The organism is Phenylobacterium sp. (assembly GCF_036502675.1).
Taxonomy (GTDB): domain Bacteria; phylum Pseudomonadota; class Alphaproteobacteria; order Caulobacterales; family Caulobacteraceae; genus Phenylobacterium.
Genome location: NZ_DASXYF010000144.1, coordinates 1 through 53,486 on the forward strand (window position 1 = coordinate 1; position 53,486 = coordinate 53,486).

Consider the following 53,486-nt stretch of genomic DNA (forward strand, 5'->3'; position numbering starts at 1 on the left):
GAGCGTGGAGACCGTGGCCGTGCGCCATCTGATCGACGAGGTGTCCGAAGGCGCCCGTCGCGCCGGGGCCCAGGTGCAGGTCGAGATCGACCCCGAGCTATCGATGCACGTGCGCCCCAACGCCTTCAAGCGCGCCATCGCCAACCTGGTGATGAACGCGGCGGTGCACGGCGAGCGGGTCGAGGTCACCGCGCGGTCGTCGTGGGACGGCGGGGTCGAGATCCTGGTCGACGACAACGGCCCCGGCATACCGCCCGACCGCTACGAGGAGGCGTTCAAGCCGTTCAGCCGCCTGGACGAGGCGCGCAACCAGAACGAGAAGGGCGTCGGCCTGGGCCTGGCCATCGCCCGCGACGTCGCCCGCGGCCACGGCGGCGACATCGCCCTGGGGCGTTCGGCGCTGGGGGGGTTGAGGGCGGTGATCCGGCTGCCGGGATGAGGGCCCGCGCATTCCCGGTGTGGCTCGTCGCGGCCCTGGCGGCCGGCGCGCTCGGCGAGGCGCAGGCCGCCGCGCGGATCGAAGGCGACTGGCTGGCCGCCGGCGGCGACGCCAAGGTGCGGATCGGACCTTGCCCGGCGGCGCCCGATCGGCTCTGCGGCGCCGTCGTCTGGCTCAGGGAGCCGCTGGACGACGACGGAACGCCGCGGCGCGACGAAAAGAATCCCGCCCCCGCCCTGCGCAGCCGCCCCGTCATCGGCCTCAACCTGATCCGCGATTTCCGGCCGTCCGGTCCCGGGCGCTGGACCGGCGGCAGGATCTACGATCCGCGGGACGGCAGGACCTACGACGCCAGGCTGGCGCTGAAGCCCGACGGAACGCTGAAGGTCGATGGTTGCGTGCTGATGTTCTGCCGGGCGCAGACCTGGCGGCGCGCGCCCTAACCGCCAAGCTCCTTCGACCGCCGCACCGCCGCCGCCACCGCGCCGCGCAGCAAGGCCGGCAGGCCCGCCTCCGCGGTCAGCACCTTCAGCGCCGCCTCGGTCGTCCCGCCGGGCGAGGTCACCTGCCGCCGCAGCTCCGCCGGATCCTCGCCGCTCCGGGTGAGCAGCGCCGCCGCCCCGCCGATGGTCCCCCGCGCCAGGGCGCGCGACGCCTCCGCGGTCAGCCCCGCCTCCAGGCCCGCCGCCTCCAGCGCCTCGATGAAGGCGTAGAGGTAGGCCGGCGCCGAGCCGGAGACGGCGGTGGCCGCATGCATCAGATCCTCGTCCAGGAAATCGACCAGCTGGGCCACCGGCTTGAACAGCGCGTGCGCCCGTTCCCGCGCCTCCGGCTCCTCGGCGTAGATGCTCGCCGCGCCCTGGCGGATGGCGACGGCGGTGGTGGGCATCACCCGGGCCACGCAGCGGCCGCCGAATTCATGCGCCAGGTCCGCCGCCTTCACGCCGGCGGCGATCGAGACCACCACCGCGCCCGAGGCCAGCCACGGCGCGACCTCCGCCGCCGCCGCCCGCCAGATCTGCGGCTTGACGCACACCAGCACGGTGCGGGCGCTGGCCAGCGCCGCGTCGGGCGGGTTGAGCAGGGCGCCGGCCGCAGCCGCAGCCTCCGCCGCGGCGCCGGGAAAAGGGTCGCGGATGATCAGCTCGGCGGCCGGGAACACCCCCGCCTCGCGCCAGCCTTCGATCAGCGCGCCGCCCATGCGGCCCGCGCCCAGCATCAGGATGGGCGTCATCTTCGTCCTGCTCCGCTCGCCTGCGCGCCAGCCTGGCGGCCCCACACCCCGCTCATCCCGGCGAAGGCCGGGACCCGGGTGAAACCCACCATGCGCTCCGGATGAATCTGGGTCCCGGCCTTCGCCGGGATGAGCGGTATAGGGGTAGCTTACCCCGTCCGTCTCAGCTCCAGAAGATTTCGGAGAGGCTCAGGCCTCGCCCATCGTCTCGAACATGCAGGCCGCCACCGCCTCCTGCGGCGATTTGGAGCCGCGGACCAGGAAGTCGAACGCCGGGTAGAAGCGGTCGGCCGCCTCCATCGCCACGTCGATCATCGCCGCGGTCTGGGCCAGCGAAGGCTGGTCGCCGGCCGACAGCGCCATGCCGTGGCGGAAGATGATCTCGCCGGCGTTCCACAGCTCGAAGTGGCCCAGCCACACCCGCGGATTGACCGAGGCGATCAGTTCGAAGGCCGCGGCCCGCTGGTCGGTCGCCACGTCCAGCTCCAGGGACAGGCAGAGCTGCAGGCAGTCGCCCTCGGGACGCCAGGCGAACCACAGCTCGTAGTCCTTCCAGTCGCCCGCCAGGTTGAAGGCCAGGTCGCCGTCGTCGGTGCGGTCGAACTCCAGGTTCTCCGCCGCCAGGACGTGCTCGACCACGTCGAGCGGGTCGTTGGCCAGGAGGACGTTGTCGTCAGACAAAGGGCTGTCCATGAGTCCGGCGGTCCTTTCGCTTGCGGCGGCGGGCCTGGGAGGCGCCCGGCGATTCGCCCGCGTCCCTGACCCTAGTCCGGTTTCGTGCACGTCCGTCACCGGCTTCTTGCGCCGGGCGAACCATATTCACGTGTTGGGCGCTTTCGGGTCAGACCCGGGCGCGGCAGGCGCTTGCAGGGCCGCCACCTCGGCGCGCAGCGCCGCCATCTCGGCCTTCAACGCCTCGAACTCGTCGCGGCGGATCAGATCGAACTCCGCCGCCAGCCGGTCGGCCTGGGCGCGGAAAGCGGTCTTGGCCTCGTCGCCGGCGGCCTGGGCCAGGCCCATCGCCGCGGTGGTCAGCTTGGCCATTTCGTCGAGGAACGGATTTTGCGTCTGCATCAACAGCTCTGAAGCCAGGGTTATGTCCCGCCTGTGGCAATATGGGCTCGCGGGGGATGAAAGCGAAGGCCTTCTCGTCTAAACGGGCGACGAACCCCTGGAGCGTCGCCCGCGTGCCCTTCCCCGACTTCGACCCGGTTCTGCTGCGGCTGGGGCCCTTCGCCATCCGCTGGTACGCCATCGCCTACGTCGCCGGCATCCTGCTGGGGTGGCGATATGCCACAGCGATCGTGCGTAATCCGAAGCTGTGGACCCGCCGTCCGCCGCCGGCCACGGTGGCGCAGGTCGACGACCTGATCCTCTGGATCACCCTGGGCGTCATCCTGGGCGGCCGGCTGGGGCACGTCCTCTTCTACACCCCCTCGCTGATCTGGGAGAACCCGCTCGAGATCCTGATGATCTGGCATGGCGGCATGAGCTTCCACGGCGGGGCCCTGGGGGTGCTGGTCGCCATCCTGCTGTTCGCCAGGCGCAACGGCCTGGACGGGTTGCGGCTGCTCGACCTCATCGCCGCCGTGCAGCCCATCGGCCAGGGCTTCGGCCGCGTCGCCAACTTCATCAACGGCGAGCTGTGGGGCCGCCCCACCACCCTGCCCTGGGGCGTGGTGTTCCCAGGCGCCGGTCCCCTGCCCCGCCACCCCAGCCAGCTATACGAGGCGCTCCTGGAGGGTCTCGTGCTCTTCCTGGTCCTGCGCTGGGCCACCCACGGGGCGAAGCTGCTCAACCGCCGCGGCGTGGTGGTGGGGATGTTCATGGTCGGCTACGGCCTGATCCGTACGGCGCTGGAGACCGTCCGCTCTCCGGACGACTACCTGCCGCCCTTCCCGTTCGGCCTGACCATGGGGATGATGCTGAGCCTGCCCATGGCGGCGCTGGGCGCCTGGCTGATCTGGCGCGGGATGCGCGAGCCGCCGCCGCCCGTCGCGCAACCCGCTCCTGACGTCCCCGCCGCCAGGCCCGCCGATGAGCCTGCGTGACCGCCTGGCCGGCCAGGTCCGCGCCGGCGGGCCGCTCACCGTCGCCCAGTACATGACGGCCTGCCTGCACGACCCCGACTTCGGCTACTATGCCACGCGGCCCGGGCTGGGCGCCGATGGCGACTTCATCACCGCGCCCCTGGTCAGCCAGATGTTCGGCGAGTTGATCGGTGTCTGGGCCGCGGAATGCTGGGACCGGCTGGGCCGCCCGGCGCGCGTGCTCCTCGTGGAAGCGGGGCCCGGCGACGGGACGCTGATGGGCGACGTCCTGCGCGCCGCCGGCCTGGTCCCGCAGTTCCTGGCCGCCGCCGAGGTCTGGCTGGTGGAGGTCTCGGAACCGCTCCGCGCCGTCCAGCGCGCGCGCCTGGGCGAGGACGTGCGCTGGGCGAAGTCGCTGGGCGACCTGCCTGCCGGCGCCCCGGTGATCCTGCTCGCCAACGAGTTGCTCGATTGCCTGCCCGCCCGCCAGTGGGTGCGCACGGCCAAGGGCTGGTCCGAGCGCATGGTGGGCCTGGACGCGCAAGGCGCGCTCGCCTTCGGCCTCGGCGGCGCCGCGCCCCCTGTCCCCAGCGGCTGGGCGCAGGAGCGGCCCGGCGACGTGCTGGAGGTCTCCGCGGCGCAGGAAGCCTTCGGCGACGCGGCCGGGGCCCTGGCGGCGCGCGAGGGCGGCTGCGCCCTCCTCATCGACTATGGCCGGGCCGCGCCGGGACCCGGCGACACCCTGCAGGCGCTTCGCCGCCACCAGAAGGTGGACCCGCTGGCCACGCCCGGCGAGGCGGACCTGACGGTGCACGCCGACTTCCCCGCCGTCCTCGCCGCCGCCGCGCGGCAGGGGGCCAGCCTCGCGCCCCTCTTGACCCAGGGCGAATTCCTGCGCCGCCTGGGGATCGAGGCTCGCGCCGCCGCGCTGAGCCGCGCGCGGCCGGACCGCGCCGGCCAGGTCGCCCGTCAGCTCGAGCGGCTGACCGGTCCCGACCAGATGGGCGAGCTCTTCAAGGCCGCCTGCGTGCATTCCCCCGGCTGGACCCCGCCGGGCTTCGAGGAGCAAGAGGAGGCCTGATGTCCGCCCTGCCCGCGATCACCTCGCCGCTCCTCGACCAGCCCGGCGTCCGCCACGCCTTCTTCACTCGTGAGGGCGGCGTCTCGGAGGGGATCTACGCCAGCCTCAACCTGGGCCTGGGTTCCCGGGACGACCCCGGCCGGGTGCTGCAGAACCGCCGGCGCGCCGCGGCCCATTTCGGCCTGGCGCCTACCCAGCTGCTCACCGCCTACCAGGTCCACTCCCCCGACGCCGTCATCGCCGACGGTCCGTGGACGGAGCAGCCGCACGCCGACGGCGTCGTCACCGCCACGCCCGGCCTGGTCTGCGGCGCGCTGGCCGCCGACTGCGCGCCGGTGCTGCTGGTCGACGCCGACGCCCGGGTGGCCGCCGCCGTCCACGCCGGCTGGCGCGGCGCGCTTTCCGGCGTCGTCGAATCCGCCCTGGCCCGCATGGTCGAGCTGGGCGCCGAGCCCGGCCGCATCGCCGCCGCCGTCGGCCCCTGCATCGGGCCGCAGTCCTATGAGGTGGGCCTGGAGTTCCTCGCCGCCTTCACCGGCCAGGAGGCCGCAAACGCCCGCTTCTTCCGGCCCGGCGCGGCGGCCGACAAGCGGCTGTTCGACCTGCCCGCCTTCGTGCTGTCCCGCCTGCGCGCCGCCGGCGTCGGCGCCTGCGAGTGGGTGGGCCGCGACACCTGCGCCGAGCCCGAGCTGTTCTATTCCAACCGCCGCGCCCTCAAGCGGGGCGAGCCGGACTACGGCCGCCTGCTCTCAGCCATCGCGCTGACGTGACCTCGAAACCCGCGCCTTCGTCCGAACCCGTCCTGTCGGGCTTGCCGCGGCCCGCGCCGCTGGTTAAAGCCCGCGGACACCTGAACTCCGCCACGGGGGGCCTGATGAAGCTGCTGGCCGGCAACGCCAACCGTACGCTCGCCCAGGCGGTGGCGTCGCATCTCGACCTGCCCCTCACCCGCGCGCAGGTGAAGCGGTTCCCGGACAACGAGGTCTGGGTGACCATCGACGAGAACGTGCGCGGCGAGGACGTCTTCGTCCTGCAGTCCACCAGCTTCCCGGCCAACGACAACCTGATGGAGCTGCTGATCTGCATCGACGCGCTGAAGCGCGCCTCGGCGCGGCGGATCACCGCGGTGACGCCCTACTTCGGCTACGCCCGACAGGACCGCAAGACCGGCGGCCGCACGCCCATCTCCGCCAAACTGGTCGCCAACCTGATCACCCGCGCCGGCGCCGACCGGGTGTTGACGATGGATCTGCACTCCGGCCAGATCCAGGGCTTCTTCGACATCCCCACCGACAACCTGCTGGCCGCCCCGCTGATGGGCGCGGACGTCAAGAAACACTACGAGAAGACCTCCGAGCTGATGATCGTCTCGCCGGACGTGGGCGGCGTGGTCCGGGCGCTGGCGCTGGCCAGCCGGCTGAACGCCGACCTGGCCATCGTCGACAAGCGCCGCTCGGGCCCCGGCAAGAGCGAGGTGGCCAACATCATCGGCGATGTCGCCGGCCGCCGCCTGATCCTGTTCGACGACATCGTCGATTCCGCCGGCACCCTCTGCAACGCCGCCCAGTCGCTGATGGACGCCGGCGCCGCGGAGGTCTCGGCCTACGTCACCCACGGCGTCCTGTCCGGCGGCGCCGCCGAGCGGGTGATGAACTCGGTCCTGAAGGAATTGGTGATCACCGATTCCATCGAGGCCACCGAAAAGGTCGCCGCCTGCCCCAAGATCCGCTACGTCAGCTGCGCGCCGCTGCTCGGCGAGGCGATCCGCCGCATCGCCAACGAGGAGTCCGTCTCGAAGCTGTTCGACTGAGCCGTCCGCCAAGGCCGAGCTTGGTCAGCAAGGGTTAAGCATACCGGTCACAATCTCGCCCGCCGCCGGCGCTAGGCGACGGCGTTTTCCGGGAAAGGCCTTTGATGACGTTCGAAATCCGGGTCCGATCCGCCGCATCCCTGGCCGCCGTCGTCCTGGCCGCGGCCCTCGCAGGCTGCGCCGGGCCAGCCCCGCTGCCGCAGGCGCCCCCCGCCCCGCCCCCCGTCGCTCTCTCCTCGCGGCTGATCGAGCAGGCCGTCGGCTACCGCGCCTACATGGCGCGCACCAAGGTCATCTCCCCCGCCTTCGCCGACGGCGGCGCCATCGCCCAGTCGCTCACCACCGGCGCCGCCTACGACCCGCCCATGCTGGTGCGCGGCGCCATCGCCTACGGCGCGGTCGTGGCCCTGCAGGACCCCAGCTTCGTGGCCGGCGTGCGCGCCTTCGCGGTCGATCCCGCCCAGCGCCAGAACGTCACCTACGCCATCCTGCGCGACCCGGCCTACGCCGTGGGCTTCCCGGGCGCCGGCAGCGCCGCGGGCGCGGTGATCGCCGCCCTCGGCGAGGACGGCCGCCAGCTCTACGACCAGGGAAAGCTGGTCAAGCAGGCCGCCTACGACGTCCAGGCCCAGGCCTGGTCGAAGACCGAGGTGCCCAACCGCGTGGGCCGCCTGCAGCAGGCCAAGACCCTTTCCGCCGCTCCGATGACCGGCGACGTGACCGAAACCGCCCGCCTGCAGCAGGCCATCCTCGGCGGCGCGCCGGCCATGAGCACCGCCGCCCCGCCGGCGCCGGCCCCCCCGCCCTACACCCCGCTGGTGATCCGCTCCCTGGCCGTGGCCGCCCTGGCCGCCCTGGGACAGGCGGGCGACCCCTACGTCGACAACGTCTCCGGCATCCTCGTCGAGCCCAACGCCGGGACCTGCCTGAACTTGGCCAAGCTCAACCTCTACCAGTGCCTGGCCGTCTCCAAGCCGCACTACGAGGACATCTTCTGCCTGGGCCAGCACATCATGATGGACACCGGCCGCTGCATCATGAAGACCTCGGGCGCCGTCATGCCGCTGGAGATCAAGCCGCCGCCGCTGGACGTCACCTACACCGCCAAGCCCTACAAGTCCGGGCCGCCGAAGACGCCGAAGAAAAAGGGCTGAGATTTCCGCAACCCCCGCCGTTGCAACGGCGGGCGCTTGCGTGTAATTACCCGCACCCTTTCGATCCTTGACGGATCTGATCGTCGCCGCGCAGCCTCGCGCGGCGGCTTCGTTTTGAGGCAAGGCCATGGCCGAGATCGTTCTGAACGTTGAAGTGCGCGAAGCCGTCGGCACCGGCGCCGCCCGCGCCGCCCGCCGTGCGGGCCATGTCCCCGGCGTGTTGTACGGCGGCGCCCAGGCCCCGGTGGCCATCTCCGTGCGCGCCAACGAGTTCCGCAAGGCGCTCTACACCGGCAAGCTCCTGGGCCACCTGGTGACCCTGAAGTACGGGAAGGAGACCCAGCCGGTCATCGCCAAGGACGTGCAGATGCACCCGGTGACCGACGAGCCCTGGCACTTCGACCTCTACCGCGTCGATGCGCACCAGCTCATCAAGATCGCGGTCCCCGTCCACTTCCGCAACCAGGAAGAGTCCCCCGGCATCAAGCGCGGCGGCACGCTGAACATCGTGCTGCACGAGGTCGAGCTGATGGCCCCGGCCGACCAGATCCCGGAAGAGCTGGTCTTCGACCTGACCGGCCTGGAGATCGGCGACACCATCCGCGTCGGCGACCTGACCCTGCCCGCCGGCATCTCGGCTGCGACGGGCGGCGAAGCCGTGGTGGCCACCGTCGCCGGCACCTCGGCCCAGGCCTCGGAAGATGCGGCGGAAGACGACGCGGCGGCGGAAGGCGGCGAGGCCTAGGGCCTCGCCTTTGGGGGGTTCCCCCGGGGGGCTCGCATGTTGGTCCTCGCTGGCCTGGGCAATCCCGGTCCGCGCTATGCGAACAACCGCCACAACGTGGGCGCGATGGCCGTGGACGCCATCGCCCGGCGCTGGCGCTTCGGCCCGGAGCGCCAGCGCTTCCAGAGCCTGGCCCGCGCCGGCGAGATCGAGACGCCGGCGGGGCCGGTGAAGACGCTGATCCTCAAGCCGCAGACCTTCTACAACGAGAGCGGCCGCGCCGTGGGCGAGGCCCTGAAGTTCTTCAAGCTGACGCCGGCCGACCTGGTGGTGTTCTACGACGAGATCGACCTGGCCCCGGGACGCTTCCGGATGAAGGCCGGCGGTGGGGCGGCGGGCAACAACGGCGTGCGCTCCGTCACCGCCCAGGTAGGCCCCGATTTCCGCCGCGCCCGCCTGGGCACCGGCCACCCGGGGCACAAGGACCGGGTGCAGGGCCACGTCCTCTCCGACTTTCACAAGGTCGAGATCCCATGGGTGCAGGCGCTGGTGGAGGCCTGCGCCGAGGCCGCCCCGCTGCTGGCCGCCGGCGAGGACGAGAAGTACCAGACCGAGGTCATGCGCCTGGCGCCGGCCGAGAAGTCCGATCCCCGCGCCGCGGCCCGTGACGACTGACAAGCCGCACGGGCTTCGCTAAACCCGCCCCAATCCACGCCCACCGAGGACCTCATGGCCCTGAAAGTCGCCATCGTCGGCCTGCCCAACGTCGGCAAGTCGACCCTGTTCAACGCGCTCACCCAGACGGCGGCGGCCCAGGCCGCCAACTATCCGTTCTGCACCATCGAGCCCAACGTGGGCGACGTGGCCGTGCCTGAGCCCAGGCTGGAGGCCCTGGCCGCCATCATCCCGTCCAAGGAGATCATCCCGGCGCGGATCAACTTCGTCGACGTGGCCGGCCTGGTGCGCGGCGCCTCCAAGGGCGAGGGCCTTGGCAACCAGTTCCTGGCCAACATCCGCGACTGCGACGCCGTGGCCTTCGTCACCCGCTGCTTCCTCGACGACGACGTCACGCATGTTGAAGGGAAGGTGGATCCCCTCGCCGATCTGGAGACCATCGAGACCGAGCTGATGCTGGCCGACCTGGAGAGCCTCGAGAAGCGGGTGGTCAACCTGGAGAAGCGCGCCAAGACCGGCGACAAGGACAGCGTCCAGACCCTGCGCCTCGTGCACCTGGCGCTGACCGGGCTGAACGCCGGCCGGCCGGCCCGCAAGGCTGCGGTGTCGCCGGACGATGAAAAGGCCTGGCGGATGCTGCAGCTCCTGACCTCCAAGCCCGCCCTCTATGTCGCCAACGTCGACGAGGCCTCGGCGGCGGACGGCAACGAGATGTCCAGGCTGGTCGCCGAGCGCGCCACGCGCGACGGCGCCGACAGCGTGGTGATCTCCGCCCAGATCGAGAGCGAGATCGCCATGCTCGACGCCGAGGAGCGCGGCGAGTTCCTGGAGACCCTCGGCCTCGCCGAGCCCGGCCTCAACAAGCTGATCCGCGAGGCCTACCACCTGCTGGGCCTGCAGACCTACTTCACCGTCGGCCCCAAGGAGGCGCGCGCCTGGACCATCCACAAGGGCGACACCGCCCCGCAGGCGGCAGGCGTGATCCACACCGACTTCGAGAAGGGCTTCATCCGCGCCGAGACCATCGCCTACGACGACTACGTCCGCCTGAAGGGCGAGGCCGGCGCCCGCGAAGCCGGCAAGTTCCGCCAGGAGGGCAAGGAGTATGTCGTCCAGGACGGCGACGTGCTGAACTTCCGCTTCAACGTCTGAGACTGGACGGGCTGCGGCGCGACCTTTCCAATGACCCGCTCATCCCGGCCCCCGGGTCCGGCCGGTGGCCAGGGTGAGCGGGTGTGGGTCGGACTCGAACAAGAGCGCCGGAGGTTGAAATGGGCGAGACGATCCAGCTTGCGAACGCCCGGGACGGCTTCGCCTTCGCCGCCTATCACGCCCCCGTCCCCGACGCCCGCCGCGGCGGCCTGGTGGTGCTGCACGCCATCTGGGGCGTGACGCCGCATATCCGCGAGCTCTGCGAGGCCTTCGCCGAGGACGGCTACGAGACTCTCGCCCCCAGCCTGTTCGACCGCTTTGAGCGCGGGTTTCCAGCGCGCGACACCGATCCGGCGACCCAGGCCGTCCGCAACGACTACGCCGAGCGCACCGGCTGGGGCGCGGCCTGCCTGGACGACGTGCAGGCGGCCATCGACGCCCTGAAGCCGCCGGTGTTCCTGCTGGGCTTCTGCTTCGGCGGCACCGCCGCCTGGTTGGCTGCGGCCCGCTGCCGGGGACTGTCCGCCGTCGCCTGTTTCTACGGCGGCCACATCGTGCGCTACGCCGACGAGGCGCCGCAGGTTCCGACGATCCTGCACTTCGGCCGCGCCGACGAACTGATCCCGCCGCAGGACGTGGAGGCTATCGCCGCGGCCCACCCCGACCTGCCGATCCACCTCTACGACGCGGGCCACGCCTTCGTGGCCCCCAGCGGCCATCACGCCGACGCCGCCCGCCTCGCCCGCCTGCGCACCCTGCAGCTCTTCACCCGCTCCAGCGGCCCGCGCGCGGAGATGTGACGGCGATCGCCCCTCACCGTTCCTCGATCTCCGCCCGCACCTCGGGCCGCCGCTCCAGCGCCCGCACCAGCACCGCCTGGGCGATGAGGATGCCGATCCCGGCGGCGTAGGCGGAGAAGATGTTGGCCGGGTAGCGTCCGGTCCGGGCGACCGTCCCCATCTCGCGGTAGATCAGCAGCGCCGCCCCCAGCAACAGGGCCAGCCCCGCCAGCACCGAGCCCGGCGACTGGCCGAAGCCCGCCCGGAAGCTCATCCAGACGTAGCGGGCCAATCCCCGTCGCACCGGCGCGATCAGCAGGGGCGCCACGGCCGACGCGAGCAGGTAGAGGCTGGGCCACCCCAAGGTCCAGCGGGCCACCTCGGCAGCGCTTCCTGGCAGCAGCTGGAAGGCCCTCAGCGCCGCGGCGGTGTAGATCAGCCCCGCCGCGACGACGGTGATGTCCTCCATCCGCTTGAAGTTCAGCCAGGCGCGCGAGAAGGCCATGTCCCGACCTAGCCCGCGGAATGGGGCGTCCCGAAGGCGCGGTCGCAGGGATGGCGCAGGAGAGCTATGCTGTGGCGGTGAACGCCGCCGCTCTCGCCCTCGTCGCCGCCATCGCCGTGGCGCCCGCCACCGGGCGCGCCGCCGAGATCGCCTGCGTGTTCGAGCAGGGCGTGGTGATCGTGCCCGCCGAAGTGATGGGCGTGGCCGGCGACTACATCTTCGACACCGGCACGGCCCGGACCCAGCTCGCCGAGACCCAGGCGGAGGCCGCGGGCTTCTCGGAGACGGCGCTCACCGGCGAGGTGCGGGTGGCCGGCATGCTGCGGCCGGCCCAGCCGGTGGCGGTGGTGGACCTCGACGCCCGCACGGTGTTCCTCGCCACGCCGATCGCCGGCGTGATCGGGGTTGACGTGCTGCGCGACCAGGTGGTGGACGTGAGCTTCAGCCCCTGCCGGGTGTGGATCGGTCCCGCGGCGACGGCGCGCCGCTTCGCGCCGGCCGCCGAGGCCCAGATGGGTTGGGCGGGCGGCCTGCCGGTGGTGCACGCCGCCGTCACCGACGGGGTGGCGACCTGGCCCGGCGACTTCACCCCGGCCACCGGCCTCGGCCTGTCCCTGCGGCTGGACGACCGCTTCGCCGCCGCGCCGGGGGCCGCCAAGCCGCAGGAGCTCTACCCCGGCGGGGTGTGGCGCGCGCGGCTGCAGGCGTTGAGCTTCGCCGGCGACGTCTACCCGGAGGTGGATACGGGACTCGTGAAGGGCGAGGCGGACGGCCCCGCCGGCCTGATCGGCGGGCCGGTGCTCGCCCACTACCGCCTCCGTTTCGACTTCCCCGCCGGCCGCCTGCTGATCGCCCGGCGGCGGTGAGGCGTCCACCCCTCTCCACTCGGAATCGGGGGAGAGGGGGGTTCGCCGCCGCTGGAGCGGGTTGAAATTGGGTTGATCCGCCTCCGCTCGTCCCGGCGAAGGCCCGTAGGCGCTAACTTAAGGGCGACGGCGCCTTTTCCTCCCCTGTCCCGAAGAGGACGGGGGACCACCGGCCGGAGAGCCGGTGGCGGAGGGGGCGTAGACTTGGCGCAGTGCGTCGGCTCGCCCCCACCGTCACGCCCTCGGAGTTCGTCCTCGGGCCGGCCGCCGGCCGGACCCGGTGGCCGGGGCGAGCGGGTTTTGAGCGGGCGATTCCGCCTGAAATCATCGTGCCCTGGCTAGCTAGTGCGCAACGTTGCGCCAGATCGCCCGGTAGCTGAACCAGAGCAGCACGGAGAACACCAGGAGGTAGATCATCGCCCCCAGGCCGAACTGCTTGCGCTCCTCGGCCTTGGGCTCCGAGGCCCAGATCAGGAAGGCCACTACGTCCTTGGCTTCCTGCTTCACGGTCGAGGGCTTTCCGTCGTCGAAGGTCACCTTGCCGTCCGCCAGCGGCGGCGGCATGGAGATCAGCCCGCCCTCCGGCGGCTTGCCCTTCCCCTTCCAGACCGATCCCAGATCGCCCGGGTAGTAAGGGTTGTAGTGCTTGCCCGCGGGGACCTCGAGGCCGGCCGGCGGGTTGGCCGGATAGCCGGTGAGGATCGAATAGACGTACCGGGGCCCCTCTTCCCGGGCCTTGACGATCACCGACAGATCCGGCGGCAGGGCGCCGCCGTTGGACGCGCGGGCCGCCGGCTCGTTGGGGAACGGCGCCGGGAACTTGTCGGCCGAGGTCCCGGGGCGCTGCACGGCGTCGCCGGTCTCGCTGTCGATGTCGGCGATCTGGTAGTCCTTGGCGATCGCCTTCACATACGGATTGTCGTTCGGGTTCTTGTACTTCGCGTCGTAGAACGGCCCGCCCTTCTGCCCGAGGTTGCGGAAGTACATCAGGTTCATCGAGTGGCAGGACGAGCAGACCTCCCGATAGACCTTGTAGCCCCGCTGGAGCTGGGCCTGGTCGGCCTTGCCGAACGGACCCTCCGAGCTCCAGGAGACGTCCACCGGCTCCTTGTGCTTGGTCTCCGCCAGGGCGGGACCGGCGACCAGGGCCAAGCCAAGCGCCGCGAGAGCGATACCTTTGCGCAGCATCTTGGGCTCAACCCCTCTTTTCAGGCGAAGCCGCAGCGCCCGCGGGCGCCTTGGCGGGATGCGACAGCACCGGGGCGGAGATCGATTCCGGCGCCGGCAGCGGGGTTTCGGTGAGGCCGAGGACCGGGATGATCACCAGGAAGTAGCCGAAGTAGTAGAGGGCCGCGATCCGCGAGAGCCAGACGAAGGAGTTGACGTCGGAGTCCAGCAGCTGGAAGCCGCTGACGCCGGGGATCACATGATCGTCCGGCGGGTGGGCGCCGCAGAAGCCCAGCACGATGCACGCCAGGAAGAAGATGAAATAGTAGAGCCTGGCGGTCGGACGGTAGCGCATGGAGCGCACCTTCGAGGTGTCGAGCCAAGGCAGCAGGAACAGCATGGCGATGGCGCCGAACATCAGCATGACGCCGGTCAGTTTGTCCGGCACCGCCCGCAGGATCGCGTAGAACGGCAGGAAGTACCATTCGGGCACGATGTGCGCCGGCGTCACCAGCGGGTTGGCCGGGGTGTAGTTGTCGGCGTGGCCCAGCACGTCGGGGAAATAGAACACGAAGGTCGCGAACATCAGCAGGAACACCGAGACCGCGAAGCCGTCCTTCACCGTGTAGTACGGATGGAAGGGCACGGTGTCGGCCTTGGACTTCACGTTCACGCCGATCGGGTTGTTGTTGCCCGGGACGTGCAGCGCCCAGATGTGCAGGCCGACGACGCCCGCAATCATGAACGGCAGCAGATAGTGCAGCGAGAAGAAGCGGTTCAGCGTGGGGTCGTCCACCGCGAACCCGCCCCACAGCCAGGTGGTGATGGCGTGGCCCACCACCGGCAGGGCGCCGAACAGGTTGGTGATCACCACCGCGCCGTGGAAGCTCATCTGGCCCCAGGGCAGCACATAGCCCATGAAGGCCGTGGCCATCATCAGCAGGTAGATCACGCAGCCCAGGATCCACAGCACCTCGCGCGGCGCCTTGTAGGAGCCGTAGTAGAGGCCGCGGAACATGTGGATGTAGACCGCGATGAAGAACATCGAGGCCCCGTTGGCGTGGATGTAGCGGATCAGCCAGCCGTAGTTGACGTCGCGCATGATCCGCTCGACGGAATTGAAGGCGTGGTCCACGTGCGGCACGTAGTGCATGGCGAGCACGACGCCGGTGACGATCTGCACCAGCAGGCAGACCGAGAGGATGCCGCCGAAGGTCCACCAGTAGTTCAGGTTCTTCGGCGTCGGGAAGTCCAGCAGGTCGGCGCCGAAGCGCACGATCGGCAGGCGCGTGTCGAGCCAGCGCTCGAAGCCGGTTTTCGGCTCGTATTGGGAGTGTCCGCTCATCGTCAGCCCACCTTGACCTTGGTGTCGGACAGGAAGGCGTAGGTCGGCACCGCCAGGTTCTTCGGCGCCGGCCCTTTCCGGATCCGTCCGGAGGTGTCGTACACCGAGCCGTGGCATGGGCAGAACCAGCCGCCGTACTCGCCGCCCCCGAAGGTCGGCACGCAGCCCAGATGGGTGCAGACGCCGACCAGGATCAGCCACTCGGCCTTGCCGGGCTTGTGGCGCTCCTCGTCGGTCTGCGGATCGCGCAGCTGGGCGTGGTCGCCCTTGATCGCCTCGGCGATCTCCTTGGGCGTCCGGTGCCGCACGAACAGCGGCTTGCCCTGGAACTTGACCGTGACCTGCTGCCCCTCCTCGACCTTTCCGAGGTCGAACTCGATGGAGGACAAGGCCAGGGTGTCGCTCGCCGGGTTCATCTGATCGATGAACGGCCAGGCCAGCGCGCCCACCAGGCCCAGGGCTGCGGTCGAGGCTGCGATGTGTATGAAGTCGCGCCGGTTCGGGTCGTCGCCCGCGGCGTGTGGATCGGGATTTGCGCCCACGACGGTGTCGGCCACCTTTAAGCTACCCTTCGTTTGCGGCGAAGACGGGAACACCCCGCCCTGGCCTTCGACGCCCTTATGACAAGGCCGCCCCGCCTTTGGGCCTAACCAGAGGCTCTGGTAAAGCACCGTTTCGGAATTATACGCTGCAGCCGACGTCCGTTTGCGGAAACCCCCCTACGCTGATTGCGCAGACGGACCCCCCTCGACTCGTCGTTTGCCCCGGCTGATCCCGTGGCTGGATCGCTTAGAATGCGTTTGGCGCTTTTTCAACCGGACATTCCGCAAAACCTGGGCGCCGCCCTGCGACTGGGCGCTTGCCTGAGCGTTCCGGTGGAGGTCATCGAGCCTTGCGGCTTCCCGTTGTCCGACGCCGCGGTGCGCCGCGCAGGCCTGGATTACGCCGCCCGCGCCCAGGTGACGCGCCACGCGGGCTGGGACGATTTCCGCGCCGCCGCCGCCGTTGCGCGCCGCCGCATCGTGCTGTTCACCACCCGGGCGGCCAGCCCGTTCCAGTTCTTCGAATACCTGCCGGACGACGTGCTGCTGTTCGGCCGCGAGAGCGCCGGGGTCCCCGACGAGGTCCACGCCGCCGCCCACGCCCGCCTGTTCATCCCGCTGGCCGCCGGCGCCCGGTCCCTCAACGTCGTCACGGCGGCGGCGCTCGCCCTGGGGCAGGCGTTGCGTCAGACGGACGGATTTCCTAAGCCCACGGCGTCATGAGCACCCTGCCACCCGAAGTCGAAGCGCGGCGCGTTCGCGCGAAGCAATGGTTCGAGAGCCTGCAGTTGCGCGTCGTCGCGGCGTTGGAGCGGCTGGAGGACGAGGCGCCGCAGGATCTCTATCCCGGCCCGTCCGGCCGTTTCGACCTGCGGCCGTGGACCCGCGAGACCGGGACCGGCGGCGGCGTCGGCGGGCACTTCAAGGGCCGGCTGATCGAGAAGGCCGCCGTCCACACCTCGTCCGCGGCCAGCCGCTTCAGCCCCGAGATGGCCGCCCAGATGCCGGGCGCGGACAAGGACCCTTCCTATGTCTCGGCCAGCATCAGCCTGATCGTCCACCCGCGTTCGCCGCGCGTGCCCACCGTGCACATGAACACCCGCTTCCTCTCCACCGCCGAAAGCTGGTTCGGCGGCGGGGCCGACCTGACCCCGATGCTGGACGAGCAGCGCAGCCAGCAGGCCGATGACGCGGTGCTGTTCCACGCCGCGCTGCAGGGCGCATGCGACCGCTACGACCCGGACTGGTACGGACGCTACAGGGCCTGGTGCGACGAATATTTCTTCCTGCCCCACCGCCAGGAGCCGCGCGGGGTCGGCGGCATCTTCTACGACCGGCACGACAGCGGCGACTTCGAGAAGGACTTCGCCTTCACCCGCGACGTGGGCGAGGCGTTCCTGGACGTCTACCCCAGGATCGTCCGCCACCGCATGGACGAACCCTGGACCGAGGCCGACCGCCAGGAGCAGCTGGTCCGCCGCGGCCGCTACGTGGAGTTCAACCTGCTCTACGACCGCGGGACGATGTTCGGCCTGAAGACCGGCGGCAACGTCGAGTCGATCCTCTCCTCCATGCCGCCGCTGACGGCGTGGCCCTGAACGGCGTCACCTGGCGCAAACTCCGCCCGTCCCGGCCCTCGCCGGGGTGAGCGGGGTTCGGGGCGCTTCAATCCGGGGGATCGACCTTTAGCTTTTCCGGCGTTCAACGGTGGACTGCGCCAGGAACGCCCGGACCCAGCCGGCCACCCGCAGCCGGTCGTCGGGCGCGTCGTAGGAGGCCAGCGCCGCGTCCGCCGCCGCCCGCTCGTAGGGGGAGCCCTTGCGGTTGTCGATCAGCGCCCTGGCGAAGCCGGTCTCGAACTCCGGGTGCAGCTGCAGCGAGATCGCCGGCTGGTCGGCGTATTGCAGCATGCCGAAAGGCGTGAAGTCGCTGCCGGCCAGCACCGCCGCGTCCGGCGGCGGGACCACCACCTGGTCCTGGTGCGAGGCCGAGACGCGGAAGCTCGCCGCCGCGTCCATCCAGTCCGCCCGGCGCACCACCGCATAGTCGTGCAGCCCGGTCCCCCAGCCCCGGGGCGACTTGATCACCTTGCCGCCGAACGCCTGCGCCATCGCCTGGTGGCCGAAGCAGATCCCCACCAGCGCCGCCCGCCCCTTGGCCGCCCGTAGGAAGTCCAGCAGGGGCGCGATCCACGTCCGGTCGTCATAGACCCCGGCGGGCGAGCCGGTGACCAGGTAGGCGTCGCAGGCCTCCGGCGCGGCCGGCAGCACGCCGGCCGCGGCCTTGAAGGTCGTGTAGTCGTAGGCGTCCTCGCCCAGCAGGGCGCGGAACATGCCGGGATAGTCGCCGAACGCGGGCTGCAGCTCCCGCGGCGGATAGCCGGTCTCCAGTATGCCCAGCTTCACCTTGCCTCCGCCGCAGCCCTGAGCCGGGCCAGCAGCGCCAGCCGGTCGTCGGGAAAGTCGTTCTCCACCCACCAGGCTTCCGCCTCGCGCAGCAGCGCCCCCACCCGCGGGCCCCGCCGCACGCCCAGCGCCGCCACGTCCGCCCCGCTCAGGGGAAACTTCGGCTTGCGCCAATCGTGCGCCAGGGCTGCGAGCCTGCGCCATCCCGCCGCCGCCGTGGGATCGGCCGCCGCCCCCAGCCAGGCGCGGTCGGCCACGGTCCGCGCGCCCAGCGCATAAAGCGCCCGCCGCGCCTCGGCGGCGGTCATCTCCGCGTCCAGCGGAACCGCGCCGTCCGCCGCCGCAACCAGCCGGTCGCGCAGGTCGTTGGAGAGCCGCAGGCGCCGCGCGGCGGCCGCCGCAACCGCCGGATCGTCGGGCAGCAGCGCCGCCAGCCGCAGCTCCGGGTCGCGGACGCCCAGCGCCGCCAGCGCCTCGGACCGCGCCAGCCCCGCCGCCTCCGGCAGGACCTCCGCCATCACCCCCGTCTCCGCCATCAGCGCCACCGCCGCCCGCGGGTCCGCCGCGGCCAGCAGCTTGAGCAGCTCCTTGCTCACCCGCTCCGCCGCCAGGCGCCCCAGCCCGTCCTTCAGCGCCGCGCAGGCCGCCACCGCCGCCGCGTCGGGCACGCCGCGCCCGTACCAGGCGGTGAAGCGGAAGAAGCGCAGGATCCGCAGGTAGTCCTCGCGGATCCGCGTGGCCGCATCGCCCACGAACACGATCCGCCCGGCGTGCGCGTCGGCCTCACCCGAACCCAGGGGGTCGAACACCGTCCCGTCCCGGTCCGCGTAAAGGGCGTTCAGCGTGAAGTCCCGCCGCGCGGCGTCCTCTCCCCAGTCGTCGGTGAAGGCCACCACGGCGCGCCGACCGTCGGTCTCCACGTCCCGGCGCAGGGTGGTGATCTCGTAGGGCTTGCCGCCGGAGATAGCCGTCACCGTTCCATGCTCGACCCCGGTGGGCACGGCCTTCAGCCGCGCCGCCCGCAGCGCCGCCGTCACCATGTCGGGCGTCAGCGGCGTGGCGATGTCCAGGTCGTCCACCTTGCGGCCCAGCAGCGCGTTGCGCACGCAGCCGCCCACGAACCGCGCGCAGCCCGGCCCGCCGGCCGCCTCCAGGGCGTCGAACACCGCCGCCGTCCTCGCCGCCGTCAGCCAGGCGGGGCGCCCCAGGGTCTCGCTCATCGGCTCTCGCTCATCGCGGCGGCCGGGCCGCGGGCACGAAGCGGCCGGGGCTCACCGCCCCGCCGGCGCCGACCTCGCCGGGCACGTAGGTCTCGCCGCGGTTGTCGGTGCGGAACAGCGCGCTGGCCATCACCGAGCCGCCCAGCAGCACCGCGCCGATCGCCGCCAGCCACGACCAGGGCGTCGAGCCCATCGGCCGCCCGCTGCGCGCCGCCCAGGCGCGCCACAGGAACCAGACCGCGAAGGGCGCCAGGAACAGCCAGGCGCGGACCAGGAGGGTCCTAGGCAACCGCTGACCCGTAGAGCCGCTCGTAGAGCGCCCGCAGCATGCCCGCCGTCGCCCCCCAGATGTAGCGATCCTCGTGGGTGGTGGCGTAGAACCGCCGGGTCGCCCCCTGCGGGTTGGTCCATTCGTGCTGCTCGTAGTTGTCGGGGTCCATCAGGTAGCCGAACGGCGTCTCGAAGATGTCCGCCACCTCACCGGGGTTCGGCGTCAGGGTGAAGCCCGGCCGCACGAACCCCACCACCGGCGTCACCAGGTAGTTCGACCCGGTGCGGTAGGGCGACGACAGTCCCACCAGGTCGACGAAGCCGCGGTCCAGGCCGATCTCCTCCTCCGCCTCGCGCAGCGCCGTCTGCCACAGCGTCTCGCCGGGATCGCGCCGCCCGCCCGGCAAGGCGATCTGGCCGGTGTGGTTGCGCAGGCTGTCCGACCGGCGGGTCAGGAGCACCGTCACCCCCTCCGCCCGCTCCACCAGCGGCACCAGCACCGCGGCCAGCGTCAGGGGCGCCGCAGGGTCGGCCGGCCGCCAGTTCTGGTTCAGGTCGAAGTCGGAATTCATCGCGTCCGACGGCTCGGCGTCGTCCAGCGGGTCCAGCCGCTGGCCCATCCAGGCGCGCAGTTCAGGCAGGGAGCCTCTCACGTCAGGTGCGCCCCGGCCGGGCCCACCGGGAACCAGGCGCCGTTGGAGCTCACCCCCAGCCTCGGCCCCTCGGGGGTCTGGCGTTCCTCGGCCATCTCCACCAGTTCGTAGAACACCGGCCGGGCGATCAGCGCCTCCAGTCCCCGCCGCACGTGCAGGTAGGGCCTGGGCTCGCCGCTGGCCGGGTCCGTCTCCACCCGGATGCCGTTCTCCGGCCCCGCCTGCACCTCGTCGCCGACGTTGGTCAGGAAGGTCAGCGCCTCGCCCTCCCGATCCATGCGGGTGGCGATGAACGGCGCGTCCTCGACGGTGATCTTCAGCTTTTCCACCGGCGTCACCAGGTGGAAACCGTCCGGGTCCTTGCGCAGCACCGTGGAGAACAGCCGCACCAGCGCCTCGCGCCCGATCGGCGTGCCTTCGTGGAACCATAGCCCGTCCTTGCGGATGACGATGTCGATGTCGCCGCAATGTTCGGGATGCCACAGGTGCACCGGCGGCAGGCCGCGCCCGGGCGCCTGGGTCTTCGCCGCGGCGATCACCCCCTCGAGGCCCGCCTTGCCCGTCTGATCCGTCATGCGCGCGAACGTAGGGCCCCCGCCCCCGCGCCTCAAGCACACATGCGTCATGCCAGCAGCGTGACCGCTCCCCAGGCCAGCATCACCGCGCCGGCGGCCCGCACGGTCCACCGCCCGCCCGGCAGCAGCTTTTCGGCCATCACCAGCAGGGTCAGCGCCGCGATCCAGGCCAGGTTCATCACCCCGCCCACGAACAGCAGCCCCATCAGCATCCAGCAGCAGCCGACGCAGTAGGCGCCGTGCAGCACCCCAAGCCGCACGGCGCCCGCCGCGCCCGGCCGCCAGTGGCGCGAGAGGAACGCCGCGGGCGAGCGGCAATGGCTGAGGCAGACGTTCTGCAGCGGCGAGAGCTGGTAGAGGCCCGCGGCGATCAGCACGCCCCCGGACAGCCACCGGCTCCGGGAGCCCATCGTCGCGGCCAGCAGCAGGCCCGCGCGCTCCAGCCCCCAGTGCAGCCCCGCCGCCGCCAGCGAGAAGCCGAGCCAGACGAGCAGGTAGCCGGCCGCGAACGCCCAGCTCGGCGCCAGGCCCGCCGCCTGGCCGCGCGTCTGCGCCTGCCGGTGCACCCGGCCATAGAGCAGGATGGTGGGGGCGGCGCTGGGCGCCATCATCGCCACCATCATCGTCCACCACATGGCGATGGTCAGCGCCCAGACGCCGGGGCTCCAGGCGGCCGGCCCCGCCGCCGCGGACCCCATCGCCATGCCCTCCATCGGAGCTCCGGGCATGGGCATGGCGCGCGCGGCCTCGGCGGCCCTGTGCGGGAAGAGCGAGAGCGTCGTCATGTCTCGCGCGCTTGCGCCGAACCCTGCGCCGCTCGCCACATACAGCCACGCCAGCGCGCAGAGCACGGCCAGCCCGGCCGCGGTGATCGCCCGGTCGCGCCTTAGCAGGCGCTCCAGCGCCGCCGTGTCGCCGGCGTCCGCCACCTCAGGCCCGCGCGGCTCCCGCCGCGGCCGCCGGCCGCGAACGCACCGGGCCGTCGTTGTTCAGGTGCAGCCGCGCGAACTGCCCGTACTTGTCGTCGATCTGCACCAGCAGCGGCCCCTCGGTCCGGCTCGACGCGCTGCCGATCTCCGCCAGTTCGTATTCGAAGCCCTCCGGCAGCACGATCTGCGCGCGCTGCTCGGCGCCCGTCACCGGGTTGCGGATCGGGCGGCCGGTCATTTCGAAGTAGTTCTGCACGAAGGCGCGGCCCTTGCGTCCGTCCACGTCGATGTCGATGTCGATATCGGTGAAGACGGGATCGTGCATCGTGGCGACCGTCGAGGCGTACACCGCGAACATGGTGGCGAACGGCGCCGTGTCCTGGCCGGTCATGATCCGCAGCAGGGCCTCGCGCTGGGCCGCATCCGCCCGCTGGTCCACGAAGGCCAGGGCCTCGCCGTTTCCTTCGTGGATCGGCCCGGGCCATTTGAAGATCGCCGCGATCTTCAGGCCGTCGAGGGAGGTGTCCCCGAACCGCCCCTCGTCGATGACGATGCCGGCCACCGCGTGGCAATGCCCCTTGTCGGGCAGGGCGTTGAACTGGCAGTTGCAGCCGTATTCGCAGGTACAGTTGACGAGCTCGCGGCCCTTCAGCTCCCAAGGCGTCATCGTCCGACCTCCTCCAGCATCCTGAACGACCGACGGTACGCCGCCTTTGGCCGGCAGGCCAGGGGGCGCTGACTTAAGGGCGACGGCGCCCGTTCCTCCCCTGTCCCGCAGAGGACCGCCGGCCGAAGAGCCGGTGGTGGAGGGTGCGCAACCCGGAATATCGCTGACATTTTGGTCCAGCTACATCGCAGACAGTTTCCGGCTAGGTTTGAGGTGTGGCCTGGGTCCTGGGCCGCCGGCCGGACCCGGGGGCCGGGGCGAGCGGGTTTTGAGCGGCGATTCCGCCTGAAGTCATCGTGCTTTAGATCGACGGCGCCCGGCGCGACCGCACCGTCCGGTCCCAGTCGTCGCGCGCGGCCGTCACCCGGCGCGTGAACTCGGGACCGTAGAGGCGGTAGCAGGAGAAGACGATGTCGACGTCGCGCGGCAGGGTGCGGGCGAGCGCCTCCAGACCGGGCGTCACATCCGTGCGGTGGATCAGCCGCCCCTCGTCGCCCGAGCAACGAAGCGGGCGCTCCCTCACCTTCGCCAGATGGGGACAATCCCGCAGGGCCCGGGTCGTGCAGGCGCGGTGCATCGGCGGCACGTTGCACCCGTACTGCTGCGTCCCGTCCTGCAACGTGACCAATCCGCCGGACGCGGCGGGGAACATGTAGCGGTCGTGCCGTGTCGTCGGCTTTCCGCAGACGTGACAAAGCAGGTCGACCATACCCCGCCGCTGGCGGGTGACATGCACCGCCGCGAAAAGCGGTTCCCCGACCCCCGGCGCCTGCTTCTGGTCGAGTTCCATCATGCCCGGGAAGTCCTGCGACGGCTGCAGCCGGAAGGCTTGCTCGCCGCTCCACGCCACCGACCAGGGAGCGTCAGGCGCAGTCATCTCTCCAATCCCCACTCCTTCGAGGTCGGACAGTCAACCGCCTCCCTCCTCCGGGGTCCAGCGTCATCCCCGGCCGGGCCGGCTCACCCTTCCGGCGCCCGCACCACCCCCGCAAGCCCCTCGCCCGCCGCCGGCGCCCTGGCCAGCACCCGCCGCGGGTCCACCGGGCCCGGCATCACGATCCCCGGCGCCGTCGCGAACCCGGCGCGCCGGAAGAAGCCCAGGTCGCCCACCAGCAGCACCGCCTGGTAGCCCGCCGCCGACGCGGCTTCGCACGCCCGCTCCACCAGCGCGATCCCCGCCCCCGACTTGCGCTCGGCCTCGTCCACCGCCAGCGGGCCCAGGAACACCGCCGCCCGGTCGCCGACGCGGACCAGGTGCTGGCGCACCACCCCGATCAGCCGTCCGTCGCGCCGGGCGCAGAACGACAGGTCGGGCCGGAAGGCGGCGAACTCCCGCACCCGCTCCGACACCTTGGTGAAGCGGCCGGGGCCGAAGGCGCGGTCGATCAGCGCCTCCACGCCGACGGCGTCCTGCGGGCGTTCGGACTGAAGGAGCAGCGCGGGCTGCCGGAGCGGCTGGGCGGTCATGCGGGTACGGTCTCGAAGGCGACGGGCCCGCCGCCCGGCGGGAACGCCCGGGGCGGCGGGGGGTTCAGGCGAGGCGTCGGCGCTCGCGGGATCGCAATCGTCGCATCTGAGCTCCCCGGGGGTCTCGCAACCGGAAGCGAGCGCGAATAGGGCTCCCCGCGCGCGAGGTCAACGCCTTGTCGCCATGCAACGGGTTGCACGGCGCCGCGCAACCGGTGCGCACGCCACGGCCCAGTATTGCAACTTCACGGCGACCGATCCGTGCCCTAGGGTTGCGCCATGTCCGACGACAGCCCCTGGACCGCCGCATGATCCGCCTCGCCGCCGGGACCTGAGCCCGGCCCCACAGACCCGCCGGCCCCCTCCCCCCTCCCGCCGGCGCCCCTCGAAGCCTCCGCTCCCCCCGCGCGGAGGCTTCTTTTTTTGCGCAGCCGGGGCCCGCGGCGCGTTGCGGCCGGACCCGGCGCACCCCAAGTTGCCCGCCCGATGCCCGAGGCCTCATCCCTGTCCGCCACGGCCCTGTTTCGCTGCCGGGGCTACATGCTGTTCTGGACCTCGCGGGCGACGGCGACGCTGGGCGTGCAGATCCAGAGCGTCGCCCTGGGCTGGATCGTCTATTCGGTCGCGCGGCGGACCATGAGCGTCGAGGTCTCGGCCTTCTACGTGGGCATGATCGGCCTGGCCGCCTTCGTGCCGGTGTTCCTGCTGGCCCTGCCGGCCGGCGAGGCGGCGGACCGCCACGACCGGCGCACCATCCTGCTCCTCTGCTACGCCGGCGAGATCGCCACCGCCGTCCTGCTGGCCTGCGCGGTCGGGTTCGACTTCGCCACCCTGCCGCTGCTGCTGGCGGTTTCGGGGCTGTTCGGGGCCTCGCGGGCCTTCATGGGCCCGGCGTCCGGCGCCATGGGGCCGATGCTGGCGCCGCGTGAGCTCCTGCCGCGCGCTATCGCCTGGAACTCCCTGGCCTTGCAGGGCGGCTCCATCCTGGGTCCGGCGCTGGGCGGCCTGTTGCTGAGGGGCCCCCCGGCGGTCTCCTTCGCCGCCGCCGCGGGCTTCTACGCGGTCGCCGCCGGCATGGTCTTCCTGATCCGCGACAACACCCGCCCGGTGGCGGGGACCGGCTCGCGCTGGGCGCTGATGAAGGAGGGCCTGGCCTACGTCTGGTCGAACAGGATCGTCTTCGGCGCCATCTCCCTCGACCTGTTCGCCGTGCTGCTGGGCGGCGCCACCGCGCTGCTGCCGGTGTTCGCCCGCGACGTGCTGCACGCCGGGCCGGAAGCCTTCGGCCTGCTGCGCGCCGGGCCGGCGATGGGCGCCGCCGTCGTCGCCGTCGCCCTGGCCGTCCGGCCGATCCGCCGCCATGCCGGCCCGATCATGTTCTGGGGGGTGGCCCTGTTCGGCGTCGCCACCATCGTCTTCGGACTCTCCAGGGCGCTGCCGCTCTCGGTGGCGGCGCTGGCCGTGCTGGGCGGGGCCGACATGCTCTCGGTCTACGTGCGCCAGACCCTGGTGCAGATCATCACCCCCGACCAGATGCGCGGCCGGGTGAGCGCGGTCTCGTCGCTGTTTATCGGAGCTTCCAACGAGCTCGGCGAGTTCGAGAGCGGACTGGCCGCGCGCCTGCTGGGCCCGGTGGGCGGAGCGCTGTTCGGCGGGGTCGGGGCGCTGGTGGTCACCGGCCTCTGGGCCCAGCTGTTTCCGGCCTTGCGCAGGGCCGACCGCCTCGAATAACTGTCCCGGTCTGAAAACGGAGATCGAGGATCATGGGCGCACTCACCGGCAAGGTCGTGCTGGTCACCGGCGGCGGCAACGGCATCGGCCGCGACTGCGCGCTGATCGCGGCGCAGGAAGGCGCCAAGGTGCTGGTGAACGACCTGGGCGGCGGGCCCCGCGGCGGCGACGAAGGCTCCGCCGGCCCGGCCGAGAAAGTGGCCGAGGAAATCCGCGCCGCCGGCGGCGTGGCGATCTCCAACTCCGACAGCGTCACCAGCCTGGCCGCCGTCCAGGGCATGGTCGAGCAGGCGGTGAGCGAGCTGGGCGGCCTGCACGCGGTGATCAACCCCGCCGGCATCCTGCGCGACGGCATGTTCCACAAGATGTCGGAGGAGGACTGGGACAAGGTGGTCGAGGTCCACCTGCGCGGCTCGTTCAACGTGGCCCGGGCGACCATCGAGCTGTTCCGCGAGCAGAAGGACGGCGCCTACATGTTCTTCACCTCCACCTCCGGCCTCTACGGCAACGTCGGCCAGACCAACTACGCCGCGGCCAAGATGGGGATCGTGGGCCTCGCGCGGACCGTGGCCCAGGAAGGAGCGCGCAACAACGTCCGCTCCAACTGCCTGGCGCCGACGGCCTGGACGCGCCTGGTCCAGGGCATGCCGGTGACCGACCCCGAGCGGATGAAGCGCCGCGAGGCCCTGGCCCAGGCCATCCGGCCCGACCAGCCGGCCCGGTTCGCGGTGGCGCTGGTCAGCCCTGCTGCGGCCCACGTCACCGGCCAGATCTTCGCCGCCTCCGGCGAGGACATCGCGCTCTATTCCCAGCCGCGCCCCATCGCCGGCGCCAGCAAGCCCTCGGGCTGGAGCGTCGAGACCATCCTCTCCGAAGCCCTGCCCAAAATGGCCGACAAGTTCTGCTCGCTGGACAGCGTCGGCGCGAACGGGGCCCGGGTGTCCTGACTGGCTCTCTCCGCCCGTGATCGCGGGCGGAGAGAGGGCTCAGGCGCCGGCCAGCGCCTTCAGCGCCCCGCCGGTCAGCCGGCGCACGATCCAGTCGTCCAGCGCCGCCGCCCCCAGGCTGTCGTAGAAGGCGATGGAGGGCGCGTTCCAGTCCAGCACCGCCCACTCCAGCCGGCCCAGCCCCTCCGCCACGCACCGGCGCGCCAGGGTCCGCAGCAGCGCCTTGCCCGCCCCGCGCCCCCGCGCCTCGGGGACCACGAACAGGTCTTCCAGGTAGATCCCGTGCCGGCCGACGAAGCTCGAGTAGCTGTAGTACCAGAGGGCGAACCCCGCTGGCGCGCCGTCGATCTCCACCAGGTCGGCGAACACCCTGGGCGCCGGGCCGAACAGGTCGCGGCCGAGGTCCGCCTCGGTGGCGGTCACCTTGTCCAGCAGGTGCTCATAGTCGGCCAGCGCGCGGACGAAGCCGTAGACCACGGCAAGGTCGCCGGGCCCGGCCGGCCGGATCTCCAGGCCCACCCCTAGGCCGCCCGGTACCAGTCGACGCCCTCCGCGTCGGGCTCGCGCACCGCCCGGCCGCGGGCCACCAGGCAGTTGAGGTGCGCCAGGCTCTCGCCGGTGGCCATGCCCAGGATCTCCGGCACGATCGGGCGCCGGAACAGCGCCCCGAAGACGTCGATCGCCCGCTTGGGCTCGGCGATCAGCTCGCGCAGCCGCGCCAGGCCGGTCTCGTGCCCCTCGATCAGCTGGTCGAGCCTGGCGTGCAGGCCGAAGAACGGGTCGTTGTGCGCCGGCAGCACCAGCACCTCGTCGCCCACCCGGCTCTTGATCCCCGCCAGCGACGTCAGCCACTCCGACAAGGGGTCGCCGTCCGGCTCGGTGGGAAACACCGAGACGTTGGAGGAGATGCGCGGCAGCACCTGGTCGCCGGTGATGAACACCTGCAGGTCGTGGCAGTGCAGGCAGGCGTGCTCCGGCGAATGGCCCGAGCCCATCACCACGCGCCAGACATGGTCGCCGATGCGGACCTCCTCGCCGTCGCGCAGCCGGTGGAAGCTGTCCGGCAGGGGGTGGATCGCCTTGCCGAAGGCGCCGAAGCGGGCGCGGTAGCTCTCGATCGCCTCCTCGTCCCAGCCGGCGTGGCGGTAGAACTGGATGGCGTCCTGCGGCGGCTCGCGCAGGGTGTCCGCCGACAGGCTGCGGCACATCATGTACTCCTGGCGGGTGACCCACAGCCGCACGCCGAACTTGCGCGTCAGCCAGCCGGCCATGCCGATGTGGTCGGGGTGCATGTGGGTGACGAACACCCGCGTCACCGGCAGCCGCTTCAGCGGCCCGGCGAAGGCCGCGCGCCAGGCGTCCATGGTCTGCGGGTTGCTCACCCCGGTGTCGACGACGGCCCAGCCGCCCGGCTCGGCGATCGCCCAGACGTTGATGAAGCCCAGCGGCCCGCCCAGCGGCATCCGCATCCACTTCACCCCGGCGGCGATGTCCACCGCCTCGCCGCCGACCGCCGGACCGCGCTCGAACGGATAGGTGAGCGCCTGGGAGGCCTTGTCCTTGGTTTCGATCCCGTCGTGCACGCCTGGGCCCTTCTGCTCTGCGGGCCGGTCGCGGCCACGCCCTTGACCCTACCGGGACGATCGGGGTCTGCGAAGGGCGTTCAGGAAGCCGTCAGGTCGCACCCCCCAATCCGCCCCCCAAATCCGTCCGCCGAACGCCTGTTTCGCGTCCCGACCGCTCAGCTTGACCCCAATCCCCTGCCGGCGCTTATGTGCCGCGCAAAGGAAACCCCAGGAGAGACGTACCCATGAGGCCAATCGGATTTGGGCTGGCCATCGCCCTCGCCATCGCCGCGCTCGCGCCGGCGACCGTGCTGTCCGCGTCGAAGAAGGCGGCCGACATCCCCGCGGCCGCCCGCAAGCAGGGCATGGCCGAGGCTCCCGCCGTGGTCCAGCAGGCCGGGCTGAGCTGCCAGGTCTCGGACGCCCGCTTCATCGGCAAGTCCGAGGACAAGAAGGCCAAGACCTCCACCAGCTACTATGAAGTCGACTGCGCCTCCGGCCCGGGCTTCATCGTCTCGGGCGGCGCCGGCGTCGCGCCCACCGCCTTCAGCTGCATCGAGGCCAACACCCCGCCCGCCCCCGGCAAGCCGCCCGCCGTGCCCTGCATGCTGCCCGGCAACGCCGATCCCAAGGCCGACATCGCCCCGCTGTTCGCCAAGCTCGGCGTCCAGTGCACGCCCAGCGAGATACGCGGCATCGGCCAGAGCAAGACCAACACCTACTTCGAGGCCGCCTGCCAGGAAGGTTCGGGCTATGTGGTCGTCGCCAGCGCGCCGTTCGACATCGCCAAGGGCGGCGAGGCGCAGAACTGCCTGAACTTCGACGACACCGACGGCAACATCAAGTGCACCTTGATGGACAAGAAGGCCCGCCTGGCGGTGGTCGACAAGTATGTCGCCGACGCCAAGAACGGCTGCGTGGTCAAGGATCGCCGCTACGTCGGCGCCACCAAGGACGAGTCCGACTTCTTCGAGACCTCCTGCGCCGACGGCAAGGGCTACATATACAAGGTCTCCAAGGGCGCGCTGGCCCAGGCCTGGGACTGCGCCAAGGCGATGGGCATCCTCGGCGGCTGCACGCTGACCGACGCCCGCGAGGCCGCCACCGCGCAGGCCGGCCTCTACACCCGCCTGGCCAAGGCGGCCGGCTCCGATTGCGACGTGGACAAATACGCGATCTTCCCCTCCACGGGAGCCAAGGACGTGGTCGAGCTGGTCTGCAAGAGCGGCGGCGGCGGCATCGGCATCTTCGAAGGCGGCGGCAAGGGCGTCGTCTACGACTGCGGCCACGCCCTGGTCGCCGGATACAAGTGCGGCATCAACAAGCCCGAGTCCGGCAACGCGGCCCTGACCGCCGACCTGCGCAAGTTCGACCAGAAGACCTGCGTGGTGTCGGACAGCCGCCTGGCCGGCAAGACCGCCAAGGGCACCTTCCTGATGGAGGTGTCCTGCGCCGACGGCTTCAAGGGCTACATGATCGAATACAAGGACAGCCCGGTCACCGCGGTCGGCGCCACCGGCTGCGCCTTCGCCGGAGGTTGCAAGCTGAAGGGCAACACCTGATCGGACGCCCGGGAGAACCCTTCCCCCTCGATGGGGGAAGGGTGGGGTTGGAGTGTTGGCAGGGAGATGAAGTGGAGTTCGGCTGGCTCCGACCTCGGTCCACCGTCACCGCGGCGGCCACGCCCCCGCTCCGACCTCTCCCTTTCTACCCTCCCAGCGTCTCGCCGAACCGCACCGGCTCGCCCAGGTGCGGCGCGACCACTTCGTCGTCGCGCATGACCACCCGGCCGCGGACGATGGTGGCCACCGGCCAGCCCTTGGCCTCGAAGCCGTCGAAGGGCGTCCAGCCGGCCCGCGTCGCCATCGCCTGATGGCCTATGACCCGCCGGGCCTTCAGGTCGACCACCGTCAGGTCCGCGTCGTAGCCCGCCGCCAGCCGGCCCTTGTCGGCCAGGCCGAACACCCGCTGCGCCCCGTGGCTGGTCAGGTCCACGAACCGCTCCAGCGTCAGCCGCCCCTCGGCCACATGGGTCAGCATCACCGGCGCCAGCGTCTGCACCCCCGGCATGCCGGAGGGCGAGGCCGGGTAGGGCCGGGCCTTCTCCTCGCGGGTGTGCGGCGCGTGGTCGGAGCCCAGCACGTCGGCGACGCCGCTGGCGATCCCTTTCCAGAGCGCGGCCTGGTGCGCCGCCCCGCGGATCGGCGGGTTCATCTGGGCGAAGCCCTTCAGCCGCTCGTAGGCCTCGGGCGCGGTGAGCGTCAGGTGCTGCGGCGTCACCTCGACGCTGGCCACGTCCTTGTGCTCGGCCAGGAAGGCGATCTCCTCGGCGGTGGTCACGTGCAGCACGTGGATGCGCTTGCCGAGCTCGCTGGCGATCCGCACCAGCCGCCGCGTCGACTGGATGGCGGAGACCGCGTCGCGCACCTCCTCGTGGCTGGTCCAGTCGCCGGTCCTGGCCAGCGCCCGACGCTCGGCCAGGCGGTATTCGTCCTCGGAGTGGAAGGCCGCCCGCCGGCTGACGTGCCGCAGCACCTGCTCGACGCCTTCGTCGTCCTGCACCAGCAGGGTGCCGGTGGACGCCCCCATGAACACCTTCACCCCGCAACAGCCGGGCAGCCGCTCCAGCTCGCCCAGGAAGGCCGCGTTCTCATGGGTGCCGCCCATGTAGAAGGCGTGGTCGCAATGCATGCGCCCTCGGGCCCGGGCCAGCTTGTCGGCCAGGGCGTCCGCGTCGGTGGTGGTGGGTTCGGTGTTGGGCATCTCGAAGACCGCGACCACCCCGCCCAGCACGGCGGCGCGCGACCCGCTCTCCAGGTCCTCCTTCCACTCCAGGCCCGGCTCGCGGAAATGCACCTGGGTGTCGATCATGCCGGGCAGCACCGTCAGCCCCGTGGCGTTGAACACCTCGCCGGCCGAAGCCTGGCCAAGGTCGCCCACCGCCACGATCCTGCCGTCCCGCACGCCCACGTCGGCCGCACCCCGGCCGGCGTGGTTGATCACCTCGCCGCCTTTAACGATCAGGTCGAAGGTCTCAGGCATCGGCGGGCTCCACGGCGGGCTGGCTGGCGGCCAGGAGTTCGCGGGCGGCCGCCAGCACGGTGGGGACGGTCAGGTCCATCATGTGGCACAGCGCCTGGCTGAAATTCGGGTCGCCAAGGCGGATCTGCTCGAACTCCCGGGGTCCCCGCACCACCCGCGTCGCCTGTCCCCAGGGGGCGTAGAGCCGCTCGTCCGAGGGCCCGAACAGGCCCAGCGTCGGCGCGCCCGCCGCGGCGGACAGGTGCATCAGGCCGGAGTCGTTGCCGACGAACAGCGCCGCCCGCTTCAGGCAGGCGTGGGCGGTGAGCAGGTCGACCTTGCCCACCAGGTCGATCAGACGGCCCTTCAGCACCACGTGGCGCAGGGAATCCATCACATGGTGGTCTTCCGGAGCGCCCAGCACCATCAGCCGCCCGCCGGCCAGCGGCTGGCCCTCGCCCAGCAGCTGGATGGCGGTCTGGGCGAAACGCTCCAGCGGCCAGGTCTTGCCGATCCAGTTGGCGGCCGGCGCCAGGGCCAGGATCGGGCCTTTGCCGGCGGTCAGCTCCACCGCCCGGGCCTCGGTCTCCGCGCTGGCGTAGAGGTAGGGCGCGGCCACGCCGTCGGCGATCCTCAGCACCCGCGAGGCCTCGATCACCTTGTGCACCGGCGGCCCCGCGATCCGGTGGAACACCGCCCGGCGCTTGCGGCGCAGGAAGCCCGAGATGGCCGAGCCGCGCAGGTCGACGACCAGTCCCCACTCCTTGCGCCGGACCTTGCTCCACAGCGAGATCCAGTGGCTGCGGTCCTTGGCCTTCTCCAGGACGATCACCTCGTCCAGGTGCGGGATCTCCTCGAACAGCGGCGCCGCGGCCGGCCCGGCCACCACGGTGAACCGCGCATGGGGGATCTCCTGCAGCAGCTTGCGGATCAGGCCCGACGACAGCACCGCGTCGCCGATGCGGGTCGCCGTAATGAACAGAATCGGGAAGGATCCATTGGGCATCGCGCCTCTATAGGCGGCCCGGCGCTGGCGCTCCAGCCGAAGCAGGCCTAATTCCAGGTCATGAGCGCTTCCCTCACCTTCGCCGCCTTGCAGAGCCGGGCGCTGATCCGGCTGTCCGGACCCGATTGGCGAAGCTTCCTGCAGGGCCAGATCACCCAGGACGTGGAAAGCCTGCGCCCCGGCGAGATGCGCTTCGGCGCGTTGCTGACCCCGCAGGGCCGATTGCTTTACGACCTCTTCGTGATCGGCCGCGAAGACGGCGCCTGGCTGGACGTGGAGGCTGCGCGCCGCGACGCCCTGGTCCAGCGCCTGGCCCTGCACCGCCTGCGGGCCAGGGTGGAGATCGCCCCCGACTCCACGCCCGTCGCGGCGCTGTTCGGCCCCGGCGTCGCGCCGCCGCCCGCCGACGGCTGGTTCGCCGACCCGCGCCTCCCGGCCCTCGGCTGGCGCGGCTACGGCGTGGACGCGCCCCCGGACGCCGCCACGGGCGACCAGGCCGCCTGCGACGCCTGGCGCCTGGCGCTGGGCGTGCCCGGCTCCGCCGACTGGGGCTTCGAGAAGACCTACCCCATCGAGGCCGACTTCGACCTCCTGGCGGGGATCGACTTCAAGAAGGGCTGCTTCGTCGGCCAGGAGACCACCTCGCGCATGAAGCGCCGCGGCCAGATCAAGAACCGCATGCTGCCCATCGCCTTCGACGGCCCCCCGCCCGCCCCCGGCGCCGAGGTTCTGGCGGGGAACCTGCGGGCCGGCGAGGCGCTCACCGGCGTCGCCGGCCGCGCCATGGCCCTCCTGCGCCTCGACCGCATCGCGGGCGCCGACCTCACCGTCGACGGCCGCCCGGTGCGCGCCGAGACCCCGGACTGGATGCGGGCATAACCCGGATCCTTCTCCCCCCTGCGGGAGAAGGATTCTAATATGCGGCTCACTTGCCTCCCGCGCCCGCGCCCGCGATGCTCCACCCCATGAGCTCCCCTCCGATTCGCTGCGGCTGGCGCGGCATGGCCGGCGACCCGCTCTATGAGGCCTACCACGACGCCGAATGGGGCGTGCCGGAGCGCGACGCCCGGGCGCTCTGGGAAAAGCTGGTGCTGGACGGTTTCCAGGCCGGCCTCGCCTGGATCACCATCCTCAGGAAGCGCGAGGCCTTCCGCGCCGCCTTCGCGGGCTTCGACCCCGAGAAGGTGGCCCGCTTCGGCGAGGCCGACCGGGCGCGGCTGATGGCCGACGCCGGCATCGTGCGCTCCAACGCCAAGATCGACGCGGCTATCGCCTCGGCGCGCACCTACCTGGCCATGCGCGACGCCGGCCAGGACTTCGCCCGGTTCTGCTGGGCCTTCACCGACGGCAAGCCGATCCAGGGCGCCAGGGCCGGGGTTGGCGACGTGCCCGCCCAGACGCCGCTGGCGGCGGAGATGTCCAGGGCGCTGAAGGCCAAGGGCTTCAAGTTCGTGGGCCCGGTGATCGTCTACGCCTGGATGCAGGCGGTGGGCCTGGTCAACGACCATGTGACCTCCTGCTTCCGCCACGAGCCGATCCGCCGTATGGGGGCCTGATGCCGAGAGCCGCCGGTCCGCACATGCGCCTGGAGAAGGCCTGCCCTGCGCCGGTCTGCGGGGTGGACGAGGCCGGCCGCGGGCCCTGGGCCGGACCGGTGAGCGCCGGCGCGGTGATCCTCCACCCGCGGCGCACGCCCAAGGGGCTGGACGATTCCAAGAAGCTCTCGGCCCGGACCCGCGAGGCGCTGGAGATCGAGATCAAGGCCACGGCCGTCGCCTGGGGCGTGGGCTTCGCCTCGGTGCAGGAGATCGCCGAGCTCAACATCCTGCACGCCACCGGCCTGGCCATGCGCCGCGCCGTCGAGGCGCTGGCGGTGCAGCCGGTCCACGCCCTGGTGGACGGCGCCTACCGCTTCCTCCTGCCCTGCGCGGTGCAGACGGTGGTCGGCGGCGACGGCAAGTCCAAGTCCATCGCCGCGGCCTCCATCCTGGCCAAGGTGGCCCGCGACCGGCTGATGGCCGAGATGGACCAGGCCTATCCCGGCTACGGCTTCGCGTCCCACAAGGGCTACCGCGCCCCGATCCACGCCAGGGCGCTGCTGGCGCTGGGCCCCTGCGAGATCCATCGGATGTCCTGGGGACCGGTCCGCCTGGCCCTGATGGGCCGCGACCCGATGCGGGCCTTCGGGGACGCCCTCCAGGGCGACCTGGCCTTCGACGAGGCTTAACCCCCCGCTAACCACGTTCCTTAGCCGTCCCGAAACCATGCCGCGCCCAGGATTCCGCCTCCACCAGCCGGGGCGCGAAGATGGGTTTGCAGGCCGACACGATCATCCAGGGCGACTGCCTCGAGGTGCTGAAGACGCTCCCCGACCGGTCCGTCGACCTGGTGTTCGCCGACCCGCCCTACAACCTCCAGCTCGGCGGCGACCTCTTGCGCCCCGACAATTCCAAGGTCGACGCCGTCGACGACGACTGGGACCGGTTCGACAGCTTCGCGGCCTATGACGCCTTCACGCGGGCCTGGATGGGCGAGTGCCGCCGGGTGCTGAAGGACGACGGCGCGCTGTGGGTGATCGGCAGCTACCACAACGTCTTCCGCGTCGGCGCGGCGCTGCAGGACCTGGGCTTCTGGATCCTCAACGACGTGATCTGGCGCAAGACCAACCCGATGCCGAACTTCAAGGGCGCCCGTTTCACCAACGCCCACGAGACCCTGATCTGGGCCGCCAAAAGCCAGGGCGCCAAGCGCTACACCTTCAACTACGACGCCATGAAGGTGGCCAACGACGACCTGCAGATGCGCTCCGACTGGACCATCCCGCTGTGCACCGGCGAGGAGCGGCTGAAAGACGGGAGCGGCGCCAAGGCCCACCCCACCCAGAAGCCCGAGGCCCTGCTGCACCGGGTGATCCTGGCCTCCACCCGGCCCGGCGATATCGTCCTCGACCCGTTCTTCGGCACCGGCACCACCGGCGCCGCGGCCAAGCGCCTCGGCCGGCGCTATGTCGGTATCGAGCGCGACAAGACCTATGCGGCGATCGCCAAGGCGCGCATCGCCCAGGTCCAGCCCGCCACCGCCGCCGAGCTGGAGATCACCGGCTCCAAGCGCTCCGAGCCGCGCATTCCCTTCGGCCAGATCGTCGAGGCGGGCCTCCTGCGTCCCGGCGACATGCTCTATTGCGCCACGGGCAAGCACGCTGCCCGCGTCCGCGCCGACGGCAGCCTGGTGGTGGGCGACCTGGCCGGCTCGATCCACAAGGTCGGCGCCCTGCTGCAGGACGCGCCCGCCTGCAACGGCTGGACCTACTGGCACTTCAAGACCGACCAGGGCCTGGCCAGCATCGACACCCTGCGCGCCAAGGTCCGCTCCGCCATCCCGGCTTAGCGCGAAGCCTGCCTCCGCTCCCGCAAATCCTACAGCAGCCGGTCCAGCCCTTCCCGCGCGGCCTTCAGGAACACGCTGGGCAGCGCGCCCAGTCCGGACCGCGGCGTCCAGACGGCGTCGGCCATCTCGCCCTCGGCGCGGTAGAGCTGCAGGGTCAGGGTGAAGTGGGTGAAGCCGTGCTCCACCTCCCCGGCCGGGCGCCAGGCGGCCGGCGCGGGCGCGGCGGCCAGCGCCTCGGCGTCGCTCCAGCGCGTGGCGCGCCAGTCGCTGGTGGGCAGGGCCAGCATGCCGCCCAGCAGCCCCCGGGGGGGCCGGCGCACCAGCGCCACCGCGTCCCCGCGGGTCAGCACATAGGCTGCGCCGAAACGGTGCGGCCGCTCCGCCTTGGCGGTCTTGCGGGGAAAGCCCTCCGGCGCGCCGGTCGCCAGGGCCGCGCAGGAATCCGGGACCGGGCAACGGTCGCAAAGCGGCGCCTTCGGCCGGCAGACCGTGGCCCCCAGGTCCATCAGCGCCTGGGCCCAGTCGCCGGGCCGCTCGTCGCGCACCAGCGCGCCGGCCAGCCGCTTCAGCTCCGGCTTGGCGTCCGGCAGCGGCGCCTCCACCGCGAACAGCCGCGCCATGACACGCTCGACGTTGCCGTCCACCACGTTGGCCGGCCGGTCGAAGGCGATCGCCGCCACCGCGGCGGCGGTGTAGGGCCCCAGCCCCGGCAGGGCGCGCAAGGCCTCCTCGCTGTCCGGAAACACGCCCCCGTGCGCCGACGCCACCGCCCGGGCGCAGGCCAGCAGGTTGCGGGCGCGGGCGTAGTAGCCCAGCCCCGCCCAGGCGGCCATCACGTCCCCGTCCGCCGCCGCCGCCAGGTCCGAGACCGTCGGCCACCGGCGTGTGAAGGTGAGGAAGTACGGCGCGGCGTGCGGCGTCGTGGTCTGCTGCAGCATCACCTCCGACAGCCACACCCGGTAGGGATCGGCCCGCACGCCCGTGGCGCCGTCCGCCGGCCCTACACGCCAGGGCAGGTCGCGGGCATGGGCGTCGTACCAGCCCAGCAGGCGGGCGCGGAGTCGGTCGGGGGTCACGGAGGGTGCATAGCGCGCCGGAGGGGATGGCGGCTAGGGAGTGGTCGCCGGCGCCGCGGCAAGGCGGCCTCGTCCGGCCCATCAGGGGGAAGGGTTCTTGGCCAAATGTTCTCACTATGTTCTTGTCGTGAGGCGCCGCCTGGACTACGCTCTCCGAGCGGCCCGCCTGCGGCGTCCGCGTGTGGCGGAGCCTTGCAAAGTGTTTACCGGCCGACATCCCAGGGTGTTTACCGGTTCAGCGCCCGGCAACACCTCGGAGTCCATACAACCTGTTGATTCAAATATGATTTCAGAAAACTCAGGGGTGTTGTCCGCCACCCTGGAAAAGTGTTTACCGACGTAAGGGCCGGCGTTGGAATCGCCCGCGTGGGTCTCAAGGACTCCCGGCCTTCGCACCGCCGCCAACCGCGTTATGATGCCGCCATGCGCCGCCCCCTGCCCACCCCGGCCGAAGCGATCGACATCCTGGCGCGCAAGCGCACGCGCCCGCAGCGCCGCCCGCCGCCCCCGGCCGGCCGTGCGCTCAACGGCTTCGTAAAGGAGTTGGACGCCCGCTTCGGCCAGGGGCCGGGCGCGCTGCAGGCCCGCTGGCGCGAGATCGTCGGCCCCGACATCGCCCGGCGCACCGAGCCGGTGAAGCTGACCAGGCCTCGCGCCGGCGGCCCGGCGGCGCTGGAGATCCGCGTGGCCGGCCCCGCCGCGGCCCTGATCCAGCACCAGCAGCCGCAGATCCTGGCGCGGGTGAACCTGTTTTTGGGCGCGGGCGCCGTCGACCGGCTGCGGATCGTCCAGGGCCCCTTGCGCAATCCGGGCGAGGCCGCCGCCGCGCGCCACCCGGTCCGACGCCGGCTGCCGCCGCTCGACGCCGCCCGCGAGGCCGAGCTGGCCCGGGGCCTTGCCGCCGCGCCGGACGGCCCGCTGAAGACCGCCCTGACCGAGCTCGGCCGCAACGTGCTGCGCCGCACCGAGGACCCGACCCGCCGATGATCCCGCCCGACCGCCGCTTCGTCCTGGCCGCCGCCGCCGGCCTGGCGCTCGCCCCCGCCGCGCACGCCGCCACGGCCATGGCCCAGGGCGACGTCAGCCTGGGCCGCCCCTCGGCGAAGGTGAAGCTGGTGGAATACGCCTCGGCGAGCTGCCCGCACTGCGCGGCGTTCAACAACGAGGTCTTCGGCCCTTTCCGCAAGGCCTACATCGACACCGGCAAGGTGCACTACACCCTGAAGGAGATGCTGACGCCGCCGGAGGAGGTGGCGGCCGCCGGCTTCCTGATCGCCCGCTGCCGGGGGCCGGCGCGCTACTTCCCCACCCTCGACCTGGTGTTCCGCCGCCAGGAGGAACTCTTCCATCCCGGCGGGCTGCTCGCCGTGGCCCAGGCGGCCGGCCTCGGCAAGGCGCAGGCCGAGGCCTGCGTCTCCGACAAGGCGGCGCTGGCGGCGATGAACGCCCGGGTGCAGCAGGCGGTGGACCGCGACGGGGTCGAAAGCACGCCCACCTTCTTCCTCGACGGCAGGAAGGCGCACGAGGGCAACTGGGCCTACGCCGACCTCACGGCGGCGGTCGACGCCGCGCTCCGAGGCCCGGGCCCTGCGACAACGCCGCGGCGTTGACTTCGACTCCCGGCGCGCCGTTCCTGCGGCCAAGCGCAGGGAATCGCGCTCTACTCCCTGATCGGACCGACCAAAGGACCCTACATGTTGCAGTCCACCCGCCGCCTGCTGATCCTGGCCACGCTGGCGAGCCTGGCCCTGGCCGGCTGCTCGAAGCCGGGCGGCGCGGGCCAGGCCTCCACCGCCGACATGACGATGGGCGATCCGGCCGCCAAGGTGAAGATGGTGGAGTACGCCTCGGCCACCTGCCCGCACTGCGCGCGCTTCAACAACGACGTGTTCCCGCAGTTCAAGAAGAAATACATCGACACCGGCAAGGTCCACTACACGTTCCGCGAGTTCCTGACCCCGCCGAACCAGGTGGCCGCCGCCGCCTTCCTGATGGCCCGCTGCGCAGGCAAGGACAAATACTTTCCGGCCGTCGACGCCGTATTCCACAACCAGCAGGAAATGGCCCAGACCCAGGACTACCGCGGCGTCCTGCTGCGTATCGCCCAGTCGATGGGCATGACCGAGCAGGCCTTCGACGCCTGCGTCTCCGACGAGGCGGCGCTGAAGGCGCTGAACGACCGGGTCGAGAAGGCCGTCCGCGACGAGAAGATCAACGCCACCCCCACCTTCGAGCTCAACGGCAAGAAGGTGAAGGAGGGCGAGATCACCATGGCCGAGCTCGACGCGGCCGTGGCCGAAGCCTCGAAATAGGGAGGCCCGAGCGCCGCGGTGCATTTCCAGCGCCTCAAGATCGCGGGCTTCAAGTCCTTCGTCGATCCGACCGAGTTCCGGATCGAGCCCGGGGTCACGGGCGTCGTCGGCCCGAACGGCTGCGGCAAGTCCAACATCCTCGAGGCCCTGCGCTGGGTGATGGGCGCCAATTCCGCCAAGGCCATGCGGGCCGGCGGCATGGACGACGTGATCTTCGCAGGCTCATCCGGGCGGCCCTCGCGCAACCACGCCGAGGTGTCGCTGACCATCGACAACGCCGACCGCAAGGCGCCGGCGGCCTTCAACGCCGAGCCGGTGCTGGAGGTGGTGCGCCGCATCGACAAGGGCGCCGGCTCCACCTACCGCATCAACGGCCGCGAGGTCCGCGCCCGCGACGTCCAGCTGCTGTTCGCCGACGCCTCCACCGGCTCCAACTCCCCGGCCCTGGTGCGCCAGGGACAGATCTCCGAGCTGATCTCCGCCAAGCCGCAGAACCGGCGCATGGTGCTGGAGGAGGCGGCGGGGGTCTCCGGCCTGCACTCCCGCCGCCACGAGGCCGAGCTGCGCCTGCGTGCCGCCGAGGCCAACCTCGCCCGGCTGGACGACGTCACCCGCGAGCTGGACGCCAACCTCGGGCGCCTGAAGCGCGAGGCCCGCCAGGCCGAGCGCTACCGCAAGCTTTCCGCCGAGGTCCGCGCCCTGCAGGGCGCGTTGCTGTTCGCCCGCTGGGCCGAGGCCAGCCAGGCCGGCGAGCGCCTGACCGCGGAGGCTGAGGAAGGCGGCCGCGCCGTCGAGGAAGCCGCCCGCGCCGCCGCCGCCGCCACCACCCGCGCCGCCGACGCCGAACAGGCCATCAAGCCGCTGCGCGAGGCCGAGACCATCGCCGCGGCCGTGCTGCACAAGCTGGCCATCGACAAGGACCGCCTGGACCGCGAGGGCGAGGCCCTGGCCGCCGAGGTCGAACGGCTCACCGCCGAGCGCGGCCGCCTCGACGCCGACCGCGCCCGCGAGGGCCAGATCGTCGAGGACGCCCAGGCGGCGCTGAAGAACCTCGCCGGCGACCTGGCCGCCCTGGAAGCCGCCATCGCCGCGGCGCCGGCCCGCATTCCTGAGCTGGAAGCCGCCGCCCGGGCGGCCGAGGACGCCCGCGCCGCCGCCGAGTCCGAGGTCGAGGCCCTGGCCAGCCAGGGCGCCGCCGAGGAAGCCCGCCGCCGCGCCGCCGCCGCGCGGGTGGAGGAGGCGCAGGTCCGGGTCGCCCGCACCCGCCGCGCCCTCGACCAGGCCCGCCAGGAACGGACCCGGCTGGGTCCCGCCGAGAACCCGCAGCTCGCCCAGGCCCGCACCGGGCTGGCGGCCGCGGACGCCGGCCTCGCCGCCGCCCGCCAGGCCCTGGACGACGCCGAGGAGGTCCGCGCCGCCGCCGCCAAGGCCGAGGTCGCCGCCCGCGAGGCCGCCCGCAAGCTGGAGGACCAGCTCACCCGCCTGACCGCCGAGGCCCGGGCGCTGGCCCAGCTGGTCGCCCAGCAGCGCCGCGGCGGCTTCGCGCCGGCCCTGGACGAAGTGTCCCCCGACCGCGGCTACGAAAAGGCGCTGGCCGCGGCCCTGGGCGACGACCTGGAGGCGGCGCTCGACCCCAAGGCCCCGGCCTTCTGGGGCGGCCGCGACGCCGCGGCCCCCGGCTGGCCGGACGGCGCCGCCCCGCTGGCGCCGCTGGTCAAGGCGCCGCCGGCCCTGGCCGCCCGCCTGGCTTTCACCGCCCTGGTGGACCGGGCCGACGGCGCCCGCCTGCAGTCCGCCCTGCCCCCCGGCGCGCGGCTGGTGTCGCGCGAAGGCGACCTCTGGCGCTGGGACGGCTTCACCTCGCGCGCCGAGGCCCCGCGCCCGGCCGCCATGCGCCTGGAGCAGAAGACCCGCCTCGCCGAGGTGGAATCCGAGATCGAGAAGCTCGAGCCTCGCGCCCGGTGGGACCGCGAGGCCCGGACGGCCGCCGCCGCGCAGGTTTCCGCCGCCGAGGAGGCGCTGAAGACCGCACGCCGCGCCGCGCCCGCCGCCGAGCAGCGCGCCGCCGCCGCCCGCGCCGGCCTGGAGCGCCTCGACCGCGACGCGGCCCGCCGCGAGGCCCATGCCCAGTCGCTGGACGATGTCATCCGCCGCTTCGAGACGGAGCTGGAGGACGCCGAGGCGATCCTGCGGGTGGCGGTCGGGGACGCCGGCGTCGCCCCCGAGGTCGGGGACCTGCCGGCCCGCCTGGCCGCGGCGCGCGCCGGCGCCGGCCCTGCCCGGGAGGCCGCCGCCGCCGCCCGCGCGGCGCTCGACGTCGAGGTGCGCGAACGCGACGGCCGCGCCCGCCGGCTGGCCAACCTCATCCGCGACCGCGACGACTGGAACCGCCGCGCCGCCGCGGCGTCCAGGCGGCTGGAGACCCTCGCCCGGGACCGCGCGACGGCGCAGTCCGAGCTGGACCGCGTCCACGCCCTGCCGGCCACCCTGGACGACCGCCGCACGAAGCTGCTCGACGAACTGTCCGCCGCCGAGGCCCGCCGGGCAAAGTCCAACGACGCCCTGACCGCCGCCGAGGCCGGGCGGGCCGGCGCCGACCGGTCGCTGCGCGCCGCCGCCGCCACCGCCGCCGAGACGCGCGAGCGCCGCGCCAGCGTCGCCGCCCGGCTGGAGGCCGCCCGCGAGCGGCTGGCCGAGATCACCGCCCAGCTGCGCGAGACCGCGCGCCTGGAGCCCGAGGAGCTGCGCCGGCGCCTGGCCGAGGAGGCGGTCGCCATCCCCGCCGAGGCCGGCGGCGTCGAGGCCCACCTCTACAACCTGGAGCGCCAGCGCGACGCCATCGGCCCGGTCAACCTGCGCGCCGAGGACGAGGCGGGCGAGGTCTCCGGCCGCCTGCAGGCCCTGCTGACCGAGCGGGCCGACCTCACCGGCGCCATCGCCCGCCTGCGCCAGGGGATCGACGAGCTGAACGGCGAGGGCCGCGAGCGCCTGCTGGCCGCGTTCGAGGTGATCAACGGCCACTTCAAGGCGCTGTTCGACGCGCTGTTCCAGGGCGGCCAGGCCGAGCTGCGGCTGGTGGAGTCCGACGACCCGCTGGAGGCGGGCCTGGAGATCTTCGCCTGCCCGCCCGGCAAGCGGCTGACCACCATGAGCCTGATGAGCGGCGGCGAGCAGGCGCTGACCGCCGCGGCCCTGATCTTCGCGGTGTTCCTGGCCAACCCCGCGCCGGTCTGCGTGCTGGACGAGGTGGACGCCCCGCTCGATGACGCCAACGTCGAGCGGTTCTGCAACCTGCTCGACGAGATGCGCAACCGCACCGAGACCCGTTTCATCGCCATCACCCACAACCCGGTGACCATGGCCCGCATGGACCGGCTGTTCGGCGTCACCATGGCCGAGCGCGGCGTCTCCCAGCTGGTCTCCGTCGACCTGCGCCAGGCCGAGGCGATGGCGGCGCAATGAGGTAGGCGCTTCCTCTTTCATGAACGTCATCCTCGGCTGCAGCGCGCAGCGCGGAATGCCGGGGATCCATGAACACGACGCCTGCCAGCCAGCCTCCGATCTCGGTGGTCTTGGGTCGTCGGGACGAGCCCGGCGATGACGTTCAAGGGTAGGGGCGCTTACAGGCCACGGTAGCCGAGTGGGAATCCGCTTCCGCACATCGACGCCGCCGCGCCCTGAAAAACAACGTTATAATACAATGGCTTAAAGAACGCCCACCCAGCCTTGACGCACTGCAACCGCGTCTATAGGTTCCGCGCGACCTAAAGCCCCCACTGCGGCGGCGTCGTCGCGGTCGAAGAGGCCTTACGACGCCATGCCGAAGTCGGACGAACCGCCCCGCGAGGCTCCGCACAGCCTCCAGGCGCGGTTGGATGCGTTCGAGGCCGAACGCACCCGCAAGTCGAGCCCCGTGGCTCGGCTCGCCGTGGGCCAGGGTTACCGCTTCCTCGGCGAAGTGGTTGGGGGCGTACTCGGTGGCGCCGGCTTCGGCTGGCTGATCGATCGCTTCGCACATACGACGCCGCTGGGTCTGATCTGCGGTTTGCTGATCGGCACGGGGCTCTCGGTCTTCGTCGCCGTGAAGAGCGCGGCGAAGGTGAACAACACGGCGACGGAAGCGGCCGGGCCCCTGCCTGGCGTTCCCGATGAAGACGAAGACGATTGAGGCCCGACGGAATGGCGCAACAGCCGAAAATCGACCCGATGCACCAGTTCCTGATCCACAAGGTCGTGGATCTGCCGCCGGTGCATATCGGCGGGCTGGCGATCGACATGTCGATCACCAATTCGGTGCTGGCGATGATGGTCGGCGCGGCCATCGTGATCGGTTTCCTGCTGCTCACCGCCCGGGGCCGGCTGGTGCCCGACCGCGGCCAGGCGGTGGCCGAGGCGCTCTACGGCATCATCGACAACGTGCTGGTCGGCCCGATCATCGGGCCCAAGGGCCGGCCCTACATCCCGTTCATCTTCAGCCTGTTCATGCTGATCATGACGTTCAACCTGATGGGCGTCCTCCTGTCGGTCGGCAGCCTGGCGGGCCAGACCTGGACCTTCACCGTGACGGCGCAGCTCGCCGTCACCGCGACGCTGGCGGTCATGACCTTCCTGACCTGCCTGATCCTGGGCTTCGTCAAGAACGGCCCGGGCTTCGTGAAGCTGTTCGTGCCCTCCGGCATGCCGCTGCCGCTGCTGGTCTTCATGGTGCCGATCGAGATGGTCTCGTACTTCGCGCGCCCGCTCACCCTGGCCATGCGGTTGTTCGGCAACATGCTGGGCGGCCACGTGGTGATGAGCATCTTCGGCAGCTTCGTGGTGGCCCTGGGCATCGTCGGCCTCTCCGGCGGGATCGCCACCCTGGGCTTCCTGGGCTCGGCCCTGTCGCTGGGCATGATCGTCGCCCTGACCGGCCTGGAACTGATCGTCGCCTTCCTGCAGGCCTTCGTGTTCGCCGCCCTGGCGACCGTCTACATCAACGAAGTCGTCAACTTCGGCCACGGCCACTGACGGCGTCACTCCCCAATCAACTCGTCTCTCAAGGGAACTAAGATCATGGAAGTTGAAGCCGCCAAGTACATCGGCGCCGGTCTGGCTACGATGGGCATGATCGGCGCGGGCGCGGGCCTGGGCATCCTGTTCGGCAACTACCTGCAAGCCGCCATCCGCAACCCGGCCGCCGCCGCCAGCCAGCAGCCGATGCTGTTCCTCGGCATGGCGCTGACCGAATCGATGGGCATCTTCGCCCTCGTGGTCGCGCTGCTGCTGCGCTTCGTCTAAGGCGGGCCGTAGGCCACGCCGATGGAAAGCCAACCCCACGGGTCCGCAGGGGCCGCGGGCCACGAAGGCGGCGGCCTGCCGCAGTTCGACCCGACCTGGTGGCCGGGGCAGATCGCATGGCTGCTGATCATCTTCGTGGTGATCCTGGCGTTCATGCGACTGTTCGCGGTGCCGCGGCTGGGCGGCGCCATCGCCGACCGCGAAGACCGCATCGCCGGCGACATCGCCCAGGCCCGCAGCCTGAAGGCCGACGCCGACGCCCAGGCCGCGGCCGCGGCCGCGGATCGCGCCAAGGCCCGCGCCGAAAGCCACAAGCTGGCCCAGGACGCACGCGCCAAGGCCCGCGCCAAGGTCTCCGAACGGCTCGCCGTCGAAGAGGCCAAGCTCGCCGAGACCACCGGCAAGGCCGAGGCGGCTATCGCCGAGGCGCGCGACCGGGCGATGGGCAATGTGGGCGACATCGCCGTGCAGGCGGCCGCCGCGATCGTCGAGAAACTGACCGGCCGCGCGCCGACGGCCGCCGAGGCCGCCGCCGCCCAGGCCGCCAGGGGATGAGCTGATGGAATTGTTTCTGGACGCCCACTTCTGGGTCGGCGTCGCCCTGGTGGTCTTCCTGGGCATCCTGGTGGCCGCCGGCGTCCACAAGCTCGCCTGGACCGCGCTCGGCGAGAGCGGCCGCAAGGTGCAGGCCCAGCTCGACGAGGCCGCGGCCCTGCGCAAGGAGGCCCAGGCCCTGCTGGCGCAGATCACCGAGCAGCGGGCGGAGGCCGAACGTCAGGCCGTCGCCATGCTGGCCGCCGCCAAGGACGAGGCCAAGCGCCTGCAGGCCGAGGCGGAGGTCAAGCTGGCCGAGCAGATCCAGCGCCGGGGCGAACTGGCCGAGCGCCGCATCGCCGTCGCCGAGGCCCAGGCCACCACCGACGTGAAGGCCGCCGCCGCCGACCTGGCCGCCCAGATGGCCGAGCAGGTCCTGACCGAGCGCCTCGCCGGCGCCAAGGCCGACCCGCTGGTCGACCAGGCGCTGGAGCAGCTGGCGTCCCGCGCCTTCGCCGGGGGGCGGTGAGCTCCTAGCCTTCCCCCGCCGTCCGGAAACGCCGCCGCACATAACGGCGCGACTTCGCGCAGAAGCGCCAGCGGGCGGGCAGCAGCAGCCGCTCGATCCGCAGCGTCTGCTGCCAGGCCACGGCGAACACTTCCGGCTCGCGGCGCAGCAGCCGCCGGATCGGGAAGACCATCTTGGGGTGGGCCCGCTGGAACCGCACGAAGTGCCGGCGCGCCTTGAACGAGTTGCGCAGCACCAGCATCAGGCCGATGACGATCACCGGCAGGCCGCCGGGGCCCGGCAGCGGCGCGATCAGGATCCCGGCCAGCACGACCACGATCCCCAGCACCACCAGGACGGGGCGCAGCATGCGACCCACGACGTCGCGGGCGATCTCGTCGGTGGCGTAGCGGCGCGCGCGCGGCATGGACAGGGCGAAGGACACGGGGCTTGCAGACCTGAAGCGGGCGTGTCCACGCCCCTGAGGGGGAGGTCAGGCCGCAGCCACGTCCGGCTGATATGCGAGGCCGGCCCCGGATCGTAAAGGGAACGCCGGGTTAAATTTTGTTGACGTGAGTCTATTCCGCCGCCAGCGGCGTCGGCGCCACACCAGTGGGACCATTTCGCCACGTCAGCCGCGGCTTGCGCGCCGCCAGGGTTTCGTCGAGCCGCCGCACCGGCGCCAGGTAGGGCGCGCCCTTGAACCGCTCCACGTCGCCCGCCCTGGCGGCCGCGGCCAGCGCCAGCAGCGCTTCGCAGAACCGGTCGATCTCCTGCCTGGACTCCGTCTCCGTGGGCTCGATCAGCATCGCCCCGTGCACCACCAGCGGGAAGTACATGGTCATCGGGTGGAAGCCCTCGTCGATCATCCCCTTGGCGAAGTCGAGGGTGGTCACCCCCGTCCCGTCCAGCCAGGCGTCGTCGAACAGCGCCTCGTGCATGCACGGGCCCTCGGGAAAGGCGGGCGACATGACGCCCGAGAGCCGCGCCTTGATGTAGTTGGCGTTCAGCACCGCGTCCTCGGCCACCTGCCGCAGGCCGTCGGCCCCGTGGCTCAGCATGTAGGCGTAGGCGCGCACGAACATGCCCATCTGGCCGTGGAAGGCGCACATCCGCCCGAAGGCCCGCGCCGCCGCGCCGGTCTGCGCCTCCTCCAGCCGCAGGCCTTCGCCGTCGCTGACGATCCAGGGCGCCGGCGCGAACGGCGCGAGCGCTTCGGACAGCACCACCGGCCCCGCCCCCGGGCCGCCGCCGCCGTGCGGGGTGGAGAAGGTCTTGTGCAGGTTGATGTGCATGGCGTCGACGCCCAGGTCGCCCGGCCGCACCCGGCCGACGATGGCGTTGAAATTGGCCCCGTCGCAGTAGAAATAGGCCCCGGCCGCATGGGTCAGCCGGGCGATCTCCAGGATGTCGCGCTCGAACAGGCCGCAGGTGTTGGGATTGGTGACCATGATCGCCGCCACGTCCGGCCCCAGCTTCGCCTCCAGGTCCGCCAGGTCCACCCGGCCGTCTTCGGTCTGGGCGATCTCGGTCACGTCATAGCCCACGAAGGCCGCCGTCGCCGGATTGGTGCCGTGCGCCGAGGTGGGGGTCAGCACCCGCCGCCGGGCCGCGTCGCCGCGAGCCTCATGGGCGGCGCGGATCGCCAGCAGGCCGCAGAGCTCGCCGTGCGCCCCGGCCTTCGGAGACAGCGCCACCGCCGGCATGCCGGTGAGCGTCTTCAGCCAGTGCGCCAGCCGCTCCATGAGCTGCAGCGCCCCTTGGGTGGTGGACGTCGGTTGCAGGGGATGCAGGTCGCCGAACCCCGCCATCCGGGCCGCCTTCTCGTTCAGGCGCGGGTTGTGCTTCATGGTGCACGACCCCAGCGGATAGAGCGCCAGGTCGATGGCGTGGTTCTTCTGGGAGAGCCGCACGTAGTGGCGCATGGCCTCCGGCTCCGAGAGCCCGGCCAGGCCGATGGGCGCGGTGCGCGTCAGGCCCTCCAGGTCCGAGGCGTCCCGCTCCGGCTCGGGCAGGTCGACGCCGGTGCGCTCCGGGCCGCCCACCTCGAACAGCAGCGCCTCGTCCTGCAGCAGGCCCCGGCCGCCGGTCAGCGAGCGGTGCGTCTCCTGCGCGGCGGCGGGCGCGGGCTGGGTCGGGCGGCCGACGGATTGCAGGCTCATGCGCGGGTCCTCCGTTGCAGGGCGCTCGCGAGCGCGGCGATGTCTTCGGGGCTGGTGGTCTCGGTGGCGGCCAGCAGCAGCACGTCGTCCATCCCCGCGGCCGGGTCGAGGCGCGAGAACGGCACCCCGGCCACGATCCCCTCGGCCAGCAGATCCTCGACCAGGGCGGCGGCGTCGCCGGGGACGCGCACGGCGATCTCGTTGAAGTACCGGGCGGTGAGGATCTCCAGGCCGGGAACCCCGGCCAGGGCCTCGGCCAACATCCGCGCCCGGCCGTGGTTCAGGGCCGCCAGGCGCCTGAGCCCCGCCTCGCCCAGCAGCGACATGTGGATGGAAAACGCCAGGGCGCAGAGGCCCGAGTTGGTGCAGATGTTGGAGGTCGCCTTCTCCCGCCGGATGTGCTGCTCGCGGGTCGACAGCGTCAGCACGAAGCCGCGGCGGCCCTCGGCGTCCACCGTCTCGCCGGCCAGCCGCCCGGGCATCTGGCGCACGAACTTCTCCCGCGTGGCGAACAGGCCCACATAGGGGCCGCCGAAGTTCAGCCCGTTGCCGATCGACTGGCCCTCGGCCACGGCGATGTCGGCCCCCATCTCGCCCGGCGAGCGGATCAGCCCCAGGGACACCGCCTCGGTCGTCGCCACCACCAGCAGCGCCCCGGCCGCATGCGCCGCCTGGGCGATCCCGGTCAGGTCAGTGACCACGCCGAACACGTTGGGGTTCTGCACCACCACGCAGGCGGTTTCGCTGTCGATGGCGGCGATCACCGCCGCTTCGGCGTCGATCGCGGCGGGCAGCCGGACGATCTCCATGCCCTCGGCGTGGGCCAGCGTCTGGGTGGTGGCGGCATAGTGCGGGTGCAGGCCGCCGGACAGCACCGCCTTCTTCCGGCGGTTCACCCGCTGGGCCATCATCACGGCTTCCGCGCAGGCGGTGGAGCCGTCGTACATCGAGGCGTTGGCCACCTCGAGCCCGGTCAAGGCCGCCACCTGGGTCTGGAACTCGAACAGCACCTGCAGCGTGCCCTGGGCGATCTCCGGCTGGTAGGGCGTGTAGCTGGTCAGGAACTCCGAGCGCTGGATCAGGTGGTCGACGCTGGCCGGCACATGGTGGCGATAAGCGCCGGCCCCGCAGAAGAACGGCCCCGCGCCCGCCGGCCGGTTGAGGCCCGCCAGCCGCGAGAGCTCCCGCTCCACTTCGAGCTCGCCCGCGTGCAGCGGCAGGTCGAACAGCGCCTCGCGCCGCGCGGCCGCGGGCACGTCGCGGAACAGCGCGTCGATGGAAGGGACACCGATGACGCCCAGCATCTGGGCGCGGTCGTCGGGGGTGAGCGGCAGGTAGCGCATGTCAGAGCGTGTCCAGGAATTGCTCGTAGGCCGGGCGGTCCATCAGGGCTTCGTACTCGCCCTTGTCGACGCCCTTCAGCTTGGCGAACCAGCCGGCGGCCTCAGGGGCGGCGTTGACGGTGTCGGGGGCGTCGGCCAGGTCGGCGTTGGCCTCGACCACCTCGCCGGAGACCGGGGCGTAGACGTCGGAGGCGGCCTTGACGCTCTCCACCACCGCCAGTGCGTCGCCCGCCTTGACGGTCTTGCCGACCTCGGGAACCTCGACGAACACCACGTCGCCCAGCTGCTGGGCGGCGTAGGCGGTGATGCCCACCACGGCGATCCCGCCCTCCAGCTCGATCCACTCGTGGTCCTTGGTGAAACGCATGCAGGGCTCCTTCAGGCTGGGCGGACGTAGCGATGGGGAACGAACGGCAGGGTCACGACCTCGGCGGCCTGCGCCTTGCCGCGCACGAGGGCCGATAGCTGCGTCCCCGGCGCCGCCAGGGCGGGCGGGATGAAGGCCATGGCGACGGGATGGCCAAGGCTGGGGCTAAAGCCGCCGGAGGTGACGCGGCCCACCACCGCGCCGCCGGGGCCGGCGATCTCCGCGCCCTCCCGGGCCGGCGCGCCCTCGACCTTCAGGCCGACGCGCACCCGCGCAGGTCCCGCCTCCAGCTCGCGGGCGATGCGCGCCGCGCCCAGGAAGTCCATCGCCTTGCGCCGCCGCTTGGAGAGCGCGAACCCCAGGTCCGCCTCCACCGGCGACACCGTCTCGTCCAGGTCGTGGCCATAGAGCGGCAGGCCGGCCTCCAGCCGGAGCGAGTCCCGCGCCCCCAGGCCGATGGGCCGCACCCGCGCGTCGGCCAGGAGGCGGTCCCAAAAGGCCGTCGCCAGCCGCCTCGGGACCAGGATCTCGAACCCGTCCTCGCCGGTGTAGCCGGAGCGGGACACCGAGAGCGACCCGCCCTCGTACTGGATTCGGCGGAACTCCATGAAAGAGAGGCCGGCGGCCTCAGGCAGGATCGCCGTCACCGCCGCCGCGGCCGCGGGCCCCTGCACCGCGATCAGCGCCCGGTCGTCGGCGCGCTCCAGAGTAGCCTTGCCCTCAGCGGCCGCGGCGATGCGCGCGAAATCCCCCTCCTTCGTACCGGCGTTGACGATGATCTGGAGGGAGCCCTGACCCTGGTCCCGGATCGGGCGGCCCACCATGAGGTCGTCGACGATTCCGCCGTCGTCGTTGAGCAGGAGGGTGTAGCGGAGCCGTCCGCGCCCCAGGCCCCGGATATCGCCGCTGATCAACGGCTCGAGGATCGCGCAGATCGCCGCGTGGTCAGCCTCGGGGTCTCCCGCAGGCGAGGTGAGGTTGAGGTAAGCCGGACCCATGTGCGACACGTCGAAGGCCCCGGCGTGCTCGCGGGTCCACAGGTGCTCCTTCAGCACCCCGTCGCTGTACTGCACCGGCATGGAATAGCCGCCGAACGGCACCATCCGCGCGCCCAGGGCGACATGGGCCTCGGTGAGCGGCGTGGTCTTCAGGTCGGCGGTGGGTAGAGACAAGGGACGCGGACTCCGGCTGATGGCTTGCGACACGGCGGAAGGGTTCCACCGCGCCTGCCCCCGCTGTCCTTCGTGCCTGAGAGATTTCAGACCCGGCCGGTCGCCCGGCTAGATCCCCTGCTCCTTCGGCGAGCCGCACTGCGACGGCTGCTTTCCAGCGTTCATCAGCCCTTCGCGGTCCTTTTGCCTGAGCGTTTCCGGGGCGGTTGCGCCTTCGGCTCCGGGCGCGAAGCCCGGTCTCTCCCGCGAGAGTCGCCGCGACCCTGTTGGATCGGGCGGCCCAAGTCAACGCGCAATGCCGCCGCGCCTGTGGACGGGATTGCCGGACGCCGGGAAAAGCGGCGGCCCCCTTCGCGTCACCCACCGAGGGGGATTTCCTGTCACCGGGCTCCGCGGGCCAGCGGGTTGGGGGTGGGCGGGCTCACGAGGGACAGCGTGTTCCTGTCGGTGTGGTGGAACGGCTCGGCGCGGTCGCGGATCTGCATCACCGTGTCCTGGAAATAGGACCAGCCGCCGTCCGGATTCGCCGTCACCGTCATGTGGAATTCGTCCGTCCGGAACGCGGCCTCCAGGAAGCCCGTCGAGCAGATCCCGTCCCGCGTCGTCCCCCGCGTCGCCTTGACCTCGAAGGTCGTGGCGTCCGCGGCCGCCCGGCCTTCGGCCAGCACCACCTGGCCGCGGGGGATGGTGAAGGAGTGGATGATCAGCCCGGTCGCCGGCTCCCACAGCCAGTAGCCGAGCTGGCCGTGGTAGGTCCCGATCTCCCCCGGCTTGGTCATGTGCGAGTGGTAGCGCAGGCCGTAGAACAGCTGCGGCCCGTTGGTCTGCGGATCGATCGGCTGCAGTTCGACGGTCTCTTCGAACGGGCTGGTGCGCGCCCCCTCCGGTCCCGGGTTGAGGTCCACGCCCCCCACGCCCCGCCACACCCCGGCCAGCGCGCGCAGCGGCCCGAGGTTCGCCAGGGTGTCCGCGTCGATGTCGGCGGGGCGGGTGTAGATGTCGGCGTGGGACATGGCTCTCGGGTCCGGCTGCTGTTCGCCCCTCCCTGCCACGCCGATCCGCGCGGCGGCAAGGCCCCTACATCCGCGCCGGCGTCTCGATCCCCAGCAGGTCCAGCGCCCGCTCCAGCTGCGCCAGCACCGTGGTCGCCAGCCCCAGCCGCGACCGCCGCATCTCCGCCGTCGCCGCCCCCAGGATCGGGCAGACGGCGTAGAACTTCGAGAACGCCTGCGCCAGCCGGTAGGCGTGCTCGGCCACCGCATTGGGCGCCTTCTTGTCGTAGGCCTCGGCCACCGCCTGATCGAAGGCGTCGAGGACCAGGGCCAGGGCGCGCTCGGCCGGCTCGGCCACGACGATCTCGCCGGCCTGGGCCCCCTCCTCCGCCGCCTTGCGCAGCAGGGACTTCACCCGCACCGCCTGGTAGAGCAGGTAGGGGCCGGTCTTGCCCTCGAAGCTGGTGAAGCGGTCCAGGTCGAAGACGTAGGAGGCGCCGCGGAAGTTCTGCAGGTCGGCGAACTTCAGCGCCGCCACCGCCACCATCCGCGCCGTGGCCTCGAAGGCTTCCGGATCGAGCTCCCCGCCCAGCCCGGCCTCCACCAGCCGCTCGCGCGCCTTGCCCCGGGTCATCTCGATCAGGTCGTTCAGCTTCAGCACCCCGCCCTCGCGGGTCTTGAAGGGCTTGCCGTCGGTCCCGTTCATGGTGCCGAAGCCGATGTGCTCCAGGCCGCCCTCGGTGGCGTAGCCCGCCAGGTAGGCCGCGCGGAACACCACCTCGAAGTGGTCGGCCTGCCGCTGGTCCACGCAGTAGAGCACGTGGTCGGGCGCCAGCGTGCGCTTGCGGTCCAGCACCGTCGCCAGGTCCGTCGTGCCGTACATGGCCGAGCCTTCGGACGACACCACCAGCAGCGGCGGCAGCTTCTTCCTGTCGCCCTCGCGCGCCACCCGCACGATCCGCGCGCCCTGGTCGTCCTCCAGCAGGCCCTTGGCGGCCAGCTCGGCCACCATCGGCTCGATCAGCCCGTCCACGTCGCTCTCGCCCTTCCAGAGGTCGAAGTCGACGCCGAGTGCGTGGAAGTCGCGGGCCAGGGCCGTCTGGGTGACGTTGCGGAACCGCTTCCAAAGCAGATGATAGCCCTGCCGCTTCGCCTGCAGCTCGGCCGTTATCCTGCGCGCGCGGTCGCGGTAGCCGTCGTCCGCCTTCGCCTGCGACGCGGCCATCGGATAGAGGCGGTCAAGGTCGTCCAGGCCCAGCGCGAGAAGCACGTTCGGCCGGTCCTCCGCCCGATCCCCGGCGGAGGGACGTTCATTGAGGTCCTCGACCAGGCTCGCGATCGCCGGGAACTCGTCCATCACCGCGCCGATCAGCAGGCCCATCTGGTAGCCCCAGTCGCCGAAGTGGGCGTCGCCGGTCACCATGTCGCCGCGGAACCGGTAGATCCGCTTCAGCGCCTCGCCGATGATCGAGGAGCGCAGGTGGCCCACGTGCATCGGCTTGGCCACATTGGGCCCGCCGTAGTCGATGACGATCCGCCGGGGCTCGGCCACCGCCGCCGCGCCTGCCCGCGGGTCGGCGGCGATCTCGTTCGCCCGCGCCGACAGGGCGATGTCGCTGACCCGCAGGTTGACGAACCCCGGCCCGGCCACTTCCACGGCCGCCAGGCGCGCGTCGCCGCCCAGCTTCTCCGCCACCTCGGCGGCCACTTCGCGCGGGTTGCGGCCCGCGGCCTTGGCGGCCGGCAGGGCGCCGTTGCACTGGAAGTCCGCCAGGTCGGGCCGGTCGGAGGCGGTCACCCGGCCCAGCGTCGCGGGCAAGCCGGCGGCGGCGAAGGCGGCCGAGACCGCTTCGCCCAGGGACCGCTTCAGGTCGCTCATGGCTTGGCGGCGCCGTCCCCGGAAGCCGCGACCGTCGCGCCGGCGTTGACGCGGAAGCGCTTGCCGTCCCGGTTGAAGGCGGCCATCTCCGGGGTCACGTCCAGCCCCACCAGCACCTCGAAGTTGGAGCCGGAGGTGGTCGCCGCGGCGCGCGGGATCATGATCTGCGCGATCTTGTCGCTCAGCATCACCCGGTCCTGCCCCTCGGGGAACTTCACCGGCAGGTCGAAGTACTGCTTGGCGATCACCTCTTCGTTGCGATGCGTCACCGCCACCCAGTAGCGATAGGTCTTGGCCGATCCCGCCGCGGTCGGGCCTTTGCCGAACTCGAACAGGATCTCCATCTGCAGCTTGATCGGCTCGTCGCTCTTGTACTGGCAGCCGGCGGAGATCCCCTGGATCTCGGCGGTGTAGCCCACCGCGTTCGACGCCTCGCGGCCGTCCTTGAACTCCTGGTAGCGGGCGGCGTCGTAGAGCACCTTCACGAACGGGCAGGGCCCGGCGTTGCGCAGCTGCGG

59 protein-coding genes and 1 riboswitch (1 of these 60 running past the window's edge) are annotated in these 53,486 nt (G+C 72.0%); of the genes, 30 read left to right on the forward strand and 29 right to left on the reverse strand.

Annotated features, from left to right (window positions below):
- Together VGL30_RS18400 and VGL30_RS18405 are read left to right on the forward strand one after the other, a co-directional pair.
- Positions 1–439, forward strand: a 439-nt coding sequence (locus VGL30_RS18400; RefSeq protein ID WP_331541485.1) for a sensor histidine kinase, incomplete at its 5' end; no start/stop codon positions are given.
- Positions 436–882 (forward strand): DUF2147 domain-containing protein, encoded by a 447-nt coding sequence (locus VGL30_RS18405; protein ID WP_331541486.1) that lies wholly within the window; start codon positions 436–438, stop codon positions 880–882. The genes VGL30_RS18400 and VGL30_RS18405, both read left to right, overlap by 4 nt.
- Here VGL30_RS18405 and proC read toward each other — a convergent pair.
- The 3 genes from proC to VGL30_RS18420 form a co-directional block, all read right to left on the reverse strand.
- A complete protein-coding gene (gene proC / locus VGL30_RS18410; protein ID WP_331541487.1) occupies positions 879–1,673 on the reverse strand; it encodes a pyrroline-5-carboxylate reductase in 795 nt (264 codons plus the stop codon). The two genes, VGL30_RS18405 and proC, sit on opposite strands and share 4 nt — an antisense overlap.
- Positions 1,674–1,862: 189 nt before the next feature.
- Complete coding sequence (locus VGL30_RS18415) at positions 1,863–2,366, reverse strand: YbjN domain-containing protein (protein WP_331541488.1); 504 nt, start codon at positions 2,364–2,366, stop codon at positions 1,863–1,865.
- A gap of 126 nt (positions 2,367–2,492) precedes the next feature.
- Positions 2,493–2,747, reverse strand: coding sequence for an accessory factor UbiK family protein (locus tag VGL30_RS18420; RefSeq protein ID WP_331541489.1), 255 nt, complete (start codon positions 2,745–2,747; stop codon positions 2,493–2,495).
- A gap of 113 nt (positions 2,748–2,860) precedes the next feature.
- Here VGL30_RS18420 and lgt point away from each other — a divergent pair, with 113 nt between their 5' ends.
- The 9 genes from lgt to VGL30_RS18465 all read left to right on the forward strand — a co-directional run bounded on the left by lgt (position 2,861) and on the right by VGL30_RS18465 (position 11,099).
- Complete coding sequence (gene lgt / locus VGL30_RS18425) at positions 2,861–3,724, forward strand: prolipoprotein diacylglyceryl transferase (protein ID WP_331541544.1); 864 nt, start codon at positions 2,861–2,863, stop codon at positions 3,722–3,724.
- Positions 3,711–4,784, forward strand: a complete 1,074-nt coding sequence (locus VGL30_RS18430) for a class I SAM-dependent methyltransferase (protein ID WP_331541490.1) — start codon at positions 3,711–3,713, stop codon at positions 4,782–4,784. The genes lgt and VGL30_RS18430 overlap by 14 nt, the downstream gene beginning before the upstream one ends.
- Positions 4,784–5,554, forward strand: coding sequence for a peptidoglycan editing factor PgeF (pgeF, locus tag VGL30_RS18435; RefSeq protein ID WP_331541491.1), 771 nt, complete (start codon positions 4,784–4,786; stop codon positions 5,552–5,554). Before VGL30_RS18430 ends, pgeF begins: the two co-directional genes overlap by 1 nt.
- A 104-nt stretch (positions 5,555–5,658) precedes the next feature.
- The gene (locus VGL30_RS18440; RefSeq protein WP_331541492.1) at positions 5,659–6,594 is read left to right on the forward strand and encodes a ribose-phosphate pyrophosphokinase; all 936 of its coding nucleotides are present in this window, start codon (positions 5,659–5,661) and stop codon (positions 6,592–6,594) included.
- Between the two features lie 104 nt (positions 6,595–6,698).
- Positions 6,699–7,748 carry a hypothetical protein gene (locus VGL30_RS18445; RefSeq protein ID WP_331541493.1) on the forward strand — a complete coding sequence of 350 codons (1,050 nt, stop codon included), beginning with the start codon at positions 6,699–6,701 and terminating at the stop codon, positions 7,746–7,748.
- Between the two features lie 127 nt (positions 7,749–7,875).
- Positions 7,876–8,493 carry a 50S ribosomal protein L25/general stress protein Ctc gene (locus VGL30_RS18450; RefSeq protein WP_331541494.1) on the forward strand — a complete coding sequence of 206 codons (618 nt, stop codon included), beginning with the start codon at positions 7,876–7,878 and terminating at the stop codon, positions 8,491–8,493.
- Between the two features lie 36 nt (positions 8,494–8,529).
- Complete coding sequence (gene pth, locus VGL30_RS18455; protein WP_331541495.1) at positions 8,530–9,147, forward strand: aminoacyl-tRNA hydrolase; 618 nt, start codon at positions 8,530–8,532, stop codon at positions 9,145–9,147.
- Positions 9,148–9,201: 54 nt separating this feature from the next.
- The gene (ychF, locus tag VGL30_RS18460; protein WP_331541496.1) at positions 9,202–10,299 is read left to right on the forward strand and encodes a redox-regulated ATPase YchF; all 1,098 of its coding nucleotides are present in this window, start codon (positions 9,202–9,204) and stop codon (positions 10,297–10,299) included.
- 119 nt (positions 10,300–10,418) lie between these two features.
- On the forward strand, positions 10,419–11,099 hold the full coding sequence (locus tag VGL30_RS18465) for a dienelactone hydrolase family protein (RefSeq protein WP_331541497.1): 681 nt from the start codon (positions 10,419–10,421) through the stop codon (positions 11,097–11,099).
- A gap of 13 nt (positions 11,100–11,112) precedes the next feature.
- Here VGL30_RS18465 and VGL30_RS18470 read toward each other — a convergent pair whose 3' ends face one another.
- Positions 11,113–11,583, reverse strand: coding sequence for a hypothetical protein (locus VGL30_RS18470; RefSeq protein WP_331541498.1), 471 nt, complete (start codon positions 11,581–11,583; stop codon positions 11,113–11,115).
- A 20-nt stretch (positions 11,584–11,603) separates the two neighbouring features.
- On the opposite strand from VGL30_RS18470, the gene VGL30_RS18475 reads away from it, so the two are divergent.
- Positions 11,604–12,449, forward strand: a complete 846-nt coding sequence (locus VGL30_RS18475) for a hypothetical protein (RefSeq protein WP_331541499.1) — start codon at positions 11,604–11,606, stop codon at positions 12,447–12,449.
- A 342-nt stretch (positions 12,450–12,791) separates the two neighbouring features.
- Here VGL30_RS18475 and VGL30_RS18480 read toward each other — a convergent pair whose 3' ends face one another.
- The 3 genes from VGL30_RS18480 to petA are packed head-to-tail and all read right to left on the reverse strand — an operon-like array spanning position 12,792 to position 15,518.
- The gene (locus VGL30_RS18480; protein ID WP_331541500.1) at positions 12,792–13,637 is read right to left on the reverse strand and encodes a cytochrome c1; all 846 of its coding nucleotides are present in this window, start codon (positions 13,635–13,637) and stop codon (positions 12,792–12,794) included.
- A gap of 7 nt (positions 13,638–13,644) precedes the next feature.
- Entirely contained in the window at positions 13,645–14,961 is a 1,317-nt protein-coding gene (locus VGL30_RS18485) for a cytochrome b/b6 (RefSeq protein ID WP_331541501.1), read from the reverse strand.
- A 2-nt stretch (positions 14,962–14,963) separates the two neighbouring features.
- Positions 14,964–15,518 carry a ubiquinol-cytochrome c reductase iron-sulfur subunit gene (petA, locus tag VGL30_RS18490; protein ID WP_331541502.1) on the reverse strand — a complete coding sequence of 185 codons (555 nt, stop codon included), beginning with the start codon at positions 15,516–15,518 and terminating at the stop codon, positions 14,964–14,966.
- A 237-nt stretch (positions 15,519–15,755) separates the two neighbouring features.
- On the opposite strand from petA, the gene VGL30_RS18495 reads away from it, so the two are divergent.
- A complete protein-coding gene (locus tag VGL30_RS18495; RefSeq protein WP_331541503.1) occupies positions 15,756–16,226 on the forward strand; it encodes a tRNA (cytidine(34)-2'-O)-methyltransferase in 471 nt (156 codons plus the stop codon).
- Entirely contained in the window at positions 16,223–17,101 is an 879-nt protein-coding gene (hemF, locus tag VGL30_RS18500) for an oxygen-dependent coproporphyrinogen oxidase (protein ID WP_331541504.1), read from the forward strand. Before VGL30_RS18495 ends, hemF begins: the two co-directional genes overlap by 4 nt.
- Positions 17,102–17,188: 87 nt before the next feature.
- Here hemF and VGL30_RS18505 read toward each other — a convergent pair whose 3' ends face one another.
- The 9 genes from VGL30_RS18505 to VGL30_RS18545 all read right to left on the reverse strand — a co-directional run bounded on the left by VGL30_RS18505 (position 17,189) and on the right by VGL30_RS18545 (position 23,689).
- Entirely contained in the window at positions 17,189–17,908 is a 720-nt protein-coding gene (locus VGL30_RS18505; RefSeq protein ID WP_331541505.1) for a type 1 glutamine amidotransferase, read from the reverse strand.
- A complete protein-coding gene (locus VGL30_RS18510; RefSeq protein ID WP_331541506.1) occupies positions 17,905–19,128 on the reverse strand; it encodes a CCA tRNA nucleotidyltransferase in 1,224 nt (407 codons plus the stop codon). Before VGL30_RS18510 ends, VGL30_RS18505 begins: the two co-directional genes overlap by 4 nt.
- Before the next feature lie 10 nt (positions 19,129–19,138).
- Complete coding sequence (locus tag VGL30_RS18515) at positions 19,139–19,417, reverse strand: hypothetical protein (protein WP_331541507.1); 279 nt, start codon at positions 19,415–19,417, stop codon at positions 19,139–19,141.
- Positions 19,410–20,051, reverse strand: a complete 642-nt coding sequence (locus VGL30_RS18520; RefSeq protein ID WP_414695054.1) for a CoA pyrophosphatase — start codon at positions 20,049–20,051, stop codon at positions 19,410–19,412. Before VGL30_RS18520 ends, VGL30_RS18515 begins: the two co-directional genes overlap by 8 nt.
- A complete protein-coding gene (locus tag VGL30_RS18525) occupies positions 20,048–20,626 on the reverse strand; it encodes a DUF1285 domain-containing protein (protein ID WP_331541508.1) in 579 nt (192 codons plus the stop codon). Before VGL30_RS18525 ends, VGL30_RS18520 begins: the two co-directional genes overlap by 4 nt.
- Before the next feature lie 47 nt (positions 20,627–20,673).
- A complete protein-coding gene (locus VGL30_RS18530; RefSeq protein WP_331541509.1) occupies positions 20,674–21,555 on the reverse strand; it encodes a DUF2182 domain-containing protein in 882 nt (293 codons plus the stop codon).
- A gap of 1 nt (position 21,556) precedes the next feature.
- On the reverse strand, positions 21,557–22,222 hold the full coding sequence (locus tag VGL30_RS18535; protein WP_331541510.1) for a DUF1326 domain-containing protein: 666 nt from the start codon (positions 22,220–22,222) through the stop codon (positions 21,557–21,559).
- Positions 22,223–22,523: 301 nt separating this feature from the next.
- The gene (locus tag VGL30_RS18540) at positions 22,524–23,099 is read right to left on the reverse strand and encodes a hypothetical protein (protein ID WP_331541511.1); all 576 of its coding nucleotides are present in this window, start codon (positions 23,097–23,099) and stop codon (positions 22,524–22,526) included.
- An 83-nt stretch (positions 23,100–23,182) separates the two neighbouring features.
- A complete protein-coding gene (locus VGL30_RS18545) occupies positions 23,183–23,689 on the reverse strand; it encodes an N-acetyltransferase (RefSeq protein ID WP_331541512.1) in 507 nt (168 codons plus the stop codon).
- Positions 23,690–24,175: 486 nt separating this feature from the next.
- Between VGL30_RS18545 and VGL30_RS18550 the strand changes: the two genes are divergently transcribed.
- Both VGL30_RS18550 and VGL30_RS18555 read left to right on the forward strand, forming a co-directional pair.
- Positions 24,176–25,420 carry an MFS transporter gene (locus tag VGL30_RS18550; RefSeq protein WP_331541513.1) on the forward strand — a complete coding sequence of 415 codons (1,245 nt, stop codon included), beginning with the start codon at positions 24,176–24,178 and terminating at the stop codon, positions 25,418–25,420.
- A 32-nt stretch (positions 25,421–25,452) separates the two neighbouring features.
- Entirely contained in the window at positions 25,453–26,367 is a 915-nt protein-coding gene (locus VGL30_RS18555) for an SDR family NAD(P)-dependent oxidoreductase (RefSeq protein WP_331541514.1), read from the forward strand.
- A 39-nt stretch (positions 26,368–26,406) separates the two neighbouring features.
- Here VGL30_RS18555 and VGL30_RS18560 read toward each other — a convergent pair whose 3' ends face one another.
- Positions 26,407–26,886: a GNAT family N-acetyltransferase gene (locus tag VGL30_RS18560; protein WP_331541515.1), complete on the reverse strand. Its 480-nt coding sequence runs from the start codon at positions 26,884–26,886 to the stop codon at positions 26,407–26,409.
- 2 nt (positions 26,887–26,888) lie between these two features.
- Positions 26,889–27,950, reverse strand: a complete 1,062-nt coding sequence (locus VGL30_RS18565; protein ID WP_331541516.1) for an MBL fold metallo-hydrolase — start codon at positions 27,948–27,950, stop codon at positions 26,889–26,891.
- 227 nt (positions 27,951–28,177) lie between these two features.
- Between VGL30_RS18565 and VGL30_RS18570 the strand changes: the two genes are divergently transcribed.
- Positions 28,178–29,494, forward strand: coding sequence for a hypothetical protein (locus VGL30_RS18570; protein WP_331541517.1), 1,317 nt, complete (start codon positions 28,178–28,180; stop codon positions 29,492–29,494).
- 145 nt (positions 29,495–29,639) lie between these two features.
- Here VGL30_RS18570 and VGL30_RS18575 read toward each other — a convergent pair whose 3' ends face one another.
- Positions 29,640–30,974 carry a dihydroorotase gene (locus tag VGL30_RS18575; RefSeq protein ID WP_331541518.1) on the reverse strand — a complete coding sequence of 445 codons (1,335 nt, stop codon included), beginning with the start codon at positions 30,972–30,974 and terminating at the stop codon, positions 29,640–29,642.
- Positions 30,967–31,959: a glycosyltransferase family 9 protein gene (locus VGL30_RS18580; protein ID WP_331541519.1), complete on the reverse strand. Its 993-nt coding sequence runs from the start codon at positions 31,957–31,959 to the stop codon at positions 30,967–30,969. The genes VGL30_RS18575 and VGL30_RS18580 overlap by 8 nt, the downstream gene beginning before the upstream one ends.
- A 60-nt stretch (positions 31,960–32,019) precedes the next feature.
- Between VGL30_RS18580 and VGL30_RS18585 the strand changes: the two genes are divergently transcribed.
- The 4 genes from VGL30_RS18585 to VGL30_RS18600 all read left to right on the forward strand — a co-directional run bounded on the left by VGL30_RS18585 (position 32,020) and on the right by VGL30_RS18600 (position 35,346).
- Positions 32,020–32,838, forward strand: coding sequence for a folate-binding protein YgfZ (locus tag VGL30_RS18585; RefSeq protein ID WP_331541521.1), 819 nt, complete (start codon positions 32,020–32,022; stop codon positions 32,836–32,838).
- A gap of 86 nt (positions 32,839–32,924) precedes the next feature.
- Positions 32,925–33,515, forward strand: a complete 591-nt coding sequence (locus VGL30_RS18590; RefSeq protein WP_331541522.1) for a DNA-3-methyladenine glycosylase I — start codon at positions 32,925–32,927, stop codon at positions 33,513–33,515.
- Positions 33,515–34,186 (forward strand): ribonuclease HII, encoded by a 672-nt coding sequence (locus VGL30_RS18595; RefSeq protein WP_331541523.1) that lies wholly within the window; start codon positions 33,515–33,517, stop codon positions 34,184–34,186. The genes VGL30_RS18590 and VGL30_RS18595 overlap by 1 nt, the downstream gene beginning before the upstream one ends.
- Positions 34,187–34,266: 80 nt before the next feature.
- Positions 34,267–35,346, forward strand: coding sequence for a site-specific DNA-methyltransferase (locus VGL30_RS18600; RefSeq protein WP_331541524.1), 1,080 nt, complete (start codon positions 34,267–34,269; stop codon positions 35,344–35,346).
- A gap of 29 nt (positions 35,347–35,375) precedes the next feature.
- Here the strand turns inward: VGL30_RS18600 and mutY are convergent, their stop codons facing one another.
- Entirely contained in the window at positions 35,376–36,422 is a 1,047-nt protein-coding gene (gene mutY, locus VGL30_RS18605) for an A/G-specific adenine glycosylase (protein ID WP_331541525.1), read from the reverse strand.
- A 423-nt stretch (positions 36,423–36,845) separates the two neighbouring features.
- On the opposite strand from mutY, the gene VGL30_RS18610 reads away from it, so the two are divergent.
- From VGL30_RS18610 to VGL30_RS18650, 9 genes are all read left to right on the forward strand, one after another.
- Entirely contained in the window at positions 36,846–37,409 is a 564-nt protein-coding gene (locus VGL30_RS18610; RefSeq protein WP_331541526.1) for a DUF721 domain-containing protein, read from the forward strand.
- A complete protein-coding gene (locus VGL30_RS18615) occupies positions 37,406–38,032 on the forward strand; it encodes a DsbA family protein (RefSeq protein ID WP_331541527.1) in 627 nt (208 codons plus the stop codon). The genes VGL30_RS18610 and VGL30_RS18615 overlap by 4 nt, the downstream gene beginning before the upstream one ends.
- Positions 38,033–38,116: 84 nt before the next feature.
- Positions 38,117–38,734 carry a DsbA family protein gene (locus VGL30_RS18620; RefSeq protein WP_331541528.1) on the forward strand — a complete coding sequence of 206 codons (618 nt, stop codon included), beginning with the start codon at positions 38,117–38,119 and terminating at the stop codon, positions 38,732–38,734.
- Positions 38,735–38,752: 18 nt separating this feature from the next.
- Entirely contained in the window at positions 38,753–42,196 is a 3,444-nt protein-coding gene (gene smc / locus VGL30_RS18625) for a chromosome segregation protein SMC (protein WP_331541529.1), read from the forward strand.
- 355 nt (positions 42,197–42,551) lie between these two features.
- Positions 42,552–42,902, forward strand: coding sequence for an AtpZ/AtpI family protein (locus tag VGL30_RS18630; RefSeq protein WP_331541530.1), 351 nt, complete (start codon positions 42,552–42,554; stop codon positions 42,900–42,902).
- A gap of 11 nt (positions 42,903–42,913) precedes the next feature.
- The gene (locus VGL30_RS18635; RefSeq protein ID WP_331541531.1) at positions 42,914–43,741 is read left to right on the forward strand and encodes a F0F1 ATP synthase subunit A; all 828 of its coding nucleotides are present in this window, start codon (positions 42,914–42,916) and stop codon (positions 43,739–43,741) included.
- A gap of 45 nt (positions 43,742–43,786) precedes the next feature.
- On the forward strand, positions 43,787–44,011 hold the full coding sequence (locus tag VGL30_RS18640) for a F0F1 ATP synthase subunit C (RefSeq protein WP_305594906.1): 225 nt from the start codon (positions 43,787–43,789) through the stop codon (positions 44,009–44,011).
- Between the two features lie 21 nt (positions 44,012–44,032).
- The gene (locus tag VGL30_RS18645; protein WP_331541533.1) at positions 44,033–44,566 is read left to right on the forward strand and encodes a hypothetical protein; all 534 of its coding nucleotides are present in this window, start codon (positions 44,033–44,035) and stop codon (positions 44,564–44,566) included.
- Positions 44,567–44,570: 4 nt separating this feature from the next.
- The gene (locus tag VGL30_RS18650) at positions 44,571–45,074 is read left to right on the forward strand and encodes an ATP F0F1 synthase subunit B (RefSeq protein ID WP_331541534.1); all 504 of its coding nucleotides are present in this window, start codon (positions 44,571–44,573) and stop codon (positions 45,072–45,074) included.
- Positions 45,075–45,078: 4 nt separating this feature from the next.
- Here VGL30_RS18650 and VGL30_RS18655 read toward each other — a convergent pair whose 3' ends face one another.
- From VGL30_RS18655 to VGL30_RS18690, 8 genes are all read right to left on the reverse strand, one after another.
- A complete protein-coding gene (locus VGL30_RS18655) occupies positions 45,079–45,498 on the reverse strand; it encodes a PGPGW domain-containing protein (protein ID WP_331541535.1) in 420 nt (139 codons plus the stop codon).
- 133 nt (positions 45,499–45,631) lie between these two features.
- Positions 45,632–47,215 (reverse strand): aminomethyl-transferring glycine dehydrogenase subunit GcvPB, encoded by a 1,584-nt coding sequence (gene gcvPB, locus VGL30_RS18660; protein ID WP_331541536.1) that lies wholly within the window; start codon positions 47,213–47,215, stop codon positions 45,632–45,634.
- Entirely contained in the window at positions 47,212–48,558 is a 1,347-nt protein-coding gene (gene gcvPA, locus VGL30_RS18665) for an aminomethyl-transferring glycine dehydrogenase subunit GcvPA (RefSeq protein ID WP_331541537.1), read from the reverse strand. Before gcvPA ends, gcvPB begins: the two co-directional genes overlap by 4 nt.
- A 1-nt stretch (position 48,559) precedes the next feature.
- The gene (gcvH, locus tag VGL30_RS18670) at positions 48,560–48,925 is read right to left on the reverse strand and encodes a glycine cleavage system protein GcvH (RefSeq protein ID WP_331541538.1); all 366 of its coding nucleotides are present in this window, start codon (positions 48,923–48,925) and stop codon (positions 48,560–48,562) included.
- Between the two features lie 11 nt (positions 48,926–48,936).
- Entirely contained in the window at positions 48,937–50,097 is a 1,161-nt protein-coding gene (gcvT, locus tag VGL30_RS18675; RefSeq protein WP_331541539.1) for a glycine cleavage system aminomethyltransferase GcvT, read from the reverse strand.
- A gap of 165 nt (positions 50,098–50,262) precedes the next feature.
- A riboswitch (glycine riboswitch) is annotated at positions 50,263–50,353 on the reverse strand.
- 124 nt (positions 50,354–50,477) lie between these two features.
- Positions 50,478–51,110 carry an FABP family protein gene (locus VGL30_RS18680; RefSeq protein WP_331541540.1) on the reverse strand — a complete coding sequence of 211 codons (633 nt, stop codon included), beginning with the start codon at positions 51,108–51,110 and terminating at the stop codon, positions 50,478–50,480.
- A 64-nt stretch (positions 51,111–51,174) separates the two neighbouring features.
- Positions 51,175–52,968, reverse strand: coding sequence for an arginine--tRNA ligase (locus tag VGL30_RS18685; protein ID WP_331541541.1), 1,794 nt, complete (start codon positions 52,966–52,968; stop codon positions 51,175–51,177).
- Positions 52,965–53,486, reverse strand: partial view of a Tat pathway signal sequence domain protein gene (locus tag VGL30_RS18690; protein ID WP_331541542.1) — the 3' portion only. 171 nt of this gene lie beyond the right edge of the window; the window shows 522 of its 693 coding nt (coding positions 172–693); its start codon lies off the right edge, out of view; the stop codon is at positions 52,965–52,967. Before VGL30_RS18690 ends, VGL30_RS18685 begins: the two co-directional genes overlap by 4 nt.

What these genes read in the sequence shown, in the direction of transcription:
- VGL30_RS18555 (WP_331541514.1), top strand. Translation starts at nt 25,453, where the DNA reads ATGGGCGCACTCACCGGCAAGGTCGTGCTGGTCACCGGCGGCGGCAAC.
- VGL30_RS18615 (WP_331541527.1), top strand. Translation starts at nt 37,406, where the DNA reads ATGATCCCGCCCGACCGCCGCTTCGTCCTGGCCGCCGCCGCCGGCCTG.
- VGL30_RS18540 (WP_331541511.1), bottom strand. Translation starts at nt 23,099, where the DNA reads ATGACTGCGCCTGACGCTCCCTGGTCGGTGGCGTGGAGCGGCGAGCAA.
- VGL30_RS18610 (WP_331541526.1), top strand. Translation starts at nt 36,846, where the DNA reads ATGCGCCGCCCCCTGCCCACCCCGGCCGAAGCGATCGACATCCTGGCG.
- VGL30_RS18415 (WP_331541488.1), bottom strand. Translation starts at nt 2,366, where the DNA reads ATGGACAGCCCTTTGTCTGACGACAACGTCCTCCTGGCCAACGACCCG.
- VGL30_RS18640 (WP_305594906.1), top strand. Translation starts at nt 43,787, where the DNA reads ATGGAAGTTGAAGCCGCCAAGTACATCGGCGCCGGTCTGGCTACGATG.
- hemF (WP_331541504.1), top strand. Translation starts at nt 16,223, where the DNA reads ATGAGCACCCTGCCACCCGAAGTCGAAGCGCGGCGCGTTCGCGCGAAG.
- VGL30_RS18620 (WP_331541528.1), top strand. Translation starts at nt 38,117, where the DNA reads ATGTTGCAGTCCACCCGCCGCCTGCTGATCCTGGCCACGCTGGCGAGC.
- VGL30_RS18535 (WP_331541510.1), bottom strand. Translation starts at nt 22,222, where the DNA reads ATGACGCCTTGGGAGCTGAAGGGCCGCGAGCTCGTCAACTGTACCTGC.
- VGL30_RS18525 (WP_331541508.1), bottom strand. Translation starts at nt 20,626, where the DNA reads ATGACGGATCAGACGGGCAAGGCGGGCCTCGAGGGGGTGATCGCCGCG.
- VGL30_RS18545 (WP_331541512.1), bottom strand. Translation starts at nt 23,689, where the DNA reads ATGACCGCCCAGCCGCTCCGGCAGCCCGCGCTGCTCCTTCAGTCCGAA.
- pgeF (WP_331541491.1), top strand. Translation starts at nt 4,784, where the DNA reads ATGTCCGCCCTGCCCGCGATCACCTCGCCGCTCCTCGACCAGCCCGGC.
- VGL30_RS18580 (WP_331541519.1), bottom strand. Translation starts at nt 31,959, where the DNA reads ATGCCCAATGGATCCTTCCCGATTCTGTTCATTACGGCGACCCGCATC.
- VGL30_RS18630 (WP_331541530.1), top strand. Translation starts at nt 42,552, where the DNA reads ATGCCGAAGTCGGACGAACCGCCCCGCGAGGCTCCGCACAGCCTCCAG.
- VGL30_RS18445 (WP_331541493.1), top strand. Translation starts at nt 6,699, where the DNA reads ATGACGTTCGAAATCCGGGTCCGATCCGCCGCATCCCTGGCCGCCGTC.
- VGL30_RS18550 (WP_331541513.1), top strand. Translation starts at nt 24,176, where the DNA reads ATGCCCGAGGCCTCATCCCTGTCCGCCACGGCCCTGTTTCGCTGCCGG.
- VGL30_RS18450 (WP_331541494.1), top strand. Translation starts at nt 7,876, where the DNA reads ATGGCCGAGATCGTTCTGAACGTTGAAGTGCGCGAAGCCGTCGGCACC.
- VGL30_RS18420 (WP_331541489.1), bottom strand. Translation starts at nt 2,747, where the DNA reads ATGCAGACGCAAAATCCGTTCCTCGACGAAATGGCCAAGCTGACCACC.
- ychF (WP_331541496.1), top strand. Translation starts at nt 9,202, where the DNA reads ATGGCCCTGAAAGTCGCCATCGTCGGCCTGCCCAACGTCGGCAAGTCG.
- VGL30_RS18510 (WP_331541506.1), bottom strand. Translation starts at nt 19,128, where the DNA reads ATGAGCGAGACCCTGGGGCGCCCCGCCTGGCTGACGGCGGCGAGGACG.
- VGL30_RS18685 (WP_331541541.1), bottom strand. Translation starts at nt 52,968, where the DNA reads ATGAGCGACCTGAAGCGGTCCCTGGGCGAAGCGGTCTCGGCCGCCTTC.
- VGL30_RS18440 (WP_331541492.1), top strand. Translation starts at nt 5,659, where the DNA reads ATGAAGCTGCTGGCCGGCAACGCCAACCGTACGCTCGCCCAGGCGGTG.
- VGL30_RS18470 (WP_331541498.1), bottom strand. Translation starts at nt 11,583, where the DNA reads ATGGCCTTCTCGCGCGCCTGGCTGAACTTCAAGCGGATGGAGGACATC.
- VGL30_RS18650 (WP_331541534.1), top strand. Translation starts at nt 44,571, where the DNA reads ATGGAATTGTTTCTGGACGCCCACTTCTGGGTCGGCGTCGCCCTGGTG.
- VGL30_RS18680 (WP_331541540.1), bottom strand. Translation starts at nt 51,110, where the DNA reads ATGTCCCACGCCGACATCTACACCCGCCCCGCCGACATCGACGCGGAC.
- VGL30_RS18480 (WP_331541500.1), bottom strand. Translation starts at nt 13,637, where the DNA reads ATGCTGCGCAAAGGTATCGCTCTCGCGGCGCTTGGCTTGGCCCTGGTC.
- VGL30_RS18595 (WP_331541523.1), top strand. Translation starts at nt 33,515, where the DNA reads ATGCCGAGAGCCGCCGGTCCGCACATGCGCCTGGAGAAGGCCTGCCCT.
- VGL30_RS18405 (WP_331541486.1), top strand. Translation starts at nt 436, where the DNA reads ATGAGGGCCCGCGCATTCCCGGTGTGGCTCGTCGCGGCCCTGGCGGCC.
- VGL30_RS18570 (WP_331541517.1), top strand. Translation starts at nt 28,178, where the DNA reads ATGAGGCCAATCGGATTTGGGCTGGCCATCGCCCTCGCCATCGCCGCG.
- pth (WP_331541495.1), top strand. Translation starts at nt 8,530, where the DNA reads ATGTTGGTCCTCGCTGGCCTGGGCAATCCCGGTCCGCGCTATGCGAAC.
- VGL30_RS18575 (WP_331541518.1), bottom strand. Translation starts at nt 30,974, where the DNA reads ATGCCTGAGACCTTCGACCTGATCGTTAAAGGCGGCGAGGTGATCAAC.
- VGL30_RS18495 (WP_331541503.1), top strand. Translation starts at nt 15,756, where the DNA reads ATGCGTTTGGCGCTTTTTCAACCGGACATTCCGCAAAACCTGGGCGCC.
- VGL30_RS18465 (WP_331541497.1), top strand. Translation starts at nt 10,419, where the DNA reads ATGGGCGAGACGATCCAGCTTGCGAACGCCCGGGACGGCTTCGCCTTC.
- VGL30_RS18590 (WP_331541522.1), top strand. Translation starts at nt 32,925, where the DNA reads ATGAGCTCCCCTCCGATTCGCTGCGGCTGGCGCGGCATGGCCGGCGAC.
- VGL30_RS18600 (WP_331541524.1), top strand. Translation starts at nt 34,267, where the DNA reads ATGGGTTTGCAGGCCGACACGATCATCCAGGGCGACTGCCTCGAGGTG.
- VGL30_RS18585 (WP_331541521.1), top strand. Translation starts at nt 32,020, where the DNA reads ATGAGCGCTTCCCTCACCTTCGCCGCCTTGCAGAGCCGGGCGCTGATC.
- VGL30_RS18475 (WP_331541499.1), top strand. Translation starts at nt 11,604, where the DNA reads ATGGGGCGTCCCGAAGGCGCGGTCGCAGGGATGGCGCAGGAGAGCTAT.
- gcvH (WP_331541538.1), bottom strand. Translation starts at nt 48,925, where the DNA reads ATGCGTTTCACCAAGGACCACGAGTGGATCGAGCTGGAGGGCGGGATC.
- proC (WP_331541487.1), bottom strand. Translation starts at nt 1,673, where the DNA reads ATGACGCCCATCCTGATGCTGGGCGCGGGCCGCATGGGCGGCGCGCTG.
- VGL30_RS18645 (WP_331541533.1), top strand. Translation starts at nt 44,033, where the DNA reads ATGGAAAGCCAACCCCACGGGTCCGCAGGGGCCGCGGGCCACGAAGGC.
- VGL30_RS18430 (WP_331541490.1), top strand. Translation starts at nt 3,711, where the DNA reads ATGAGCCTGCGTGACCGCCTGGCCGGCCAGGTCCGCGCCGGCGGGCCG.
- VGL30_RS18485 (WP_331541501.1), bottom strand. Translation starts at nt 14,961, where the DNA reads ATGAGCGGACACTCCCAATACGAGCCGAAAACCGGCTTCGAGCGCTGG.
- gcvPA (WP_331541537.1), bottom strand. Translation starts at nt 48,558, where the DNA reads ATGCGCTACCTGCCGCTCACCCCCGACGACCGCGCCCAGATGCTGGGC.
- gcvPB (WP_331541536.1), bottom strand. Translation starts at nt 47,215, where the DNA reads ATGAGCCTGCAATCCGTCGGCCGCCCGACCCAGCCCGCGCCCGCCGCC.
- VGL30_RS18635 (WP_331541531.1), top strand. Translation starts at nt 42,914, where the DNA reads ATGGCGCAACAGCCGAAAATCGACCCGATGCACCAGTTCCTGATCCAC.